The sequence below is a fragment of the Afipia birgiae 34632 genome (assembly GCF_000308295.2).
Taxonomy (GTDB): domain Bacteria; phylum Pseudomonadota; class Alphaproteobacteria; order Rhizobiales; family Xanthobacteraceae; genus Afipia; species Afipia birgiae.
The window spans coordinates 227,585-285,255 of record NZ_HG326655.1; the positions used below are offsets into that span (position 1 = coordinate 227,585).

Below are 57,671 nucleotides of genomic sequence, written 5' to 3' on the forward strand. Positions count from 1 at the left end.
GTCGCACAAAAGCGATGCTGAATGACGCCCTTGTTGAATTTGTACAGGGTCGTCGCATCTTCACCCGACAGCAGCTTGAAGTTCTCCGCCGGAACGAAGGTCAGGAGCGTTCCCAGTTTGCCGCAACGCGAGCAGTTGCACGCGATGACATCGCCAATCTCGCCGGACATCTCATAACGGACCTTGCCGCATTGGCAGCCACCGACATACGTCTGCATCATAGTTTTCCCATCACGTCGCCGCGAAACCCATAGATCGTGCGCTTGCCTGCCACCGCAACAAGGTTGACCTCGCGCGTCTGTCCCGGCTCGAAGCGCACCGCGGTGCCGGCAGCAATGTCGAGCCGCATGCCGCGTGCTTTCTTCCGTTCAAACTTCAGCGCCGGATTGGTTTCAAAGAAATGATAGTGTGAACCGACCTGAATGGGCCGATCGCCGGTATTCGCCACCGTCAGGGTCACGGTCTTGCGACCCTTGTTGAGTTCAATATCGCCGTCCTTGATGAAGAGTTCACCGGGGATCATGGTTTGTCCTCACTGCCGGGATCATCCTCGGCCTCGTTCAATTTCAATTCGTAGTCTTCGATCAGCTTCCAAAGGCGATCACTATCGATCTTTCCACTAAGATCCCAAAGCGGCGCTGCGAGCGGATGAGTTTGATATTCGATCAACGCTGCATGTCCCTGGTTCTGCCATTCGCTCGACGGCCCCATCAATGCAATAGCAGACCTGACGACGCTCGCAGCCTCCGGCGCACCTATAATCACCAACGCTTCCGGAACGAGTTGAGCGTCACCGGGAAACCAGTTCGAGAAGAATTGGGACAAGCCACCGTTGTACCATTCATTGTAAAAGTGCTCTGCAGTCGCCAATACATCGTCGGGGCTTTCAAGACCGAACATCACCGGATCGTCGATGGCTTTTTTCATGCCCACACCCGTTCATCTGATCGGCTCATGCACTGTCACCAGCTTCGTCCCGTCGGGAAATGTCGCCTCGACCTGAATGTCGTGGATCATCTCGGCGATGCCATCCATGCACTGCTCACGCGTGATGACTTCCGCGCTGGCCTTCATCAGCTCGGCCACGGTGCGGCCGTCGCGCGCGCCTTCAACGATGAAATCCGAGATGATCGCGATAGCTTCCGGGTGATTGAGCTTGACGCCGCGCTCGAGACGACGCCGCGCGACGATCGCCGCCATCGAAACGAGGAGCTTATCTTTTTCACGGGGGGACAAATTCATGCGTTCAGTACCCGATCAGCAAGTTGAGCTTAGTTGAGCCAGAGTCTCGGAAAGCCCGAGAGACTCACACATCCGAGAACTTTCATCATATCGGCGCGGAGCTTTGCTGCATCTTGTGCGCAGAAGCGCGCCATTGCAAATCCGTTCCATGCCGAGACACCGACCTCCGCACCAAATGCACCGGACATCTCGCGTATGCGCTCAACGATGGATTCGTCACCCGGCACAATCAGCGCCGTGCCGATGGCGACGCCACCGTTCGCCACTGCGCGGCTGGCGAGCTTCGCGGCAATGTCGCCATTGAGCCGAATGGTTTCGGCAAAGGCGAGCTTGCCGCCGATCCGGAGGCGCCAGCGGTCGACAAAGCTTCCGCGGGTCATCCGTTCGCCCATCGCCGCGCGCCCGAACACAACGATTTCGCACAGCAAAAGCGCGGCATCCTGCGCAAGATCGATATCAATCTTCCGCGCCACGCGGGCCTGATCGAACAGGATGGTTTCCTGCGGCAGCCAGGCAAGCCGCGCTTCGGCGCCAGCGCGCAGCGCAATATTGACCCAGGCATCGGGCCCATGGGAGCGATAAACCTTCTCAGCAGCGGCCGTGGTCACGGTCAGATGCGCGCCTGCGTCCGCCGCGATATCGATGTCGAAGCGGTCGCCGCCTGCGATGCCGCCGGCGGTATTGACGAAGACGGCGGAAAGTCCCTGCTGCTCCGGCGAAGGAAACCGCACGCGCAAGGAGCCGGCTTCATGCAGTCCACGCCGCCGCGTCGCGCCGTCCTTCACATGCACATCAAATTTGACTGCACCAACCGCCCGGTTGGCCGCGAAAATCTCCGCCGGCGACGATATGGTTCTGCTCTGCATCAGCCTGCCAGTTCAGTTCAGACCATTCGATCCCGTCACAGCGCCATCTGGCGGCTGATCTCCGCGGGATCGAGATTGCTGCGGTCGCAAGTGTATTTAACCGCCCCGCGATCCATGACCGCAAAATTGTCGCCGAGCTCGCAGGCGAAGTCGAGATACTGTTCGACCAGAACGATGGCCATGGTGCCCAAGCTGCGCAGATAGGAAATGGCGCGGCCGATATCCTTGATGATGGACGGCTGGATTCCCTCGGTCGGCTCGTCCAGCAGCAGGAGCTTCGGCCGCATCACCAGGGCACGGCCAATGGCGAGCTGCTGTTGCTGCCCGCCGGACAGGTCGCCGCCACGGCGCCCGAGCATTGTCTGCAGAACAGGAAACAGCGAAAAGACATCGTCGGGAATGGTCCGGTCGTCGCGCTTCAGCGGTGCAAAGCCGGTCTTGAGGTTTTCCTCGACCGTCAGCAATGGAAAGATCTCGCGGCCCTGAGGAACGAGCGAGATGCCCTTGCGCGCACGCTCATAAGGCTTCAGGCCTCCGATGTCGGCTCCGTCGAACGTAATCGAACCGTCTTTGATCGGATACTGCCCGACCATGGCGCGCAACAAACTGGTTTTTCCGACTCCGTTACGCCCCAGCACGCAGGTGACCTTGCCGGGTTCGGCCCCCAGCGAGACGCCGCGCAGCGCCTGCGCCGCGCCGTAATAGAGTGTGATGTTTTTTACATCCAGCATTTGTCTTACTTTCTGCGCATGATCTCGCCCGAAAACCGGCGATCACCTTTCGGGATCATGCGCTAACGTCCCAAATACACTTCGATGACACGCTCATTGGACGACACCTGATCGAGCGTGCCCTCCGCGAGAACCGAACCTTCATGCAGGCATGTGACGCGGACGCCCAGTTCGCGCACGAACGTCATGTCGTGTTCAACGACGACCACCGTCTTCTCCTTGTTGATCTCCTTCAGAAGTTCAGCGGTCTGATGCGTCTCGACATCGGTCATGCCAGCCACCGGTTCGTCGACCAGCAGCAGCTTCGGGTCCTGCGCCAGCAGCATGCCGATTTCGAGCCATTGCTTCTGTCCGTGCGACAGCGCGCCAGCGAGACGATAGCGTGAATCCTTCAGACGGATCGTCTCCAGCACCTGCTCAATGCGCTCGCTCTCGTCCGGTGTCTCGCGCCAGAACAGCGTACCGCGCACGCGATGATCCACATTCAGCGCCAGCAGCAGGTTGTCTTCGACGGTCTGGCTCTCGAACACCGTCGGCTTCTGGAATTTGCGACCGATGCCGAGTTCGGCGATCTGGGTTTCATCGAGCCGTGTCAGATCGACAATGCCGTCGAACAGCACATCGCCCTCGTCCGGCTTGGTCTTGCCGGTGATGATGTCCATCATTGTGGTCTTGCCTGCGCCGTTAGGGCCGATGATGGCGCGCATCTCGCCCGGCGCGATGGTCAGCGACAGGTTGTTGATGGCGTGGAAGCCGTCGAATGACACATGCACACCGTCGAGATAGAGCATGGCCGAAGTGGCGCGGGTATCCATGACATTCATGTGCCTTACTCCGCGGGACCTGGTTTGAGGCCGGGCTTGGTGACGCCGTCTTCCGCCGCCGCACTCGCCTCATCCGCCGCAAGCTGCTCCTGCCGGCCAGCCCACCAATCCTTGACGGTGCCGACGATGCCCTTGGGCAGCAGCAGCGTCACCAGAATGAACAGTGCGCCCAACATAAACAGCCAGTACGGCGCGAGGACGCCGGACGTGAACACGGTCTTGGCGTAGTTGACGACGATGGCGCCGAGTGCCGCGCCGATCAGCGTACCGCGTCCACCGACCGCGACCCAGATCACCGCCTCGATGGAATTGGCCGGCGCGAATTCACCGGGATTGATAATGCCGACCTGCGGGACATACAGCGCACCGGCCACGCCCGCCATACAGGCCGACAGCGTAAACACAAACAGCTTGTAGTTCTCGACGCGGTAGCCAAGGAACCGCGTGCGGGACTCCGCATCGCGGATCGCGATCAGCACCTTGCCGAGCTTCGAGGTCACGATGGCGCGGCAGATCAGGAACGCCACAGCCAGCGCGAGGCATGACAGGACAAACAGCGCTGCGCGCGTCCCCTGCGCCTGCACATTGAAGCCGAGAATATCCTTGAAGTCGGTCAGGCCGTTGTTGCCGCCAAAGCCGAAGTCGTTGCGGAAAAAAGCCAGCAGCAGCGCATAGGTCATCGCCTGCGTGATGATGGAGAGGTACACGCCGGTGACGCGGGAGCGGAATGCGAGCCAGCCAAAGCAGAAGGCCAAGAGTCCCGGCACCAGCAGCACCATCAGCGCCGCGAACCAGAACATGTCGAAGCCGTACCAGTACCACGGCAGCGCCTTGTAGTTCAGGAACACCATGAAGTCCGGTAGCACCGGATTGCCATAGACTCCGCGCGAGCCGATCTGCCGCATCAGATACATGCCCATGGCGTAACCGCCGAGCGCGAAGAACGCGCCGTGGCCGAGCGAGAGAATACCGCAATAGCCCCAGATCAGATCGATCGAAAGCGCGAGAATGGCGTAGCAGAGATACTTGCCGAACAGCGCCATCAGGTAGGTCGGCACCTGCAACGGCGACGCGGCTGGCAGCAGCAGGTTGGACAACGGCACGAGAACGCCGACCGCCGCAACGATCAGCAGGAAGATCGTCGCGCTCTTGTTGAGCGAGCGGGTGAGAACATACGGCGTCATGCTTCCACCGACCGGCCCTTGAGCGCGAACAGACCGCGCGGCCGCTTCTGGATAAACAGGATGATCAGCACCAGAATGGCGATCTTACCAAGCACCGCACCCGCGACAGGCTCGAGGAACTTGTTCGCCATGCCGAGTGTCAGCGCGCCGACCAGCGTGCCCCAGAGATTTCCGACGCCGCCGAACACCACCACCATGAACGAGTCGATGATGTAGCTTTGGCCGAGATTGGGGCTGACGTTATCGATCTGCGACAGCGCCACGCCCGCAATGCCCGCGATGCCGGAGCCGAGACCGAAGGTCAGCGCATCGACCCGCGAGGTCGCGATGCCCATCGACGCCGCCATGCGGCGGTTCTGGGTGACGGCGCGCATCTCAAGCCCGAGGCTGGTGAAGCGCAGCATGCCGAGCAGAATGAAGAACACCGCGATGGTGAACACGACGATCCAGAGCCGATTGTAGGTGATCGTCATCTGGCCGATCTCGAACGCGCCGCTCATCCAGGACGGATTGCCGACTTCGCGATTGGTCGGCCCGAACATGGTCCGCACCGCCTGCTGAAGAACCAGCGACAGTCCCCATGTCGCGAGCAGGGTCTCCAACGGTCGGCCGTAAAGAAACCGGATGATGGTGCGCTCGATGATGACGCCGATAATCCCCGCCACGAGGAAAGCCAGCGGCACCGCGATCAGCAGCGAGTAGTCGAACAGGCCCGGATAACTTGTGCGGATCACTTCCTGCACCACGAAGGTGACGTAAGCGCCGATCATCACCATCTCGCCATGCGCCATGTTGATGACGCCCATCACACCGAAGGTAATGGCAAGGCCGATCGCGGCCAGCAGCAGCACCGAGCCGAGAGACAGGCCGTACCATGCGTTCTGCGCAGTCGCCCAGATCGCAAGCTTGCTCTGAATCGAACTGATCGCGGCGGCAGAGGTGCGCCCAAGCGCCGACGACGGATCGAACGACAAGCCGGTTAGCAGGGCCAGCGCTTCCTGATCGCCGCGCTCGCGGATCACCGAGATCGCGTCAAGTTTGTCGGCTTCGGAGGCCTTCGCGTCGAACAGCACAATCGCAGCTTTGGCTTCGGCAAATGCGCGCCTTGCTCCGCTGTTGGTCTCCTTCTGCAAGGCGCCTTCGATCACCGGCAGGAACGCCGTATCGTGGCTTTTGAAAACCGATTGCGCGGCCTGAATGCGCCTGGCGGGGTCCGGCGACAACAGCGTCAGTCCGCCGAGTGCGGCCTCAACCGTGCGACGCAGGCGATTGTTGAGGCGCACGGCGACCGCACCGGACGGCGCAGTCGCAGCCTCGCCAGTCGCGGCGTCGGTGATCCTGCCACTCTTGTCCTTGACAAAGACCTTCTTGCTTTGCGGATCGGCCAACAGACGGCCCTCCTGAAGGGCGTCGATGATCGGAAACGCCAGCGGATTGCCGCTTGTCGCGAGCGCTCCGACAGCGGCCTCGGTATCGGAAAATGAATCGTTGGCGAATTGCGTGACGGCGTCTTCAAAGGGACCAGCCAGCACTGGCACGCCCGAGACGATAGTGAATATTAGCGCAATAGCCGCCGCACGGCAGCGACAAAGGAATAAGGAAAACACGTGACAACCCCGGCAGAGGTAAGAGGAAGGCGGCGACTGCCGCCGCCTTCCGATCGTTTCAGGTCAGAGCGTGGTGCATCCTGGATGCGTCACGCCGCGTGACAAGGTCAGGATCCCTGACCGCCGCACTTGTTGGTCTTGGTGTTAAAGTTGCCGCACTTCTTGCCGACCCAGTCACCAATCAGGTCCTTGGAGCCATCAAGCTCCTTCGACCAGGCATCGCCTGCAACGAGGCCAGGCGTCTTCCACACCACGTCGAACTGGCCATCGCCTTTGATTTCGCCGATGAACACAGGCTTGGTGATGTGATGGTTCGGAAGCATTTCCGATACGCCGCCTGTGAGGTTCTTGGCCTTGGTGCCGGGAAGAGCATCGATCACCTTGTCGGCGTCAACCGCACCGGCCTTCTCGACAGCCTTCACCCACATGTCGAAGCCGATCACGTGCGCTTCCATAGGATCGTTGGTCACGCGCTTCGGATTCTTGGTGTAGGCCTGCCAGGCCTTGATGAAAGCATCGTTCTCGGGCGTCTTGATCGACTGGAAGTAGTTCCAGGCGGCGAGATGGCCGAGCAGCGGCTTGGTGTCGATGCCGGCGAGTTCTTCTTCGCCGACCGAGAACGCAACGACCGGAATGTCGGTCGCCTTGATGCCCTGGTTGCCAAGCTCCTTGTAGAACGGAACGTTGGCGTCGCCGTTGATGGTCGAGACCACCGCCGTCTTCTTGCCAGCCGAACCGAACTTCTTGATGTCGGCCACGATCGTTTGCCAGTCACTATGACCAAACGGCGTGTAGTTGATCATGATATCTTCGGCCTTGACGCCCTTCGACTTCAGATAGGCTTCAAGTATTTTGTTGGTGGTGCGCGGATAGACGTAGTCGGTGCCGGCCAGAACCCAGCGCTGCACCTTCTCTTCCTTGGCGAGATAGTCGACCGCAGGAATCGCCTGCTGGTTCGGCGCCGCACCCGTGTAGAACACGTTGCGCTCGCTCTCTTCACCCTCGTACTGCACCGGGTAGAACAGGATCGAGTTCAGTTCCTTGAACACCGGGAGCACGGACTTGCGCGACACCGAGGTCCAGCAGCCGAACACCACGGAGACCTTGTCCTTGGTGATCAGTTCGCGGGCCTTTTCCGCGAACAGCGGCCAGTTCGACGCCGGATCGACAACGACGGCCTCGAGCTTCTTGCCGAGAACGCCGCCCTTCTTGTTTTGCTCATCGATAAGGAAAAGCACCGTATCCTTCAGCGTGGTTTCGCTGATGGCCATTGTTCCGGAAAGCGAATGAAGGACGCCGACCTTGATGGTCTCCTGCGCCTTTGCCCCGCCGACCGTGGCGAGACCCAAAAAAAGACCTGCAGTTGCGGCCAGCCATTTACGGCGGCTGAACGGTGCAACTGCAACGCTGCTGAAATGCGTAGTCATGCGATGTCATCTCCCTGACGCAGACGTGAAACGCTCTGCGACGGCCCACCGGCCGCCGGCGTTAAGGGAATCGCAAGAACTATGCCATGGCGCTAAATTACGTAACTATCTGATATCAAATAAGAAAATTACAATGACCCTTAAAGTGTATTTTCGCTGCCTCGCAGTTAAGCAGCCAAGCTGATGCTCTCTTTGGCATTTGCACAAAAAGTGAGCACAAAATATTGGCTGGCTAAAATTGATGCATGTCTGCGAGATCAGAATCCACCGGCCCGCCGTGGCCTCGCGACCTGTCCGTGGTTCATCCAAACGGATTTCACCTTGAAAGCGCCGTGTTCCTGTTCCATACGGTGCGCACGACCTTGAGAATCATCGGGTCTCTGCGAGCCGCGTGTACTGATCCCGTCAAACGGTTTCTGGCTTGCCCCTTCAGCTAACCAAAACCGACGCCCCAGACACGCGGGTGTCTCCGACACCCGCCCGCACCCGACCTTTGTCGGGCGCGCGCCATGACTCATAGAAAGATACCCTTTTGACCTCCTTCCAGGATTTCGGCCTTGCCGATCCAATCTCGCGTGCTCTTAAAGAAGAAAATTACGTCACGCCCACCCCCATCCAGGCTCAAACCATTCCCATCGCGATCACCGGCCGTGACGTGATCGGCATTGCGCAAACCGGAACCGGCAAGACCGCGTCGTTCGCGCTTCCGATCCTGCATCGCCTGATGGAAAACCGCATCAAGCCGCAGCCGAAAACCTGCCGCGTGCTGGTGCTGAGCCCAACCCGCGAACTGTCCGGCCAAATCCTCGAAAGCTTCAATGCCTACGGCCGGCACATCCGCCTGACCTCGGCGCTGGCGATCGGCGGCGTCCCGATGGGCCGTCAGGTCCGTTCCGTCATGCAGGGCATTGATGTCATGGTGGCGACACCCGGACGTCTGCTCGACATGGTCCAGGGCAATGCCCTGAAACTCGGACAGGTCGAATTTCTGGTGCTCGACGAAGCCGACCGCATGCTCGACATGGGTTTCATCAACGACATCCGCAAAATCGTCGCCAAGCTTCCGGCGAAGCGTCAGACCCTGTTCTTCTCGGCCACCATGCCGAAGGACATCGCCGACCTCGCCGAACAGATGCTGCATAACCCCGCCCGCGTTGCGGTGACGCCGGTGGCCTCCACGGTGGAGCGCATCACCCAGAAAGTGCTGCAGGTCGACCACTCGGCGAAGCCCGCCATTCTGGCGCAGATTCTCAAGTCCGAACCCGTCAATCGCGCCCTCGTCTTCACCCGCACCAAGCATGGCGCCGACAAGGTCGTGAAGGGTCTGGTCAAGGCAGGCATCCCCGCCGAAGCCATTCACGGCAACAAGTCCCAGAACCACCGCGAGCGCGTGCTGGCGGCGTTCCGCACCGGCGACATCCGCACGCTGGTGGCCACCGACATCGCCGCCCGTGGCATCGACGTCGACGGCATCAGCCATGTCATCAACTTCGACCTGACCAATGTTCCGGAAACCTACGTCCACCGCATCGGCCGCACCGCGCGCGCCGGGGCGGACGGCACCGCGATTTCGCTGGTGGCCGGCGGCGAGGAGCTTGGCTATCTGCGCGACATCGAAAAGCTGATCCGCGTTACCCTGCCGAAGGAGGATCGCCGCACGCCGGGACATCAGCAACGCCCTGCCGCGGCCGCTCCCGCCCAGCATCGTCAGGCTCGTTCCGGAGGCCATGGGCATAACCCGCGTTCGAACGACGGGGCGCCCGGATCGCAGGGTCCGCGCCGCCGCCGCCGTCCCGGCGGGGGCATGCCGCAGTCCGACCGGCACGAAGCTGGCCGTCATGAGCAATCTCGGCCATCGCAAAATGCCAAGGGTGAGGGTATTCAGGGGGTCGCTTTCCTGCACCGTGAAAGCCGCCCGGCGCAGAACCAACCCAAGCGCAACCAGCGCCCACAGCGCTCGTAGTCGGATTATTGGATACGTAATTAGAGGACTTGGAGACCCCTATGGCCAAAGAAGAGTTGATCCAGTTCGAAGGGCTGGTGACCGAAATTCTTCCCGATGCGCGTTATCGCGTCCAGCTTGATGCCGGACACGAAATCGTCGCCTACACCGCCGGGAAGATGAAGAAAAACCGCATCAAGACATTGGCGGGTGACCGGGTGACCATCGAAATGTCACCCTACGATCTCGAAAAGGGCCGCCTGATTTTCCGGCACAAGGACGAGCGCGCCGGCAGCGGTCCTCCCCGCGGGACCCCGCCGCGCGGCCAATTCCGCCGCAGGTAACAGCCTCCCCACATCACGGGATCGCGCACGTCATGCGCGATCCTGCTCACATTCGGCACGTCGCGCGGGTATCAAAAATCCGCGCACGTCAGGATTGTTTTAGGGGCCATTTTCACTTAATATCCGCTGATCGATCTTCGGCCGGACGACATAGCTATCCACCGGTACAGCCGGTTTAGACGCTGACGACCTCATCCAAATTTCGATCTCACCAGCCCATTTAGACGTGGGCTTTGACTATATCTATCTTGAGAAGGACTACCTGCGTGAGCATGGGAACAGTGAAGTGGTTCAACGCGACTAAGGGTTACGGTTTCATTCAGCCTGACGACGGCGGCAACGACGTATTCGTTCACATCAGCGCCGTCGAGCGCGCTGGTCTGGGAACGCTGCGCGAAGGCCAGAAGATCAGCTACGAAATCGTCGCCGATCGCCGTTCGGGCAAGTCGTCGGCCGACAATCTCCGCGCCGCCGGTTAACTGAAATTTTCGCAGCTCACGCTGCAAGGAATTTCAAGGACCGACTTAAAAAATCAAAAGGCCGTGCGGATCGCACGGCCTTTTTTTGTTACACGCTTATATTTTGACGCCAGATGTCGAGCGAAGAGCCGACCAGGCAATCCGGCGATCAACTGGTGTAGTCGACCTTGGCGGATTGGCGAGGTCGCGTGAAAGTTTGCTCAGACAGCGGGATGACGGCCGTACCCATGACATAACCGGTGATTGGTGTGAAGTTGTAGGTGACCTCGCTCCAGATCAACTGCGTGTTCGCGACAAGAAGATTGGGCGGAATCCGCGACGTGACAACCATATCCGTGGGAGTATCCGTATCATCGGCGACGTTGGCAACGCCGCTGGTCACGCTGGCTACTTTACTCCAGGCAACCTTTGCCTTCTGCGTTGCATCGATGTTGACCGCAGTAATTTTCTGCTTCAGCGTCGTCGACGTAACGGTGTAAGGCGTCATGACAACAGCGCCCAGCGCGAAGTAATTTTCGAGGTCCGCATCCTTCACCTGCGTCGCTTGCGAGACAAGATCGGATATCGTGCGCGCGGCAATTGTCACCTTGCGGTCGACTGCTACAGCGCTCGACGTATCGATCATCCCGAACAGAAGCACCAGCATCAGCGGCACGATGAACGCGAATTCCACCGCTGCCACACCCCGTTTATCTCGCACAAAGCGAGCAACGAACTGCCGGCTGCGATACACGATCCGTGATGTCCTGATCATTTTATGAGCCATTTGGTTCGACACGGAACGCGGCCGACGCCGCCAACAACCGTTGCTGGTTCGATCCACCAGATCCAAAAAGATTTGCGATGTTGTAGCCAAGTCCGGTGACGAACAGCGGCCATTGATAGAACGTGCGAACCAAAACGGTATCACCAGGGTTCGGCATCGCATATGCGGACTTGCCGGTGAAAACTCCCCCTGCGATGGGCACAGCAAGATCAGCCGGTGGAATTGCGGCACCCGGAGCGTAAGCCTTCACAACAATCGTAAGGTTTGGGCTTCCAGACGACGCGCCGCAGGTGAACAGCACTTTGACACGGTTGCAGACGTCCGTCTCGAACTGAGACTGCGTCATGCCAGCGTTCAGGGCCTGGTTTGTGTACATCAATCGCGCGGAATCATGGGTACCCGTTTCCAGAACCTGGGATGCGAAAAAAACCAGCGCCGTTTCCATGATCGCAAACAGTAGGACGAAGAAAAGCGGAGCGATGAATGCGAACTCGACGGCCGCCGATCCTCGCCGGTCACGGCGAAACTGGCGCAGTGCCTTGTTGAGCGCGGTCAAGGACGTCGCGGACGGACGCATGGGGGTATCCTCGGGAGACAGCGGAAGTAACTACCGCCGAGAATAGACGACAGAGATTGTCGAATGCTTGCGCCGGATACGAACAACATACGAGCCGGCATTAACCGGATGTTAACCGAATCGAGCTTGGAGACCGCATCTCCGCAATCGCGATCAGTTACAGCTCGGCGAGCAGCTTATCGTATCGCGATTGGTTCCACGGTAGATGGTCACGACCTTGTCAGCCTCATCATCTTTGGCCGACTTCGCACCGGGACGAGCGTCCACAAGGCTGCGGAGGGCAAGCGACAATGTTCCGCTCTGGCGGGCTTGCGCCAACGCTTCCGTCTGCCGGGGTTTCAACTCGAGCGTAGCCGTCTTGCCCACGACAACTTTCTGGCCGCCCTTTTCCTCGACGGTTTGATCGATCGCCAGAACGCGTACATCGCTCAGGATGGCCGCCGAATTGAAAATGTCTGCTCCCGCGCCATCGGGGTTTTTCATGCGGCGCGAAAGAATGACATCGACCCTGTCATTCGGAAGGATAAAGCCGCCCGCACCGGTTTCCGGTGAGATTTCGGTCGAAACCGCGCGCATTCCGCTCGGCAGGATCGCTGCCATGAAGCCGGACCCGTTGCTCTTGACCAGTTTTGTCTCGCGGATCGGTTCTCCGGTCAGCATCGGCGAACGCGCGATCGAGCCTGCAAGCTGGGACGCCGCATCAGCGCGATCGCTGCGGCGGATAAAGCTGGAACTTGCCGTAGTCGCTGGCCAGGTTTGCCACTGCAAGTCATCCGCCGTGATTTGCTGGCCAAGGCCGATATCGCTGCGCGCAACCAGGACGTCCGTGGTCTCCATCTGGACAACCTGCGCAGCAGGGGGCAGCGCAGAATTCGAACCACTGGCCAGGTAGGCGGCAGCGCCACCCGCTACGACGGCGATCGCCAATACGACAACTCGCGCCCTATTCATAAATTTACTCTCATACGCAACACACTCGGCGCCGAACACAACCGGCGCGACATGGCAAATCTGACGTTAATTGATGAATGAACTGCAAACGGGCCCGGATCTTCAGCCGGCGATCGGACAGTACGGTCCGGGTTCCACACAATTTGCGGTATCTCGTTAGGCAGGAACTTACCCGTCGACGAGACACGGACAATGCCCCTGATTTTATTCAATCAAATTAACTACCTCAAATTACATTCATCCCTAGGTTCCTTCCGGTCGCGGTGGTTCCGCCCCGCGACAGAGTTCCACAGTCACATGTGCAAACGGAGACAGAGATGACAAAGCTTGTTGCCCGCTTTCTCAAGAACGAGTCCGGCGCGACTGCAATCGAATACGGCTTGATCGCCGCCGGCATTGCGCTGGCGATCATCACAGCCGTGAACACCCTCGGCACTACGCTCAACACCAAGTTCACGGACGTCAATTCCTCGATCAAGTAAGCGGCTGTTCAATTAGACAATCTGCAATCTTCAAAGGCTTCGGGAGACCGAAGCCTTTTTGCATCTGGACCGATCAGCGGCCCCGCCACCAGGGCCGACAGCCTTTCGGGCGGCTTGATCCATCCTGCAGTCAACGAAGGGGGTCATTTCCGATCGACAGAATATCGCGACCGAGCACACCAATGTTTGGTCACTCCGACATTCTGCGGTGTCATTAAACCGGCATTTACCGTCCTCAAGAAGAGGCCGATACCCTAGGCTTTCGGCAATCGAATTAACTGCGCTGCAATTCCTCCTGCGTAGGTTCACCTCATGGTCACGGTGGCTTCCGCCCCCGCAACGGCCACAGTTCTACAGCCACGTGTACAAATGGAGTTACAGATGACCAAGCTCGTTGCTCGCTTCGTCAAGGACGAATCCGGCGCCACCGCCATCGAATACGGCCTGATTGCTGCCGGCATTGCACTCGCGATCATCACCGCCGTGAACACCCTCGGCACCACGCTGAACACCAAGTTCATGGCCGTCAACAGCTCGATCAAGTAAGCTCTCGGGCTTTCTTTGAACAAAGGGCTTCGGGAAACCGAAGCCCTTTTCTATGCCTGGACCGATCTCAGTAAAGCTCCGTAAGCGTATGAAGCCGTCGCCCGCCGAGAAACATACGAATTCCCGATCCATCCTCACGCCGTTGTCCGGCGATGAACCCGCCCGGCTGGTCTGCGCGGCGCTGGTGCTGGCCTCGCTCGCAGCGCTGTTCCGGATAGCCAGCATCTGGTAGCGCTCCGTTTCAAGATTGTTCATTTCTGCCGGTTAGCCTGCGGCGTCGCTATTCGGACCGAGTTCCCGCGGCTCAATTCCGACAGACCCCGGCAAACCCATGATCCTCGACCTTGCGCGCATCTTCCTGTTCCCGGCACTGATGGCCTTCGCTGCGGCGAGCGACCTCTTCACGATGACGATCCCCAACCGCGTCTCGCTGCTGCTCGTGGGCGGATTCTTTGCTCTTGCAGGTTTCAGCGGCATGCCGCTGTCCGAGATTGCGATGCATGTCGGAGCCGGCTTGACGGTGCTCGTCGTCGCCTTTGCCTGCTTCGCCTTTGGCTGGATGGGCGGTGGCGATGCCAAGGTCGCAGCCGCGGCTGGCCTGTGGTTCGGCTTCCCGCCGCTCGCGGGCTACCTAATCTACGCATCATTGTTCGGCGGCGTCCTGACGCTCCTGATACTCCAGTTTCGGCAATGGCCGCTGCCCTATCCCCTTCTTTCGCAGAAATGGCTGTTGCAGCTTCACCACAAGGACACCGGCATCCCCTACGGCATCGCCCTCGCGCTCGGCGCGCTGGTGATCTACCCCGAAACCGAATGGATAAAGGCCGTCGACCTGACGCGCTTCATCGGGCACTAGCTCACCCGATCGCGCTTCGGCAACAACGTGGATTTGCGACCGCCAAATCACCGCAACCTCTTATTAACGCGATTTAGATACGCCTCATTAACCATGCTTTGACGTTTAGCTGGTCAAATCCGACCACAGCGACGGGACCGTCGCGGCGTGATGTGGAAAGTGAAGCGTAAGATGAATACCGCGCGGATTGTCGTCCTGACCCTTGCTGTCTGCGCCGGCGGCACTGCTGCACATTCTGCAAGCGGTTCCAGTCCGAAGCAGGTTGAAACCCCCGTCACGATGGACACCACCGACGTTCTCGTCGCCCGCAGCGATATTGCGCTGGGCGAGACCGCGACGCTCGAATTGCAGCCCGAACAGGCGGAAGCGCTGGCCCGTGCACGGCAGGCCGGAAAGTTGTCGCTTGCATTGCGGAGCCTCGTCGGCGCCACCAACGACAACATCGATGAAGCCGGCAAGCGCGACAGGGGCAACGTAGTTCGCTACGGCGCCTCAACAACAATGACGACGCGAAAGTGATCGAGGGGACTTGGAAGATGAGGCGAGAGGGACATCAGGCACCTGTGCGGACCTTCCTGGTGCGCGCCCTGTCGTTTGCAGCTGTTTCCGCGCTGACGCTGAACCCGGTTTTGTCGCCGGTAATCGCGAGCGACTACCGCACGCCTGCGGTCGCAGCATCCGGCGGGGGCCAGTTGAACGCTCGCTTCCTGCCACTGGGCATCGGAAAATCCGTCGTGATCGACCTGCCGCGGGACGTCAAGGACGTCCTCGTCGCGGACCCCAAGATCGCCAACGCAGTCGTTCGTTCGGCCCAGCGGGCCTACATCATCGGCGCCGCCGTCGGTCAGACCAACATCATCTTCTTTGATTCGGCAGGTCAGCAGATTGCCGCCTACGATATCGCCGTGACGCGCGATCTCAACGGCGTCCGCGCCGCGCTGAAACAATCGTTTCCGCGGTCCGACATCCGGATCGAAGGCGTCGGCGACGGTGTCGTCCTGTCGGGTTCGGCTGCCAGCCCCGTCGAGGCACAGCAGGCGGCCGATCTTGCCGCTCGCCTCGCCGGCAGCGCGGAAAAGGTCGTCAACAGCATCACCGTACGCGACCGCGATCAGGTCATGCTCAAGGTCACCGTCGCGGAAGTGCAACGAAACATCATCAAGCAGCTCGGCGTCGATCTTTCCGCGTCGATGAATTACGGCACGGCCGTCGTGAATTTTAACAATACAAACCCGTTCACGGCAAACGGCCGTGCTCTTGTGGACGGCAACAGCGCGATCGGCAGCTTTGGCAAGACAATAACCTCCACCGGCAGTGTCGTTCCGTCGGTACAGGCGACCTTGCGTGCGATGGAAAACGCCGGAGTCATCCGAACTCTTGCGGAGCCTAGTCTGACCGCGATCTCGGGTGAATCCGCCAACTTCCTCGCCGGCGGCGAATTCCCCGTGCCTGGCGGAAATTCGTGCGATCCCAATACGCGCGTTTGTACGACGCAGATTATTTTCAAGAAGTTCGGCATCGCGCTCGGCTTCAACCCGGTCGTTCTGAGCGAGGGCCGCATCAGCCTGCGCGTCAGCACCGAAGTGTCCGAACTGTCGCAGGAAAACTCGGTGTCCATCAGCGGCACAACGATCCCGGCGATCAAGGTGAATCGCGCCGACACGACACTCGAGATTCCGTCAGGCGGCTCGATGGTGATGGCAGGTCTTATCAAGGAGCAGACCAAGCAGGCGATCAGCGGTCTGCCCGGAATGTCACAGTTGCCCGTGCTGGGAACGCTGTTTCGCAGCCGTGATTTCGTCAACAACAATACCGAGCTGATGGTGCTGGTGACCCCCTATGTGGTTCGCGCTGTCGCGCAGAAGGACCTCTCGCGACCGGACGACGGATTTGCTGACTCGTCTGATCCGCAGGCCGATCTGCTCGGCACTATCAATCGCATCTACGGCGTTCCCGGCCGCGTTGAACCGGCCCGCAAGTACCGCGGCTCTTACGGCTTCATCACCGACTGAGATCGGACAAGGACAGTATCGATGACAAAGCGAGTACCCGATCTCAAGCACAGCATGCGGATCGCAGCCGCCCTCCTCGGGGCGTCCGCCGCTTTGGGAGCCTGCACGCATACGAGCCAGGACACCGTGACCGGCAGCGTTCCGAACGACTATCGCCAACGCCATCCAATCGTGATCCAGGAGGCCAATCGCGCGACCGAAGTCTTCGTCGGTCACGGGCGTGGCGGACTTACCTCGATACAGCGCTCGGACATCGCGGGCGTTGCGGAAACCTGGTTGCGCGAAGGCACGGGCGGGATCGTCATCGACATGCCGGTGAACTCGCCGAATGCCCGTGTTGCCGCCGATTCATTGCGCGAGATCAAGGCCATCCTGGCTGCGGCCGGCGTGCCGCCGCGCGGCATCACCGTCAGAAACTATCGCCCGGCCGATCCCCGGTTGTTTGCGACCATCCGCGTCAACTATCCGCGGATCACGGCGGATGCCGGTCCGTGCGGCACGTGGCCGGAAGACCTCGGCCCCTCGATCAAGAACAAGGGCTATCTCGACAATCGCCCCTACCACAATTTCGGCTGCGCACAGCAGCGCAATCTCGCGGCCATGGTCGCCAATCCATCGGATCTGGTTCAGCCGCGCTCAGAGACCCCAGCCTATACCGGCCGGCGGACAGTCGTGCTGGACAAGTATCGCAGGGGCGAAAGCACTGCCACGAACTATCCTGATCCAGACAAAAACCAAATCAGCAATGTGGGCAAATGATTAGTTACGCGCGCCAAGACCAGGAAGACGGGACCGGCTCTTCCGCCGCAGAGGAACACATCGCGCCGGCGCCGCGCGTGTCCGTTCAGGCATTCTGCGAAACCGTCGAGACCGCAGCGGCTGTGCAGTCCGCCGGCGAAGACCGGCGGCTGGATAAGGCTCATCTCAAGATTCAAATGGGCGGCATGGCTGCGGCCATCGAGGCTTACCGTACCGCGCCGACCCCGAACGTAATCCTGCTGGAAACCGAAGGCCGCAACGACATTCTTTCGGGCCTCGACCAGCTGGCAACGGTTTGCGACGCCGGCACCCGGGTCATCGTGATCGGCCGCGTCAACGATGTCGTGCTGTACCGCGAACTCGTGCGGCGCGGCATCAGCGACTATGTCATCGCGCCAGTCGCGCCGCTCGACATCGTTCGTTCGATCTGTGGCCTCTTTTCGGTGCCCGAAGCCAAGGCTGTCGGGCGCATCATTGCCGTCGTCGGCGCTAAGGGTGGCGTCGGTGCTTCCACGGTGGCGCACAACGTCGCCTGGGCGATCGCGCGCGACCTCGCGCTGGATTCGGTCGTCGCCGATCTCGATCTTGCCTTCGGAACGGCCGGTCTCGATTACAACCAGGACCCTCCGCAGGGTATCGCCGACGCGGTCTTTTCTCCGGATCGCATCGATACCGCGTTCGTCGATCGCCTGCTGTCCAAGTGCACCGATCATCTGAGTCTGCTCGCCGCGCCGGCAACGCTAGACCGCGTGTATGATTTCGGGGCTGAGGCATTCGATTCGATTTTCGATACGCTGCGCACGACAATGCCCTGCATTGTGCTCGATGTTCCGCACCAGTGGTCCGGATGGACCAAGCGTGCATTGGTCGGGGCTGACGATATCCTGATCGTCGCAACCCCCGATCTCGCCAATCTGCGCAACACCAAGAACATGTTCGACACGCTGAAAGCCGCGCGCCCCAACGACCGGCCGCCGCTGTACTGCATCAATCAGGCGGGCGTTCCGAAACGGCCCGAAATCAACACCAGCGAGTTCGCAAAGGCCATCGAGAGCCAGCCGATCGTGACCATTCCGTTCGAGCCGCAGATTTTCGGGGCGGCAGCGAACAACGGTCAGATGATCGCGGAGATCGCGGCCAATCACCGGACTGCCGAAATGTTCTTGCAGATTGCACAGCGCCTGACCGGCCGCGCCGAAGCCAAGAAGCCGCGCATTTCGATCCTGGCGCCTTTGCTCGGAAAACTGCGGGCCAAATAGACTATCGCGTGGAGTTATCACCGTGTTTGGTAAGCGTAGCGGATCAGAAGCCGACGTCCGGGCGGTTCAGCCCCCGGACCGTGGGCAGGAGGCAGCGCCCGCGGCCGCGAGGCTGGCGATGGCGAGCATTGCGTCGCCTCCGCTGGCGCCTGCCCGGCCGCCCATGCCTACCCCGGTTGTCGAAACGCGGCGCTCGGACAGCTATTATCAGGTCAAGGCAACAATTTTCGGGGCGCTGATCGAGGCCATCGACCTCGCCCAGCTTGCGAAACTCGACGTCGAGTCCGCGCGCGAGGAAATTCGCGACATCGTCAACGAGATCATCGCGATCAAGAATATCGTGATGTCGATCGCCGAGCAGGAAGAGCTGCTTGACGACATTTGTAACGACGTTCTGGGCTATGGGCCGCTTGAACCGCTGCTTGCGCGCGACGACATCGCCGATATCATGGTCAATGGCGCCGGCACCGTGTTTATCGAAGTCGGCGGCAAGATCCAGAAGACCGGTATTCGCTTTCGCGACAACCAGCAGCTTCTCAACATCTGCCAGCGCATCGTCAGCCAGGTGGGCCGCCGCGTCGACGAATCCTCGCCGATATGCGACGCGCGCCTCGCCGACGGCTCGCGCGTGAACGCAATCGTGCCTCCGCTGGCGATCGATGGTCCGGCACTGACCATCCGCAAATTCAAGAAGGACAAGCTGACGCTCGATCAGTTGGTCAAGTTCGGCGCGATTACGCCTGAGGGCGCACAGATCCTGCAGATCATCGGGCGTTGTCGCGCGAATGTACTGATTTCCGGCGGTACCGGCTCTGGCAAGACCACGCTGCTGAACTGCCTTACCAACTACATCGACGAAGACGAGCGGATCATCACCTGTGAGGACGCCGCAGAACTCCAACTGCAGCAGCCGCACGTCGTGCGCCTTGAAACGCGACCGCCCAATATCGAGGGCGAAGGCCAGGTCACCATGCGCGATCTGGTCAAAAACTGCCTGCGCATGCGGCCAGAACGCATCATCGTCGGCGAAGTCCGCGGACCCGAGGCATTCGACCTGTTGCAGGCGATGAACACCGGCCACGATGGCTCGATGGGAACGCTGCACGCCAACAACCCGCGCGAAGCGCTGTCCCGCGCGGAATCCATGATCACAATGGGCGGCTACTCGCTACCGTCGCGCACCATTCGCGAGATGATCTGCGCATCGATTGATGTCGTCGTCCAGGCGGCCCGCCTGCGCGACGGTTCGCGTCGCATCACCCACATCACCGAAGTGATGGGGATGGAAGGCGACACCATCATCACCCAGGATATCTTCATCTACGACCTGATGGGCGAAGACCTGAACGGCAATATCATCGGCCGGCACCGCTCGACGGGGATCGGCCGTCCGCGATTCTGGGACCGTGCCCGCTATTACGGCGAGGAAAAGCGGCTTGCCGCCGCGCTCGACGCGGCCGAAGTCGCTGAGATATAGGGAACGCGCCATGGACATGCAGGCGCTGGCGCTAGCTTTCCTCACCACAGTGACCGTGGGCGGGCTCGCTTGGGTGTTCGTCTATCCGCTGCTGTCCGGTGAGAATCAGGCCGAGAAGCGCCGCGCATCCTTCGCACGAACAGATCCTTCGCTCCGCGTCGACGACCGGGTCCGCTCTCGCCGCGTGCAGGTCGAAGAATCGATGAAGGAATTGGAGCAGCGGCTTGCTCAGTCCAAGAAGGTGTCGCTGGAAACCCGCATTGCCCAGGCGGGTGTGGACTGGACGAAGCAGCAATTCACAGTCGGCTCCGCTGTCCTCGGCACGGTCGTGATGGTCTTGACCTACTTCACCGGCGTCGGGCTTCTACCAGCGCTCGGTTTTGCCCTTGGCGCTGGCTTCGGATTGCCGCGCTGGCTGCTTGGCTTTTTCAAGAAGCGCCGCGAGGCGAAATTTCTCGATGCTCTGCCGGATGCCGTCGACGTGATCGTCCGCGGCATCAAGGCCGGACTCCCGCTGTTCGATTCTCTCAAGGTTGTCGCAGCAGATTCACCCGAGCCGCTGCGGGGCGAATTCAACGCGATCATCGAAACCCAGACAATCGGCATGCCGCTCGGCGAGGCGTGCCAGCGTCTCTACGACAGAATGCCACTACCGGAAGCCAACTTCTTCGGCATCGTGATTGCGATTCAGACCAAATCCGGCGGCAACCTGTCGGAAGCTCTTGGCAACCTGTCCAGGGTGCTTCGCGACCGCAGGAAGATGGCGGCGAAGATTCAAGCGATGTCGATGGAAGCCAAGGCCTCTGCAGGCATCATCGGTGCCCTGCCGCCGATCGTGATGATTATGGTCTACATGATGACGCCCGACTACATCTCGCTGCTGTGGACCCATCCAACCGGACGGCTGATGCTGGCCGGTTGCGTGTTGTGGATGGGGACCGGCATCCTCGTTATGAAAAAAATGATCAATTTCGATTTTTGATGAGGGGCCATGCTGCTAGATCTTCTCATCGAAAAAATCCACGATATCCGGTTCATGACGATGCTGATGTCGGCAATCGCCGCAGCGGCAGCTGCTTACGCGGTGGTGTCGCCGATGCTTGCGGGCGAAGGTCTGGCCAAACGTATGAAGGCGGTCGCCAGCGAGCGCGAACGCCTGCGCCAGCGTGAACGCGACCGGCTGAACCGCCACGAGAAAGTCTCGCTGCGCCAGTCGCCGAAACAGCTTGTGCAGAGGGTCGTCGAGGACTTCAATCTCGGTAAATGGGTGGCCCAGGAAGAAGCCCGCGAGAAGCTCGTCATGGCCGGTTATCGCGGCCAGGCGCCTTACATCACGTTCCTGTTCTTCCGTCTCGTCATGCCGATCTTGTTTTTGATCGGTGCCATTCTCTATGTATTCGTGATTTCGAACATGCAGCAGCCGACCCCGATGAAAATCGGCATATGCATCGGCGCGACCTGGTTGGGCATGCAAGCGCCGATGCTGTTCCTGAAGAACGCGATCACCAAACGCCAGCTGTCGATTCGGCGGGCGTTTCCGGACGCGCTCGATCTTCTGCTGATCTGCATCGAGTCAGGCATGTCAATCGAGGCGGCATTCCGCCGGGTCAGCCAGGAGATCGGCAGCCAGTCGATCCCCCTTGCCGAAGAGTTCTCGGTGACGACCGCGGAACTGTCGTACCTCCAGGACCGTAAGATGGCTTACGAGAATCTCGCCAAGCGGACCGGTACCGAAGGCGTGAAGTCGGTCTGTCTGGCCCTGCAGCAGTCGGAACGCTACGGCACGCCACTCGGACAGACGCTACGTGTGATGGCTCAGGAAAATCGGGACATGCGCATGAACGAAGCTGAGAAGAAGGCGGCCGCGCTGCCGCCGAAACTGACCGTGCCGATGATCCTGTTCTTTCTGCCGGTGCTGTTTGTGGTTATTCTCGGGCCTACTGGCATCAAGGTCTCAGAATACATGAAGTGATGCGAAGCGTCGGCTGGATTTCCGTTCCAGCTTTCGCTGCATCAGACTTCGATCATACCCACAAGAAATATGAAATCAGCGCAGCTGGCCTATGACCGGCCGGGCTCCATCGCAGCCGTCTTTTGCTGCCGGCCATCGCGGCTGAGCATCTGCCGCAGATAGGCGACGTTTGCTTCCGCTTCATCGGCTGGCAGGTCGGCCTTCACGATGGTCTCGGCCTCCGGGAAGCGCCCCTGCAGGCCGACGACCAGTCCAAGATTCTGGCGAACGCGGCTATCCGCCGACCCGCGATTATAAGCCCTGCGAAGAACGGACTCCGCCTTCGGCAGATCCTTGGAAAGCATATAGGACATGCCGAGGTTCGACAGCACCGACGGCTCTTCCGGCGCAATCTTCAGGGCGCTCGCATAGTAGCGGCGGGCCTCGTCATGGTTGCCCATCTGATCGAGCGTGGTGCCCTGCACCGACAGGATGCGCCAGTCGGGATTTGCCGGCGTATGGGCCCGCTTCAAAACATCGAACGCCTGTTGAAAGCTTCCGTTGTCTGCCAGCGCTCGGCCATAGGCGGCCAGCAGCGCCTTGTTGCCGGGATTGGCGATGGTCGCCTGTTCCAGCACCGCAGCAGCCTGCTGACGCTGGCCGTTCAGGCGCAGTGACTGGCCATACTGAAGCGCGGCGGCCGCATCGCGCGGATTGGCGCGATAACGTTCGCCATAGGTCTCGACCTCATTGCGTGCCACGCCGCCCGGCCCGGCTTCCGCACGTGCATCCAGCGATCCGGTGACATCGGGTGAGCGCGCTGTCTGGCACCCGGCCAGCCCCACAGCGAGGATCGCTGCGACTGCGGCTGAGCCAAGATATCGGGTGACATGAGATGGATGACGCATGACGCATGGACTCGCGATCGAGGGTGGCGAAGCCGGATGCCGCCAGCAATAGACTGTTAACCCTAATGTCTGGTTAACCGTGGCCGATCCCCGAGCAGGACAAAGTCCCGCTCCCCTCAAAAGAGCATGTAAAAACACCGTCTTGAGCCTGCCGCGCGCGAGCGCTGCGCTGCTATAGTGCTGTCTATATCGCCCTACCGCTATCCGGGAAGCCCATGCACTCTGCTTTCAAAAGTTCCACCGACGCCCAGCCCATTCCCATTACATTTGCTTCCAAATCGACCTGGGACGCCGTCAGCGCCACGCTTCCCGCCACCGCCCAGCGATTCGCCGCCGCCAACGCCTTCACGGCAAAGCCCGGCCAGTATCTGGCGCTGCCTGCAGAAGACGGTTCGCTCGCCCATGTCCTGTTCGGGATCGAAGATGCCTCCAGCGAATGGCGCGATCTGTTCCGACCGGGACAATTGCCCGGCCTGCTGCCGGCGGGTACCTACGGCTTCGCCAACGCCCCGCATGACACGCGGCTCGCGGCGTTGGCGTTTGCGCTCGGGAGCTATCGGTTCAACCGATACCGCAAGAACGATGCTCCCGGCGCGCGGCTCGTCCCGCCGAGCGACGTTGATATGGCCGAGATCACACGCATGGCAGAGGCGGCTGCGCTGGCGCGCGACCTGATCAACACGCCCGCCAACGACATGGGCCCGGATGAACTCGCGCAGGCGGCGGAGGCGCTCGCCGAGAAGTTCGGCGCGATCTATACATGCATTGTCGGCTCGGACCTGCTGAAGCAGAACTTTCCGCTCATTCATGCTGTCGGCATGGCCTCGACCCGGGCGCCGCGTCTGATCGACATCACATGGGGCGATGCATCCCACCCCAGGGTTACCCTCGTCGGCAAGGGTGTCTGCTTCGACACCGGCGGCCTCGACCTGAAGCCGTCCAGCGGCATGCTGATCATGAAGAAGGACATGGGCGGCGCGGCCAACGTGCTCGCGCTCGCGCAGATGATCATGGATGCCAAACTCAAGGTTCGGCTGCGCGTCTTGATTCCCGCAGTCGAGAATTCAGTCGCGGGGAATGCCTTTCGTCCGCTGGATATCTTTCCTTCGCGCAAGGGCGTCAACGTCGAGATCGGCAACACCGACGCAGAAGGACGCCTCGTGCTAGCCGATGCGCTGGCGCTGGCGGACGAGGAGAAGCCAGATCTGCTGATCGACCTCGGCACGCTCACCGGCGCGGCACGCGTCGCGCTGGGGCCGGACCTGCCGCCGTTCTACACCAACGACGAAACGCTCGCGACAGATGTCGCGCGCCATGCCCGCGCCGAGAACGATCCGCTGTGGCGCATGCCGTTGTGGATGCCTTACGATTCATGGCTCGACTCCAAAGCCGCAAACCTCAACAACGCACCCGGCGGCGCGTTTGCAGGATCGATCACCTGCGCACTGTTCCTGAAACGCTTCGTCGAAAACGCCAAGAGCTGGCTTCATGTGGATATTTACGGCTGGACGCCATCAGCAAAGCCAGCACGTCCCGAAGGCGGCGAGTGCCAGGCCGCACGCGCCATCTACAAGCTTTTGAGCGAGCGCTATGGCTGATCCAAAACCTGATCCAAGGCTGACACCTGCGCGGCCGGACCTCGCCGCAAAGCATCTTGAAGGCAAGGTCACCGCTGCGCGGTTCGCCGAAGGGATCGAATTCGAGGTGTTCGATCCCATCGTGCCGGTCCGGCGCGAACCGTCGCACGAAGCGGCGCTCGACACCGAAGCGCTGAAGGGCGAGCGCGTCACCATTTACGATCGTGACGCGGAAGGATGGGCGTGGGGCCAGCTCAAAGCCGACGGCTATGTCGGATGGCTTCCCGACACCGCGCTGGTTCAGCCGCGCTCGACGCCGACGCATAAAGTCACGGCGCTGCGCACACTTGCGTTTCCGGGGCCCTCGATCAAACTCCCGCCGGTCGAGAGCCTGCCGCTGGGTGCACGCGTCGAAATCGTCAAGACCGATGGCACCTTCGCCATCACCAGCCAGCGCCACTATCTGCCGGTGCACCACGTCGCATTGCTTGACACGACCGAGGCGGACTTTGTCGCCGTCGCCGAACGCTTCGCCGGTACGCCCTATCTCTGGGGTGGACGCACAAGCCTTGGCATCGACTGTTCAGGTCTCGTGCAGGCATCGCTCGCCGCCGCAGGCATCGCCGCGCCCCGCGACAGCGACATGCAGGAAGCGGCACTGGGAACGGCTCTGACGCCTTCGCAGTGGCATGACCTCAAACGCGGCGACCTGATTTTCTGGAAGGGCCATGTCGCCGTCGTTCGCAACAGCGCCACCATCGTCCACGCCAACGCGTATCACATGGCGACCGCCATCGAGCCGACGCAAGCTGCCATCGCGCGGATCAAGTCCGCCGGCAGCAACGTCACCAGTATCAAGCGGCTGAGCTAGAAGAGTTTACAGATCCGGCACGATGTTCGGCGCGGCTTCGATGTTGAACGCCGCCGCGAACAGCGCACGCGTGTAATCCGTCTGCGGATTCTTGAACAGATCCGCCGCAGCACCCTGCTCGACCACCTTTCCGTGCCGCATCACGATCAGGTTGCTCGCGAGCGAGGCGACCACCCGCAAATCGTGCGAGATGAACATGTAGGTCAGGTCACGCTTGCGCTGCAGATCGCGCAGCAAATCGACCATCTGGGCCTGGAACAGCATGTCGAGCGCGCTGGTCGGCTCATCCAGCACCACGAAATTCGGCTCCAGCACCACCGCGCGCGCGATGCTGATGCGCTGGCGCTGGCCGCCGGAGAATTCGTGCGGATAGCGGAAGCGCGTCGCCGGATCGAGCCCGACATCCTTGAGGGCCTTGATAACCCGCGCTTCGCGCTCGTCTTCATTCAGCGACGGCTGATGCACGCCAAGCCCTTCGGCGACAATATCCCCGACAGACATGCGCGGGCTAAGCGCCCCGAACGGATCCTGAAACACGATCTGCATGTCGCGGCGGACCGGGCGCATCTCCTTGAACTTCAGGCCCTGAATATCCTTGCCGAGAAACACGATAGGACCATTCGACGAAATCAAACGCAGCAAGGCGAGACCAAGGGTGGTCTTTCCCGAACCAGATTCCCCGACGACGCCGAGCGTCTCGCCCTGACGCACCGACACGCTGACACCATCAACCGCCTTGATGTGGCCGACAGTCTTGCGCAGCAAACCGCGCTTGATCGGGAACCAGACTTTCAGATCGTCAGACGACATCACGACCGGAGACTCTGGGCGGGGCGGTGCTGGGTCAGGCTTCGGCTCCGCAGCCAGCAGCGCCTTGGTGTAGGGATGCTGAGCCGCCGTGAAAACCTGTTCGACCGGTCCCTGCTCGACGATCTTGCCGTTGTTCATCACGCAGACCGTGTCGGCGATGCGCCGCACGATCCCGAGATCGTGGGTGATGAACAGCATGCTCATGCCGAGCCGCTCGCGAATGTCCGCAAGCAATTTTAGAATCTGCGCCTGCACGGTGACGTCGAGTGCCGTGGTCGGCTCGTCCGCGATCAGCAAATCCGGCTCGTTCGCCAGCGCCATGGCGATCATCACCCGCTGCCGCTGGCCGCCGGAGAGCTGGTGCGGATAGCTGGCGAGACGTGTTTCGGGCTCGGGAATACCCACCTGCGTCAGCAATTCCAGCGTTCGCGACCGCGCGACCGCGCCTTTCACGCCGCTGTGCAGATAGATCACCTCGCCGATCTGCGCCTCGATGGTGTGCAGCGGATTGAGCGACGTCATCGGCTCCTGGAAGATGATCGAGATGTCGTTGCCGCGAATGCCGCGTATCTCGTTCTCGCTGAGGCCTAGCAGCTCCTGCCCCTTGAACCGAATGCTTCCGGTCGGGTGATGTGCTGTCGGATAAGGCAGCAGCTTCAGAACCGACAGCGCGCTGACGGATTTTCCCGAACCGGATTCGCCGACCAGCGCGACGCATTGCCCACGATCGATCGAAAACGAGATTTGATCGACCGCTGTGCTCTCGTTCCCGCCCTGGCGGAAAGCCACCGACAGATCGCGGACATCGAGCAGTGGCTGGTTGATTGTGTCCAACATGATCTCACCTGAACGTCTTGCGCGGGTCAAATGCGTCGCGCACGCCCTCGCCGATAAAGATCAGAAGCGACAGCATGATCGCGACCGAGAAGAACCCAGTAAAACCAAGCCACGGCGCCTGCACGTTGGCCTTGCCCTGCGACAGCAGTTCGCCGAGCGAGGGCGAACCCGGCGGCAGGCCGAAGCCAAGGAAATCCAGCGCCGTCAGGGTCATCACCGAGGACGACACGATGAACGGCAGGAAGGTCATGGTCGCCACCATGGCGTTCGGCAAAAGGTGCCGGAACATGATGGTGCCGTTCGACACGCCGAGCGCCCGCGCAGCCTGGATGTACTCGAAGTTTCGTCCGCGCAGAAACTCCGCACGCACGAGGCCGACCAGCGACACCCATGAGAACAGCAACAGGATGCCGAGCAGCACGAAGAATCCGGGCACCAGCACCGAAGACAGGATCAACAGGAGATACAACGACGGGATCGCGGTCCACACTTCGATGAAGCGCTGAAACAACAGATCGACCCAGCCGCCGAAATAGCCCTGGATGCCGCCGGCAGCGATGCCGATTACCGATGAGATGATTGTCAGCGCGAGGCCAAACAGAACCGAGATACGGAAGCCGTAAATCAGGCGCGCGACCACGTCGCGGCCCTGATCGTCGGTGCCGAGCCAGTTGTATTCGAGATCGCGGCAGCCTCGCATTCCCTTCTTCTCGACCACCGCCTTGCATTGCGCTTCGGTCAGCATCCATGTCGGCTTCGAGGGCGCGGGCGTCGGCAAGTCGAGATTGTGCGTGCCATAAGAATAGCGGATTAGCGGCCAGAGAATCGTGCCGCTCTTTTCCTTGATCAGCTTCTGCAGATACGGATCGCGATAATCCGCGGCGGTTTCAAAGTCTCCGCCGAAGGCCGTTTCGGGATAGGTGACGAAGGCCGGAAAGAACAGCTTGCCGTCGAACTTGATCAGGAACGGGCGATCGTTGGCGATCAGCTCCGCGAACAGCGAGATCAGGAACAGCAGGGAGAAAATCCAGAACGACCAGTAGCCACGACGGTTGGATTTGAAATTGCGCCAGCGGCGCTGGTTGAGCGGCGAGATGCCAAGCGGATGCCGCGAGGGCGGCACGGCTTCGCCCATCGGCGACAGCGTCGTGGTCTCGACCGGCGGTGCAGAAGCGATCGTCATACCTCGCGCGCCTCGAAATCGATCCGCGGGTCGATCCACATATAGGCGAGATCCGAGATCAGATTGACCACGAGGCCGACCAGCGAAAAGATGAACAGCGTGCCGAATACCACCGGATAGTCGCGGTTGAGCACGCTTTCAAAACCGAGCAGCCCGAGACCGTCGAGCGAAAAGATGGTTTCGATCAGCAGCGAGCCCGAGAAGAACGCGTGAATGAATGCGCTCGGGAAACCGGCGATCACGATCAGCATGGCGTTGCGGAAAATATGCCCGTACAGAACCTGGCGCTCGCTGCACCCCTTGGCGCGCGCGGTCATCACATACTGCTTGCGGATTTCATCGAGAAACGAATTCTTGGTCAGCAGCGTCATCGTCGCGAAGGCGCCGAGCGCCATCGAGATCAGCGGCAACGTGATGTGCCAGAAGTAGTCGGTGATCTTCTGATACCACGGCATTTGCGCCCAGCCATCCGAAGTCAGACCGCGCAGCGGGAAGATGTCGAAGAACGATCCGCCCGCGAACAGGATGATCAGCAGGATCGCGAACAGAAAACCCGGGATCGCGAAACCGATGATGATGATGCCCGATGTCCAGGTATCGAATTTCGAGCCGTCCTGGATCGCCTTGCGAATCCCGAGCGGGATCGAAATCAAATAGGTCAGCAGCGTCATCCAGATGCCGAGCGACATCGAGACCGGCAGCTTCTCCCGAATGAGCTGGATCACGCTGACATCGCGAAAATAGCTCTTGCCGAAATCAAACCGCGCGAAATTCCACAGCATCAATGCAAAACGTTCGGGTGCGGGTTTATCGAATCCGAACTGCTTTTCGAGGCTCTTGACGAAATCCGGATCGAGTCCCTGTGCGCCGCGATATTTCGAACTGACGGCATCGGCCGACGCACCCGCCTGTGGGCGCGAGGCAAAGTCGCCGCCGGACGATCCCGATATGCGCGAGCTTGCGCCGGTATCGGAGCCGGACAGTTGCGCGATCACCCGCTCCACGGGCCCGCCGGGCGCGAACTGCACCACGACGAATGACACGAACAGGATGCCCAGCAGCGTGGGAATCATCAGCAGGATGCGGCGGGCGATATACGCGCTCATGGATTATTTCGCCTGCTCGGGCTTGGTCTGTTGGGGCTTGGCTTGGTCAGGCTTGGTCTGCTCAGGCTTCCTGGCTTTCGCCTCATCGGACCACCACAATTCCGGCGCGCCGACACCGTTGGCGTAACGTGGAATGTTCGGAGGATGGGCGAAGACATCCCAATAGGCAATGCGATGGCTGGCCGAATACCATTGCGGCACCCAATAGCGCCCCGCGCGAAACACACGATCGAACGCCCGGCAAGCAATGCGCAACTCGTCGCGATTGTCAGCGGAGATGATGCGCTCGATCAGCGCGTCGATGGCGGGATTCTTGATGCCGGACAGATTCTGCGATCCCTTGATGTCCGCGACCTGCGACGAGAAGAACGTCCTCATCGCATCGCCTGGCGTGGACGACATGCTGAAGCGCTGGATCGCGACATCGAAATCGAAATCGTCCACACGGGCGCGAAACTGTACCGGATCGACCAGCCGCACGCTGGCGTCGATGCCGAGCACTCCCAGATTCTTGATGTAGGGCGCGTGGTGGGCCTGAAACGCAGGCTCCTCAAGCAGGAATTCGACCCGGAACGCATCGCCGTTGGGTAATCGGCGCTTGCCATCTTTGATGACACATCCGGCATCCTGCAACAGTTGCGATGCCTTGCGCAGCAGCGAGCGATCCTGTCCCGATCCGTCGGTGACCGGCGGCAGAAATGGTGCGCCGAACACCTCGTCAGGCACCTGCCCGCGAAACGGCTCCAGCAGCTTGAGCTCTTCCGGCGATGGCGGCCCTTCCGCCATCAGGTCCGAATTCTGGAACGGCGAGACTGTGCGCGCATAGGCGCTGTACATGATGGTCTTGTTGGTCCACTCGAAATCGAACGCCTGGATCATGGCCTCGCGCACCCGCGAATCCTTGAACTGCGTACGCCGCGTATTCAGAAACCAGCCCTGCGCGCCAGACGGCGTATCATCAGGCAGCTTCTCCTGCTTGACGCGGCCATCCTTGATGGCGGGGAAATCGTACCGCGTGTTCCAGATCCGCGCGGTGAATTCCTCACGATAGAGATAATTCCGGCCGGTGAAGCCTTCGAACGCCACGTCGCGATCACGATAAAATTCGTACCGCACGGCATCGAAATTGAAAGCGCCGCGTGACACCGGCAGATCTTTTGCCCACCAGTCCTTGACGCGGTCGTACTCGATATAGCGCCCCACCTCGAAGCGGCCGACCTTGTAAGGTCCTGAGCCGAGCGGAACATCGAGGGTGGATTCCTCGAACTGCTTCTTGTCGTAATAGGTCTTCGAGAAGATCGGCAGTCCCGCCACGTACAGCGGCACATCGCGGCCGCGCTTGGCTGCGAATGTCGCCGTCACCGTCGCGTCGTCGCTGGCTTCCGCCTTCGTCATGTCGCGCAACTGCTGCTGGATGATGGGGTGCCCCTTCTCCTTGAGGATCGTCAGGGAGAACGCCACATCCTTCGCCGTGATTTTCGTGCCGTCATGGAAGCGCGCTTCCGGCCGCAGTGTAAACCGGTACGTCAGCTTGTCCGGCGAAATTCGCACCGAGCGGGCGACGAGACCGTACATCGCATCGGGCTCATCGCCTGCACGCACCATCAGCGCGGCGAACGTCTGGTCCATGCCGACCGCGCCGTCACCCTTGAGGACGAAGCTGTTCAGCGAATTGAAGGTGTGGAACGATTGGTTGTAGGCGCGCGATGACGGCACGGTGGAGAACACGCCGCCTTTGGGCGCTTCGGCATTGACATAATCGAAACGGGAGAAATCCGCCGGATATTTCAGGTCGCCGAACGCCGACATACCGTGGGATTCAGGGGCAGCCTCGACATCCGACTGAGCCACTGCCGTGAGCGGCCTCCATGCAGCAGCCATGGCGCCGCCGCCGAGAACGAGAACCCGCCGCCGCGAAAGGCCGGTCAAGAACGCCTGCCGATCTTGTCGGCCTTGTCCTTGTCGAACCACCACAGCGTCGGCAGACCGGAACGGCCGTATTTCGGCAGCGGCGCGTGGCTGAAACGATCCCAGCGCGCGTATCGGGAGAAGCCGTAGGTGAATTGCGGCACAACGTAGTAGTGCCAGAGCAGTACGCGATCGAGCGCCTTGGTCGCAGCGACAAGCGTCTCGCGATCCTTCGCGAAAATGATCTTGTCGATCAGCTTGTCGATCACCGGATTCTTGATTCCGATGGTGTTGCGCGACCCGGGCACATCAGCAGACTCGGTTCCCCAGAAATCGCGCTGCTCATTGCCCGGTGACAGCGACTGCCCCCAGACTTCCGTGACGATGTCGTAGTCGAAGCTGCGCAGCCGATTTTGGTATTGCGCGGTATCAACGGTTCGAACCGTAACCTCAATACCGAGCCGCTCCAGCGACGGCTTGTAGAACAGGACGATGCGTTCCGACGGCGGGCTATCGATGAGAAACTCAACCGAAACCTGCTTGCCGTTCTTGTCCACGAGCTTCTGGTCGCGGACCTCATAACCCGCCTCCTTCAGCAGGCGTGTCGACTGGCGCCGGTTTTCACGCACCTTGTCGGGATCACCGCCGACCGGATTCTCGTAGGGCTTGGCGATCACCTCGGGCGGAATCTCGCCGTAGACCTCCTTGAGGATTTCAAACTCCCTCTGAACCGGAACACCCGAACTGGCGAGTTCGGTGCCTTCGAAGTAGCTGTTGATGCGCTTGTACTGGCCGTAGAACAGCTGCTTGTTCATTTCCTCGAAGTCGAAGGCATAGTTGAAGGCGCGGCGGACGCGCTTGTCCGCAAACAGTTCACGGCGGATGTTGAAGGCGAAGCCCTGCATCCGGCCGGAATCGTTGATCGGGAATTCCTCAAGGACGACGCGCTTCTCGGTCACGGCCGGAAAATCATAGGCCGTCGCCCAGCTCTTTGCCGACGACTCGATGATCCAGTCGGCCTGGTCAGCCTTGAAGGCCTCGAGCGATACCGTCGTGTCGCGGAAAAATTCAAACCGCATCTCATCGAAATTATTCTGGCCGATCCGCGTCGGCGTCTTCTCGCCCCAGTAATTCTTGACCCGCTCCAGAGTTACGGATCGGCCAGCGACAAAATCCTTGATGGCATATGGACCTGAGCCAAGCGGCTTCTCGAGCGTCGTCGCGCCGATGTCGCGCTTGCGGCCTTCGCTATCCTTGCCTTCCCACCAATGCTTCGGAAGCACTGTCAATTCACCGACAATGGTCGGAAGCTCGCGATTGCCGGGCGCATCGAACGTGAACTTGATGTCGTGCGAGCCGACCTTCTCCGCCTTCACCACGTGTTTGTAGTAGGACGAATACATCGGGCTGTATTTCTTCAGCGACTCCATCGAGAACAGCACGTCTTCCGGGGTGACCGGCTTGCCGTCATTCCACTTCGCATCCTTGCGAAGACGATAGATCACCCACGAATGATCGTCGGGATGCGAAACCGACTCGGCCAGCAGACCATATTGGGTTGTCGCCTCGTCCTGCGACCGCGCCATCAAGGTCTCGTAGATCAGCCCGACCGCAGGCGCGATCGTCCCTTTGACGCCGGCAACAGCGAGATTGAAATTATCGAAGGTGCCGATCGATATCTGCCGGGCGACGCCGCCTTTCGGCGCATCCGGATTGACATAGTCGAAACGCTTGAAGTCGGCGGGATACTTGATGTCGCCGAACAGCGATAAAGCATGTTTCCATTCCGGCGCGGCCTGAGCCTGTGCGAGGCCGACGGTTGTCAGCCCCGCCGCGTTCAGCATGGGGACCGCTGCAACAAACGCACCGCTCTGAAGAAGGCCACGTCGGGAAATGCTCAAATTGAAAGTTCCTGTTGCTGGTCGAAAAAGGGTGTCGAGGCAACGTCTTGGCCGATTATGTCGGTTTTTGGATGCGATGCCAGCCCGTTGCGGAGCGTTCTTTGCGGCGAAATGTCCGGCTCGAAAACAGCAGCAATTGCAACGCAAAACGGCCAGGCGAACCTGGCCGTTTTCGGATTAAATTTCGGTCACGCGCCGAAAGCTCATTTGCTGGCGGTCGGCAGCGGCACCGGAGTATCAGCCAGCGTACGCAGGTAGGCGATCAGATCCGCCCGTTCGCTGTCCTTGCTGATGCCGGCAAAGCCCATCGCGGTGCCGGGGACGTAGCCCTTCGGGCTGGCGATGAACTTGTTGAGGGCGTCGTAGGTCCACTTGCCGCCCTTGCCCTTCATGGCGGCGGAGAAATTGAACCCGCCACGGCCGTGGCCGATCTCGTCGTCAATAAGACCATAAAGATTTGGGCCGACCTTGTTCGGGCCGTTCTTTTCAAAGGTGTGGCAGGCCGCGCACTTCTTTGCAGCGGCAGTACCCTTCTCAACGGAGGCCGTCTGAAGCAGCTTTTCAATCGGCTCGCTCGGCGCCGCGGCGGCAGCCGGGCCGGCGCCCTCCGCTTCCTTCACCGCGATCTCAAAGCCGGGCTTTTCCAGCTTCTTTGGCGCGAAAATCGCATTGGCGGCCATGTTGGTCGCCAGCAGAACGAGGCAGGTGCCAAGCACTGCGCCCATGATCTTGTTGAGTTCGAAGGAGTCCATTTGCGATCAGGCCCTAGCCGGAAAGTCGATACGTTTGGCCGCATGAAACGGCCACGAATTGCTACCGGGAACAGGCGTGCAGCGCAATACAGGTAGCGGGATCGAGATAACGGTTTGCCTGCCTTCTGGCAACCCGTATAAACGCGCGACCCCTTGAAAACACCCGTCATTTCCTCACCAATTTGGCCATCCGAGCCGCTTGCCTCCAATGACAGAAACCCGCGCCCTGGTGCTGATTCCCGCCCGTATGGCCGCAACCCGGCTGCCGGGAAAGCCGCTGCTCGACGTCGGCGGCCTGCCGATGATCGTCCATGTGCTGCGACGGGCGGAAGCGGCGCGAATCGGCCGGGTGATCGTCGCGACCGACGCACCTGAGATTGCCCGCGCCGTCACCCAACACGGCGGCGAAGCCGTCATGACCCGCACGGATCATCCCTCCGGGTCAGACCGGATCTTCGAGGCGCTTCAGACTATCGACGGCGCGGGAGGGATCGACATCATCATCAACGTTCAGGGCGACCTGCCGACCATCGCGCCTGAGGACATTCGCGCCGTGCTGGCGCCGCTTGACGATGCCAGCGTCGATATCGCCACGCTGGCTGCGGTGATCCGGAAGGACGAAGAAAATACCAACCCCAACGTGGTCAAAGTGGTCGGGTCCCCCCTGAGTACAACACGGCTGCGAGCGCTGTATTTCACGCGGGCAACCGCACCTTACGGAGACGGCCCGCGCTATCACCACATCGGGCTCTACGCCTATCGCAGGCAGGCGCTGGCGCGGTTTGTCGCCCTGCCGCCCTCTCCGCTCGAAACCCGCGAAAAGCTCGAACAGCTCCGGGCGCTTGAGGCCGGCATGCGGATCGACGTCACGGTGGTTGACACGGTGCCGCTGGGCGTCGATACGCCTCACGACCTCGAAACCGCGCGGCAAATGCTGGCAGGCAAGGCATCATGACCAAGTCGATGAAAATCGCCTTTCAGGGCGAACCCGGCGCCAATTCGCACATCGCGATTCAGGAAGCCTTTCCGGACGCCACGCCGCTGCCTTGCGCGACCTTCGAGGATGCGCTGGCGGCGATCTCGTCAGGCGAAGCCAGCCTCGGCATGATTCCGATCGAGAACTCGCTGGCCGGCCGCGTCGCCGACATTCATCACCTCCTGCCGCAGTCGGGATTGTTCATCGTCGGCGAATGGTTTTTGCCGATCCGGCATCAGTTGATGGGGCCGCGCGGCGCGAAGCTCGGAGACATCAAGACCGTCGAAAGCCATGTCCACGCCATCGGGCAGTGCCGCAACATCATCCGCAAGCTCGGCATCAAGGCGATCGTCGCGGGCGACACGGCGGGCGCAGCGCGCATCGTCGCCGAACACGGCGACAAGAGCCGCGCAGCGATCGCCTCGCGTCTTGCCGCCGATATTTACGGTCTCGACATTCTTGCTGAAGACATCGAGGACGAGGCTCACAACACCACGCGCTTCGTGATCCTGGCGCGCGAGCAGTTGTGGGCTGCACAAGGTTCTGGCCCGCTGGTGACCACTTTTGTTTTCCGCGTGCGCAACCTTCCAGCCGCCCTTTACAAGGCGATGGGCGGCTTCGCCACCAATGGCGTCAACATGACCAAGCTGGAAAGCTACATGGTGGAAGGCAATTTCTTCGCTACGCAGTTCTATGCCGATGTCGACGGTCATCCCGACGACAAGAACCTCGCCTATGCGCTGGAAGAACTGAAATTCTTCTCAAAGGAATTGCGGATCGTCGGCGTCTATCCGGCACATCCCTTCCGCGTCGCCTTCACGGAAAAGGGCGCGGAGTAAGGCTAACTAGGCCGCCGCCTGTTTGCCGATTCCGAACGCTTCCGCCAGCAGGCTGTATGAACGCTTGCGCGCATCGTGATCGTAGGTCGCGGTAATCACCATCACCTCGTCTGGCTTGCTGGCCTCGATCAGCGGCGCAATGCTCTGCATCACGGTTTGCGGAGAGCCAACGAACAGCCGCGAGCGGTTGCGTGCGATACTCACACGGTCGGCGTCAGTATACGGATAGGCCTGCGCCTCCTCGACGCTTGGCAGCGGGCGATATTGCCCGCGGTCGCGCAGCAGGCGATTGAGATCGGCCGACGATGCCAGCCGATCCGCCTCTTCATCGGTCTCGGCCATGATCACCGCGATCGCCAGAATGGCATGCGGGACGGTTCGCCAATGCGACGGCGTGAAATGCGCGCGATAGTGAATCATCGCGTCGGCCGCATCGTGCGAGGCGAAATGATGAGCGAACGCGAATCCCATGCCGACCTGCGCTGAGAGTTGCGCGCTGTAGTCGCTCGACCCGAGCAGCCAGATCGGCGGCAGCGGCGCATCGTCCGGCATTGCGATGACGTTGTTGTAGGGGTGGCCTTCGGGAAAATTGCGCGTTTCCCACAGTGTCAGTTCGATCAAACGCTCGATGAAGTCATCGCCGCCGCGCGGATCGAACCGCTGACGCAGCGCGTGCATGGTGGTTTGATCGGTGCCGGGCGCGCGGCCGAGTCCAAGATCGATCCGGCCGGGAAACAGCGCTTCCAGCATCTTGAACCGTTCGGCGACCATCAGCGGCGCATGGTTCGGCAACATCACGCCGCCGGAGCCGACGCGAATGCGCTGCGTCGCCGCTGCGATCTGTCCGATCATGATCTCGGGTGCGGGCGACGCGACCGACGAGAGGCTGTGATGCTCGGCCAGCCAGTAGCGCGTGTAACCAAGGCGGTCGGCATGCTTCGCCAGATCGATGCTGTTGCGCAGCGACTGGGAGGGCTTGGTGCCGGTGGTGACGACAGAAAGGTCGAGGATGGAAAGCGGGGTCATGCGGCCCAAGCTAGTGGCTCGCCGGCACCCGTCAAACCACTGCCGTGCATGCCACCCAGCCGTGTTGCCAAAGAAGGGTGGGCAACTACATGACAGATTGATCAAACATGCGAATTTTTGCCCACCCCCGTTTGATGGATTTGGCTACAAAATCTCAAAATATGCTGGTGAATTGGTCAAAATACTCGGATTTGTGGCCATCTTGACCCCGCCTTGCATCAAGCTTCTTCTAAGCAAAGCGCTATAGTGGGCAATTTCCCATACCAAAAGTCCAGTGAATGGGCTGTCGGAAAAGGCTGGTTTCGCTTATTTTGGCTCGTAAAGGCGAAACGGTGACGAAGTCCGGCCCAAAGGGCGAAACGGAGGCACACCGCGCCGCGGAGGCCGCAGCCCATTCCGGCCCGCGCACCGCCTTACGACATGTGGAGTTGAGAAGCGTGACGAGCGAAACATCCGCCCCGAACGAAACACCGGGGCACAAGCGTCCGGCGATTTCCTTCGAGTTCTTTCCGCCGAAGACCGAGGAGATGGAGCGCAACCTCTGGGAGGTCATCAACCGGCTTGCGCCGCTGACGCCGAACTTCGTGTCGGTGACGTATGGCGCGGGCGGCTCGACCCGTGAGCGCACACACTCCACCATCGCGCGCATCCTCGGTGAGACCAAGCTCACGCCCGCGGCCCATCTCACCTGCGTCGCCGCCACCAAGGCGGACATCGACGACGTGGTCGCGCGATATCATGACGTCGGCGTCCGACACATCGTTGCGTTACGTGGCGACCCTACCACCGGCATCGGCACGGCTTACGCGGCGCATCCCGACGGCTACCAGACATCGGCCGATCTCGTCGCCAGCATCAAGAAGCGCTATCCCGACATCGACGTCACGGTGTCCGCTTATCCGGAAAAGCATCCCGAGAGCCCTGACTTCGATGCCGATATCGACGCGCTGAAAGCCAAGGTGGACGCGGGCGCAAGCCGGGCCATCACCCAGGTGTTCTTCGACAACGATCTCTATTTTCGCTACCTCGACCGCGTTCGCGCGCGCGGCATCGATATTCCGGTGGTGCCCGGCATCATGCCGATGCACAACTTCAAGCAGGCGCGCAGTTTCGTCACCCGTGCGGGGACGACCGTGCCGTCCTGGCTGGCCGACAAATTTGAAGGCCTCGATGACGATGCCGAAACGCGCAAACTGGTCGCTGCGACCGTCGCCGCCGGTCAGGTGCAGAAACTGGCCAAGCATGGCGTCGAGAATTTTCATTTTTATACGATGAACCGTGCGGATCTTGTGTTCGCCATCAGCCACCTTCTGGGAATTCGTCCCAGCGGTGCGCAGAAAGCTGCGTGATCCCATGACCGTGAAGACATCTCCGACCGCCGACCAATTCCGCGCGCTTGCCCGCGAACGCATCCTCGTGCTCGACGGTGCGATGGGCACCATGATCCAGGGGCTTCAGTTCGACGAAGCAGCCTTCCGCGGCGAACGCTTCAAGGACTTTCACCGCGACGTCAAAGGCAACAACGATCTCCTGATCCTCACGCAGCCGCAGGCGATCGAGGACATCCACTTCGCCTATCTCGACGCGGGAGCGGACATCGTCGCGACCAACACGTTCTCCTCGACCTCCATCGCGCAGGCCGACTACGACATGGTCGATCTCGCCTATGAGCTGAATCGCGACGGCGCGAAGCTGGCGCGCAATGCTGCAAACCGCGCCACCGCGAAAGACGGCAAGCCGCGCTTCGTCGCCGGCGCGCTTGGCCCGACCAACCGCACCGCGTCGATCTCGCCGGATGTCGCCAATCCCGGCTACCGCGCGGTGACCTTCGACGACCTGCGCATCGCCTACAGCGAACAGATCAACGGACTGCTGGACGGCGGTGCTGATCTCTTGCTGGTCGAAACCATTTTCGACACGCTGAACGCCAAGGCCGCGCTCTACGCCATCGCCGAAATCTCCGAGGCGCGCGGCATCCATGTGCCGGTGATGATCTCCGGCACCATCACCGACAAGTCGGGACGCTTGCTCTCCGGCCAGTTGCCGGAAGCGTTCTGGTATTCGGTGCAACACGCCAATCCGATCACCATCGGCTTTAACTGCGCGTTAGGGGCGGAAGACCTGCGCGCCCATATCGCCGACATCGGCCGCGTCGCCGATGCGCTGGTCTGCGCCTATCCGAACGCGGGCTTGCCGAATGAATTCGGCCAGTATGATGAGAGCCCGGAATACATGGCGCGGCTGGTCGGCGAATTCGCGCAGGCCGGACTTGTCAACGTGGTCGGCGGCTGCTGCGGCACCACGCCGGATCACATCCGGGCCATCGCAAACGCCTGCGCACCGCACAAGCCGCGCATCGTGCCGGAGATTCCGCCGCTGCTGCGATTGTCGGGACTAGAGCCGTTTAACCTCACCGCCGACATTCCGTTCGTCAACGTCGGCGAACGCACCAACGTCACCGGCTCCGCGCGCTTCCGCAAGCTGATCAAGAACGGCGATTACACCGCCGCCCTTCAGGTGGCCCGCGATCAGGTCGAGAACGGCGCACAGGTCATCGACATCAACATGGACGAAGGCCTGCTGGACTCCAAGCAGGCGACGATCGATTTCCTCAATCTGGTCGCCTCGGAACCTGACATCGCGCGCGTGCCTGTGATGATCGACTCGTCGAAGTTCGACGTAATCGAGGCCGGCCTGAAATGCGTTCAGGGCAAGCCGATCGTCAACTCGATTTCCATGAAGGAAGGCGTCGAGAAATTCCTTGCCGAAGCAACTATCGCCCGCCGTCATGGCGCGGCTGTGGTTGTGATGGCGTTCGACGAAGTGGGACAGGCCGATACGTTCGAGCGCAAGATCGAGATCTGCAAACGCGCCTATGACCTGCTTGTGGAGAAATTGGATTTTCCGCCGCAGGACATCATCTTTGATCCGAACATTTTCGCCATCGCCACCGGCCTCGAAGAGCACAACAACTACGGCGTCGATTTCATCGAGGCCACGCGCTGGATCCGGCAAAACCTGCCGCACGCGCATATTTCCGGCGGCGTCTCCAATCTGTCGTTCTCGTTCCGCGGCAACGAGCCGGTGCGCGAGGCGATGCATTCGGTGTTCCTGTATCACGCCATCAAGGCCGGCATGGACATGGGCATCGTCAACGCCGGGCAGATGGTGATCTACGACGACATCGATCCCGAGCTGCGTCAGGTCTGCGAAGACACCATCCTCAATCGTGACCCCGGTGCATCGGAGCGGCTGCTTGAACTCGCGGAAAAATTCCGCGGTCAGGAAAAGCAGGTCAAGGAACAGGATCTTGCCTGGCGCGAATGGCCGGTGGAGAAACGCCTGAGCCACGCGCTGGTCAACGGCATCACCGAATACATCGATACCGACACCGAGGCTGCGCGCCTCACGGTCGAGCGGCCGCTGCACGTGATCGAAGGTCCGCTGATGGACGGCATGAACGTCGTCGGCGACCTGTTCGGCGCGGGCAAAATGTTCCTGCCGCAGGTGGTGAAGTCCGCCCGCGTGATGAAGCAGGCGGTGGCCTATCTGATGCCGTTCATGGAAGAGGAAAAGGCGCGCAACCAGGCCGCGGGCATCGCCGGCGACGGGCGCAGCTCCGCCGGCAAGATCGTGCTCGCCACCGTGAAGGGCGATGTGCACGACATCGGCAAGAACATCGTCGGCATCGTGCTTCAGTGTAACAACTTCGAGGTGGTCGATCTCGGCGTCATGGTGCCCGCTTCCAAGATCATTGAAACCGCGAAGGCCGAGAACGCCGATATCATCGGCCTTTCGGGCCTGATCACGCCGTCGCTGGACGAAATGGTGTTCATGGGCGCCGAACTTGAGCGCCTTGGCCTCGACATTCCGCTGCTGATCGGCGGCGCGACCACCAGCCGCGTGCACACGGCCGTAAAGATCGATCCCGCCTACAAGCGCGGGCCGGTGATCCACGTCAACGACGCCAGCCGCGCGGTCGGCGTCGCCTCGTCGCTGATGTCGGCCGAGAAGCGCGCGGAATATGCCCGCGAGGTGCGCGCCGACTACGCCAAGATTTCGGCCGCGCATTTCAAGGCGCAGCAGGACAAGAAGCGGCTCAAGCTCGAGGCCGCGCGCGCCAACGCGCACAGCATCGACTGGTCCAAGACCCAGCCGAAGAAGCCGGCCTTCATCGGCATCAAGAGCTTCAGCGATTATTCGCTGGCTGAACTCGCCGAATACATCGACTGGACGCCATTCTTTCAGACCTGGGAACTGACCGGGCGCTTCCCGGCCATTCTCAACGACCCAAAGGTCGGCGAGGCTGCGCGCGCGCTCCATGACGACGCGCGCAAGATGCTCGACCGGATCGTCAAGGAGAACTGGTTCAAGGCCAGCGCCACCATCGGTTTCTGGCCAGCGAACGCCGAAGGCGATGACATCGTTCTCTACAGCGACGAGGCGCGCACCAGGCCGCTGACCACGCTGCACACCCTGCGCCAGCAGCTTGAAAAGCGCGAAGGCCGCAAGAATGTCGCGTTGTCGGATTTCATCGCGCCGATCTCAAGCGGGGTATCGGACTACATCGGCATGTTCGTGGTCACGGCAGGCATCGGCGAGGACGTGATCGCGGATCGCTTCAAGAATGCCAACGACGACTACTCGTCAATTCTCGTGAAGGCGCTGGCGGATCGTCTGGCGGAAGCCTTTGCCGAGCGGATGCATCAGCGTGTGCGCAAGGAGTTCTGGGGCTACGCGCCGGACGAAGCGCTCGGCACCGACGAGTTAATCCTCGAACAGTATGCCGGCATCCGCCCCGCACCGGGCTATCCGGCGCAGCCGGACCACACCGAGAAGGCAACGCTGTTCAAGCTGCTCGATGCGGAGCGCACCGCGGGTGTGACGCTGACCGAGAGTTTTGCGATGTGGCCCGGCTCGTCGGTCTCGGGACTCTATTTCAGCCATCCGGAAAGCTATTACTTCGGCGTCGGCAAGATCGAGCGCGATCAGGTCGAAGACTATGCCGAACGCAAGGGGATGAAGCCTGAGGAAACCGAACGCTGGCTCGCGCCGATCCTCAACTACATCCCCTCCCGCGAGATGCCGGCTGAGAGCGAAGACGATATCGCAACCTTGCCGCTGGCAAAACATCCGCCGGGCTGCGGCTGCGCGATGCATCTGCGGATGAACGGCAAGCCGGTGGCCGACGCGGTCGCGCGCTGATCTCCTCACTTCGATTCGACTTAAACGAAATGCCGCCATGCTCGTCTTCCGTGCATGCGGCATTTTCACGCGGGTTTGAACGGTTTCGATTCTGGAACCCGGAACGACGCGCGCGATGAGGTGTTGGTGCGTCGCCTATTCATCCCTCAAACAGGAGTAGGACAATGAAAAACGTGACATTTTTTGCCGCTGCCGTAGCCGTGAGCGCGCTGATCGCAACACCCGTCCTCGCACAGGATACCGCGCAGCCGCGTGCCGGAAAGCATATGAAAACCAGCCACATGAAGCAGCATCATGCGTCGAAGAAACATATGAAGCATCATGCGCGCGCCGGGCGTACGTATTATAACGACAGGGTCGCCTATCAGGATCGCGGGTGGAATGACCGCAACAGCGGCTTCTGGCCGGGCGCCTATACGCTCGGCGCGGTGGGAACCCCAAGCGCCATAGCAGCGACAACTGATGGAACCGTTCGCGCAATTGCGACCGCGCCGTTCGGTGGTCCGTATCGCGACAGCTATGCCTATGGCCCCGGCTACGGATACACCTACTCCTATGACGGCATCGCGATGCCAAACTCGGGGAACTATGCAGCACGAAACGGCTTCACATGTCAGCCGGGCACTTTCATCAAGGGTACCCGGACAATCTGCCAGTAAGTCCTGATTTCGGTAAAGATACAGCGGCCGGAGCAATCTCCGGCCGCTGTCTTATGTTGTCGCCGATCTACGCCGCTGACGCGGCGCCTCACGTCAGGAACGTGACGCGTCCGGTGGCAAGGTCGTGCATCGCCGCTGCGATCCGCAGCTGGCCCGCGTTCACCAGACCTTTCAGAACAGGGCTGCGCGACGTCAGATTCGCAGCAGCCATGCGGGCATTGGTTTCCGCCACGGCCTGAACGAATGTTGCGTTCTTCGACGTCCGCTCGCCGGTCGTCTTGCTCGCGGCCACCGCCGGCATGATGTTGGCGAGTGTCGCCGTCAGGTTTCCCAGCTTGACGTTGTCAACCGCGCCCTTGATGGCCCCGCAGTCGTTGTGCCCGAGCACCACGATCGCACGCGCGCCCGCAACCTTCGTTGCGAATTCGAGGCTGCCGATGATATCGGTGTTGACGAAATTTCCGGCGATGCGCGCGCAGAAGACATCGCCGATGGTTTGATCGAACACCAGCTCCGGCGGCACACGCGAATCGATGCAGCCAACGACCGCGGCAAACGGCGCTTGCGCAACTGACGTTTCCTTCACCTGCTCCATCAGATTGCAGTTGACGATCTTGCCGCTCACGAAACGGACATTTCCCTGCTTCAACTGGGCGATCGCTTCCTCAGGACTGATGGCCTTTTGCCGGTCGCGCGTCATGACGGCGCATTCGACCGGCGCGCCGCGCGCACCCGTCGCCGCAAGGCCGGTAAAAAGAGCAGCGGAGACGCAACCGCAAAACGAACGGCGGTTCAGCATGGGAAATCCTTTCTGCTATTGGTGGTGTCGGCAAATACAAATCGGGATCAATTCTCATGGTGGGCAATATTGCGGCAATATCTTAAGGATACCCAACCGCCATCAGGAAATGTTGTCGCAGTCGGGATGGTTGGCCGCGTCAGTTCGGCGGGGCCAGCGGCTGCACGATATCCTGAAACGGCGGCAAGGCCTCACAGATCTCGGCGTGACGCGCCAGAGCCGGCGTACGGCCCTCATCGAACAGTCCGGCATGGGCTTCGCGCGTGAAGCGAATGACGCAGGCCACTGCGATGTCGGCGTGGGTAATCTGATCGCCGAACCAGAACCGCGTCGTGTGCCGTGCGCGGTCTTCTTCCAGCGCATCGAGCACGCCCGCGACCTGCGAGCGGCAACGCTCCACCCAACGCTTTGATTCCTCGCCGCGCAGCACCCGCTCGTAAAGCAGGCTTACCGCCTTGTCGCCGAGGCCAGTGGCGAGCGCACAGATATGCAGCACCTCGCGTCGGATGTGGCCGCAATCCGGGATAAGTGCGCGCGACGGCCCGGCCAGTTCGTCGAGATAATCCAGAATAGCGGTGCTCTCGATCAGCACCTCGCCGTCGTCGAGCACCAGCGTCGGCACCCGCATCAGCGGATTGTAGAGCGCGATCTTCTCCGCGTCGCCGAAGGTCGACCACGGTGAGTGCTCGAACGGAATGCCGTAGAACCGCAGCGCGAGCGCAACGCGCCGCACGAAGGGCGAGTCATACTGGCCGATCAGGTTCATCAGGTCACCTCCACCGCGAGATTGCGCCCGCGATTACACCCGGCAACACGCCCGATTGGCAAGGCCCCTAGTCTGCGTCGGGATCGCTCGCGAGTACGCCCTTCACCGCCTGCGACCAGCCCTTGAGCTTCCGCACGCGCGTCGCTTCGGACATGTTCGGCCTGAACCGCCGTTCCAGCCGCCACGAATCCGCGAACCGCGCCGGCTCGGGATAAACGCCAGCGCCAAGTCCCGCGAGATAGGCCGCACCCACCGCCGTCGTTTCCTGAATCATCGGACGGTCCACCGGCGCGTCGAGCAGATCCGAGAGCCGCTGCATGGTCCAGTCCGACGCGGTCATGCCGCCATCGACGCGCAGCACGGTGTTGGTTTCCTTCGCCTCCGGCCAGTCGGCGCGCATCGCCGCCCACAGATCGTAGGTCTGGTAACACACGCTTTCCAAAACGGCGTGCGCCAGCTCGGCAGGACCGGTGTTGCGGGTCAACCCGAACAGCGCACCGCGTACGCGCGGATTCCAGTAAGGCGCGCCGAGGCCGACGAATGCCGGAACGAGATACACCGACTGCATGGTGTCGTTGGCATCCGCAAGCGATCCGGTTTCGCTGGCGTGCTTGATCAGCCCAAGGCCGTCGCGCAGCCACTGCACGGCAGAGCCCGCCACAAAGATCGAACCTTCGAGCGCATAGGTGCGCTGGCCGTTCAACTGATAGGCGATGGTTGTCAGCAGCTTGTTCTTCGAAGCCACCGCCGTGGTCCCGGTGTTGAGCAGGGCGAAGCAACCGGTGCCGTAGGTGGACTTCATCATGCCCGGCGAGAAGCAGGCCTGGCCGATAGTGGCGGCCTGCTGGTCGCCGGCGATGCCGCGCACGGCAATCGCTCCGCCGAGCAGATGCGGCTCGGTCTCGCCGAAATCGGCCGATGAATCGCGCACATCCGGCAGCATCGAGCGCGGCACCCGCAGCAGCTTCAAGAGATCGTCGTCCCACTCGCCGGTATGGATGTTGAACAGCAGCGTCCGTGAGGCGTTGGTGGCGTCGGTGGCGTGAACCTTGCCGCCGGTCAGCCGCCACAAGAGATACGAGTCCACGGTGCCGAACATCAGTTCGCCGCGCTCGGCCCGTTCGCGCGCGCCGGGAACCTGATCGAGAATCCAGGCTACCTTGGTGCCGGAGAAATACGGATCGATGATCAATCCAGTCCGCGCGCTGATCAGCGGCTCGTGGCCTTCGGCTTTCAGTTTGGCGCAGATCTCCGCGGTGCGCCGGTCCTGCCAGACGATGGCGCGATGCACCGCATTGCCGGTGGCGCGGTCCCAGACCACGGTGGTCTCGCGCTGGTTGGTAATGCCGATGGCGGCGATGTCAGACGCCGCCACGTTGGCGTTGCTCATGGCCTCGCGGCAGGTCGCCAGGGTCGAGGTCCAGATGTCTTCCGGTTCGTGCTCCACCCAGCCGGAGGCCGGAAAATGCTGCTGGAATTCCTGCTGGGCCTGGGCTGCGATGGAAATATCGGAGCGAAAGACGATGGCGCGCGACGATGTCGTGCCTTGATCGATGGCAAGAATGTGGGTCGCCATGCCGTTTCCTCGAATTGCTTTCGTTTCGGTTTCGAAACGCAACAAAGCGATTACGGATGCGCGCGTCAACCCGTATGGCAACGCCCGGCATTCGGAAGCTGAGGATGAGCTAAAGCGTCAGACCGCCGCCGTGGTGACGCCGCCATCGATCACGATGGTCTGGCCGGTCATAAAGGTCGAGGCATCAGAGGCGAGATAAACCACCGCACCCGCGATCTCGTGCGGCTCGCCGATCCGGCGCAGCGGTGTAGTCGCGGTGCGGCGTTTGAGGTTGTCCTGATCTTCCCACAGCGCGCGGGCGAAATCAGTTTTGACCAGCCCCGGCGCGATGCAGTTGACCCGCACGTTCTTCGGGCCCCACTCGCCGGCGAGACTACGCGCCAGCGAAAAATCCGCCGCTTTCGAAATACCGTAGGCGCCGATCACGGTCGATCCGCGCAGGCCGCCGATGCTGGAGATGATGACCACCGAACCGCCGCCGCGCTCGGCCATTTTCGGCATCGCCAGCTTGCAGAGCCAGACGTTGCTCTTGATGTTGGCGCCCATGATCTTGTCGAAGGCTTCGTCGGTGATGTCGAGCAGTGGGCCGTAATAGGGATTCACCGCGGCATTGCAGACGAGGATGTCGATCTGGCCGTAGTGCTTCACGGTGCCGTTGATCAGCGCTTCGACTTCCTCACGGCGGCTGATGTTGCAGGCGATGACGTGGGCGTCACCACCCTCCTTGCGAATGCCGTCGGCAACCGCCTCGCAGGCATCGGCCTTGCGGCTGGATACGACGACCTTCGCGCCCATCCGCGCCAGCAATTCCGCCGAGGCGCGGCCGATGCCGCGACTCGAACCGGTGACGACGGCCACTTTTCCCGCCAGATCGAATGGCGATTTGGTCATGGCCGTCCCCCATTGTTTTTGTTTGCTCTCGTCATTGCGAGGAGCACTTGCGACGAGCAATCCAGTCTTGCTTGTTGCTTCTGGATTGCTTCGCTTCGCTCGCAATGACGGGTTAGTTGAAACGCCCTCGCAGTGACGGCTTGCGCGTCAGACCAGATTGCCCGCCTCGCTGACGCGGCGCAGGTGATAGTCGGTGTCGCCGAAGGTGCTCTCGATCATGGTCAGCCGCTTGAAGTAGTGGCCGATCTTGAGCTCCATGGTCATGCCGACGCCGCCGTGAAGCTGGATCGCCTGCTGGCCGACGAACTTCAGCGACTTGCCGATTTGCACCTTCGCCGCCGCAACCGCTTTCGCCCGCTCCTTGGCATCCTCGAAGTCGGACGCCATGGTGGCGAAGATCGACATGCTGCGCGCCTGCTCGAGCGCGACGAACATGTCCGCTGCACGATGCTGCAGGGTCTGGAACTGGCCGATCGCCACGCCGAACTGCTTGCGGGTTTTGAGATACTCCACCGTCGACTTCAGCGACTCGTCCATCGCGCCGACCGCCTCGGCGCACATCGCGATGCGCGCCTCGTCGACAACGCGCTCGATCAGCGGCAGGCCGTTCTCGGGATCGCCGATCGCGGCATCCGCGCCGACCTCGACGCCCTCGAAGCGGATATCCGCTGCACGCATACCGTCCTGGGTCGGATAACCCTTGACGGTAACGCCCTTGGCGCTCGCCGGCACCAGAAACACGCCGATGCCGCTGCGATCACGCTGGCTGCCCTTGGTGCGCGCGCTGACGATCAGCGTGTCCGCGGTCTCGCCGTGCAGCACGACGAACTTCTCGCCGTCGATCACCCAGCCGCTGCCCTTTTTCTTCGCGGTGGTGGTGACGTCCGCGAGATCGTAACGCGAGTTCTTCTCCAACTGGGCAAACGCCAGCGTCTTGCTGCCGTCGATGATCGAGGGAATATGCGCGGCCTTCTGATCGGCCGATCCGCCGTGACGGAGGAAGCCGCCGCCGAGCACCACGGTCGCCAGATAAGGCTCGAGCACCAGCGCCTTGCCGAGCGATTCCATCACAAGCGCGGTTTCCACCGCACCCGCGCCGAAGCCGCCGTCTTCCTCGGAAAACGGCAGACCCAGCAGACCCTGCTCGGCCAGCTTGCTCCAGACGCCCTTGCTCCAGCCGCCCTTTTCCTTGGCGTACTTCTTGCGCTGATCGAAATCGTAGGAATCGGCCAGCAGGCCGTCGACGCTATCTTTCAGGAGCCGCTGCTCCTCGGACAAATCAAAATCCATTTTCACTTTCCTCGGCTAATCGATCAAAGAGGAGCGTAGCGACGAAGCAATCCAGCCTTTTGGTCGCGTCTGGATTGCTTCGCTTCGCTCGCAATGACGTAAACGGCACACGGAAGCCCTCGCCCCGCGTGAGCGGGGCGAGGGAGAAGCCTTACAATCCCAGCACGGCCTTGGTGATGATGTTGCGCTGAATCTCGTTCGAGCCGCCGTAGATGGAAACCTTGCGATAGTTGAAGTAGCCCGGCGCAACTGTCGTCGCCCAGCTCGCTTCCTCGTTGCTCTTGTCGTGTTCGTCCGCATAAGGAAGCGCGAACGGTCCGGTGATCTCGAGCAGCAATTCGGTAATGGTCTGTTGAATTTCGGAGCCCTTGATCTTGAGGATCGAGGATGCCGGATCCGGCTTGCCCTTGCCGTTCTTGCGTTCGTTGGCGACGACGCGCATCTGCGTCAGTTCGAGCGCCTTCAGCTCGATTTCTGTCGCAGCAAGCTTTTCGCGGAAGCGGGAGTCCTGAATCAGCGGCTTGCCATCCGATTCGACCTTGGAGGCGAGATCGCGGATGCGGCGGAGACGCTCCTTCGACATGCCGACGCGCGCGATGTTGGTGCGCTCGTTGCCGAGCAGGAACTTGGCGTAATCCCAGCCCTTGTTCTCCTCGCCGACGAGATTCTCCACCGGCACCTCGACGTCATCGAAGAACACTTCGTTGACCTCAAAACCGCCGTCGATGGTCTGGATCGGCCGCACGGTGACACCGCGCGACTTCATGTCGAACAGGATGAACGAGATGCCCGACTGCTTCTTCGCATCGGGGTCGGTGCGGCAAAGACAGAAGATCCAGTCGGCGTGTTGCGCCAGTGTGGTCCAGGTCTTCTGGCCGTTGATCACGTAGACGTCGCCCTTGCGCTTGGCGGTCGTCTTCAGCGAGGCGAGGTCGGAGCCCGCGCCCGGCTCGGAGAAGCCCTGGCACCACCAGTCGTCGAGGTTGGCGATGCGCGGCAGGTAGTGCTTCTTCTGCTCTTCGTTACCGAAGGTGTAGATCACTGGCCCGACCATGTTGACGCCGAACGGCAGCGGCGAAGGCGCCGGCGTTGCCTGCAGCTCTTCGAGGAAGATGTACTGCTGCACCGACGACCAGCCGGTGCCGCCGTATTCCACCGGCCAGTGCGGCACCGCCCATCCCTTCTTGTTCAGGATGCGCTGCCAGTTGACCATGTCTTCCTTGCTGGTGTGGCGGCCTTCCACCAGTTTCTGGCGGATGTCGGCGGGAAGACTTTCCTTGAAGAAGGTCCGCACTTCATCGCGAAACGCCAGTTCTTCCTTGCTGAAGCTGAGATCCATCGGACCCTCCTGATCGGAATTATCTTTGGCTCACCTCCCCTTTTCAGGAGAGGTGAGAGTTCTCGGATTTTACTGAAGGATTTCGAACAGGCCGGCAGCACCCATGCCGCCGCCGACGCACATCGTCACCACGCCGTATTTGGCCTTGCGGCGACGGCCTTCGACGAGCACGTGGCCGGCGAGACGCGAACCGGTCATGCCGTAGGGATGGCCGACCGCGACCGAACCGCCGTTGACGTTGAGCTTCTCCGGATCGATGCCAAGCTTGTCGCGGCAATAGATCACCTGCACGGCGAAGGCTTCGTTCAACTCCCACATATCGATGTCTTCGATCTTGAGGCCGTGACGCTTGAGCAGGCGCGGAATCGCAAACACCGGACCGATGCCCATTTCATCCGGCTCGCAGCCGGCTGACACGAAGCCGCGGAAAATGCCGAGCGGCTTGAGGCCCTTCTTGGCGGCCATCGTGTCGCTCATGATCACGGCGGCGCTGGCGCCGTCCGACAGCTGGCTGGCGTTGCCGGCGGTGATGACGCCGCCTTCGCGGACCGGCTTCAGAGCCGCGAGACCTTCTGCGGTGGTCTCGGGACGCGGACCTTCGTCCTGCGACAGGGTGATGTCCTTGAACGAAATCTCCTTGGTGACCTTGTCGGCGACCGCCATCTTGGTGGTCATCGGCGCGATCTCGTCCTTGAAGCGGCCGCCCTGCTGGGCAGCGGCAGTGCGGCGCTGGCTCTCCAGCGAGTACTCGTCCTGCTTCTCGCGCGAAATGCCGTAGCGCTTCGACACCACTTCGGCGGTATCGAGCATCGCCATGTAGACGTCGCCCTTGATCTTCACCAGTTCAGGATCGACAGCGTGGAACTTGTTGGCGTGCTCGTTCTGCACCAGGCTGATCGATTCACCGCCGCCGGCGACAGCGATCTCGACACCGTCGTAGATCACCGAACGGGCGGCGAGCGCGATAGCCTGCAGACCTGAGGCGCACTGGCGGTCGATGGTGGTGCCGGCGACCGACACCGGAAGGCCTGCGCGCAGCAGCGCCTTGCGCGCGATGTTGCCGCCGGTCGCGCCCTGCTGCATGGCGGCGCCCATTACCACGTCCTCGATTTCCGCGCCGTCAACGCCGGCGCGCTTGACGGCGTGCTCAATGGCATGACCGAGCAGCGTGGCGCCTTCGGTGTTGTTGAAAGCGCCGCGATAGGCCTTGCCGATCGGGGTGCGTGCGGTGGAAACGATAACGGCCTGGGTCATGAACGACCTCCTGTTGCAAGTTTGGGTTGTTGCGGTTGATTGCGTTGCTGGTTGCGTAATTCGTGACGAGAGAGTTTTCCGACGCTGGTGCGCGGCAATTCCTTGAGGAATTCGACCGCCACCGGCAATTCGTGCTTGCCGAGCTTTCCGGTGAGGAACGCGCGTAGGTCCTCGATGGTGAACGGCTCGGCGCCAGCGCGCAGCGTGATGAACGCCTTGGACGCCTCGCCGCGATAGTCGTCGGGAATGCCGATCACAATGACTTCCTGAACCGACGGATGGGTGTAAATCGCCTGCTCGATCATCTGCGGATAGACGTTGAAGCCGCCGGAGATGATCAGGTCCTTCTTGCGGTCCACCAGATAGAAATAGCCGTCGCTATCCATATAGCCGATGTCGCCGGTCAGGAAGCGGTCGCCGACGAAAGCCTCGGCGGTCTCCGCCTCGCGATTCCAGTATCCCTTGGTGACATTCGGGCCGCGGATACGGATTTCGCCGGTTTCTCCAACGGGCATCACCTGTTTCGGATCGTCGAGCGACACCACGTCCATCTCGATGCCGGGCAGCATCAGGCCGATCGAGCCGGGTTTCTCCGGGCCTTCGGGCGGATGGCCGGTGCCGGGCGAGCAGGTTTCGGTCATGCCCCACCCGCTTTTCAGCGCGAGCTTGGTCTTGCGTTCGAACACCTTCGCGACTTCGACAGGCAACGGGGCGCCGCCCGAGCCTGCATAGGCCAGCGACGACAGATCGCGCTTGTCCAGGTCGGGCAGGCTGGCGATGGCGATCCACATGGTCGGCACGCCGGGGAATGCGGTGGCTCGCTTCACTTCGATGTCGCGCATCACGGCTTCAAGATCGAAACGCTGATGCAGCGAGATCAGATCGCCGTTCTTCAGGGTGCGCAGCAGGACGACGGTGAGCGCATAGATATGAAACAGCGGCAGGACGAGAATAACGCGCTCGATGGTGTTGCGCTCGGCCTTCTGATTGGCGCCCCAGACATCGTAGATCGAGACCGCCGAGGTGAGATTGCTGTGGGTGAGCATCGCCCCTTTCGGCAAACCGGTGGTGCCGCCGGTGTATTGCAGCAGCGCGATGTCATCGGCATCGACCTGCGGCCATGTCGCGGGCGGCTGCGCGCCCTTGACGAATTCCCTGAAGGTGATGATGGCGGGATTCGCCGGGATCGCGGCCTGCGGATTACCGACATCGCCCCAGGTTTCGTCCTCGCACACGATCAGTTTGTCGAGCAGACCCTTCTCGAAGAATTTCAGCGCCGTCGGCAACAGCGTCGCCAGATTGCTGGTGACGAGAATGCGCGCGCCGGAGTCTTTCAGCTTGTGGGTGAGCGCGATTTCGCCGTCGAGCGGGCTGAGATGCACGACCCGCGCACCGGCCTTCAGAGCACCGAAGAAATTCACCGGATGGTCCGGTGAATTTCCGAGAAACAAGGCGACCGACGCTCCCTTGCCGAACCCGGCGCGGAGAAACGCCGACGCCGCGACATCGGCCAGGCTCTTCAACCCATCGAAGGAGATGGGCCGGTCGCGGAATTCGATCGCATGACGCGAACCGAAATCCGCAGCCGCCTTCGACAACAGGTCCGGAAGCGTGCCGCGCGGGATCGGTGAATCCCAGCGCACACCTTTCGGATAATACTGCTCGCCCGGCCGCGTCATGGGTTACCCCTTGGCGAGGGACGCGAATGTCTTGCCTTCGTCGGCCAGACGCTTGAGCAGAGGTGTCGGCTCGAGCGACGGATCGTTGGTCTGCTTGGCGTAGAACGACAATCGCTCCGCGATCTTCTTGAGGCCGACCTGATCGGCGTAGAACATCGGGCCGCCGCGGTAGATCGGCCAGCCATAGCCATAGAGCCAGACCACGTCGATGTCGCTCGGGCGCGCCGCGATCTTCTCTTCAAGGATGCGCGCCCCCTCGTTGATCATCGGATACATCAGGCGCTCGAGGATTTCGTCATCGCTGATAGCGCGGCGCTTGAGGCCGAGCTTGGCGGTGGTTTCCTCGATCAGCTTTTCGATTTCCGGATCCGGCAGCGGCGAGCGCGAGCCGGCTTCGTACTTGTAATAGCCCTTACCGGTCTTCTGGCCGAAGCGGCCGGCTTCGCAAATCGCGTCGGCGATTTCTGACTTGATGCCGCGGTCCTTGCGCGAACGCCAGCCGATATCGAGACCGGCGAGATCGCCCATCGCGAACGGGCCCATCGGCATGCCGAACTTGGTGAGCACGGCGTCGACCTGCTGCGGCAACGCGCCTTCGAACAGGAACTTCTCGGCCTGCTTGCCGCGGGCGGCCAGCATGCGGTTGCCGACGAAGCCGTCGCAAACGCCGACCACCACCGGCACCTTGGCGATACGCTTGGCGACCGCCACCGCGGTCATCAGCGCGTCCGGTGCGGTCTTTTCGCCGCGGACGATTTCGCACAGCTTCATCACGTTGGCAGGCGAGAAGAAGTGCATGCCGAGCACGTCCTGCGGACGCTTTGTCATGGCGGCGATGGCATTGATGTCGAGATACGAGGTGTTGGTCGCGAGCACAGCGCCGGGCTTGGCGTGCTGGTCGAGCTGGCTGAACACGTCCTTCTTGATCGCCATGGTCTCGAACACGGCCTCGATAATGAGGTCAGCATCCTTGACGTTTTCGAGGCCGACCACGCCCTTGATCAGGCCCATGCGCTTGGCGGGCGCGTCCGCCGGAATGCCGCCGCGCGCCGCGGTGGCTTCGTAATTTTTCTGCATGATGCCGAGGCCGCGCTTGAGCTGCTCGTCGCCGGTCTCGATCAGCGTGACCGGAATGCCGGCATTGGCGAACGACATCGCGATGCCGCCGCCCATGGTTCCGGCACCGATGATCGCAACCTGCTTCACGTCACGCGGCTTGGTTCCATCCGGAACGCCAGCGACCTTGGCCGCTTCACGCTCGGAGAAGAAGGCATAACGCTGCGCTTTCGACTGATCGCCGTTCATGAGCTTCAGGAACAGCTCGCGCTCGGACTTGAGCGCCTGATCGAACGGCTGGTCGAGCGAATGGCTGACAGCCTCTGCGGCGGCGAGCGGCGCTTCCAGACCCCGGTTGCGCTTATTTGCCGCAGCGGCGGCATTGGTGAAGATCGACTTGTCCGCCTTGGCGGCAGCGAGCTTGGAATCGTCGTCGCGCAGCTTGCGCAGCGGACGCTTCTCGGCGAGCGCCTTGCGCGCGAAGGCTTCGCCGCCGACAGCGGGCTCGCCATCGATGATCTCTTCGATCAATCCGTTCTTGAGCGCGTCAGCCGCGCTGATCGGATTGCCACCAACGATCATCGTCACTGCCATTTCAGGACCGACCGCGCGCGGCAAGCGCTGCGTGCCGCCTGCGCCCGGCAACAGACCGAGCTTCACTTCGGGAAGACCGAGCTTGGCGTCCTTGGTGGCAACGCGGAAATGGCAGCCGAGCGCGAGTTCAAGGCCACCGCCGAGCGCGGTGCCGTGAATGGCGGCGACCACCGGTTTAGAGGAATTCTCGATAACCTCGATCACTTCATGAAGGCTGGGCGACTGTGGCGGCTTGCCGAATTCGGTGATGTCCGCGCCTGCGATGAAGGTGCGTCCGGCGCACGCGATGACGATGGCTTTGACCGAGTCATCGGCCTGCGCGCTCTTCACGCCGTCTGCAATACCCTTGCGAACTGCTGCGCTGAGCGCATTCACCGGGGGGCTGTTGACCGTGACGATTGCAACCGCGTCATGACGTTCCACCTTGACCACTTCGCTCACACAACTCTCCTTGGTAGCGCTTGTTTTTGCATATTTCGCACTGCGGAATTAAATTCCACATCTTGACACGGAGGGATATTTTGAAGCACGTCCTTTGTCAACGAAGACCACATATGCGGTTTCTCACGAATGAAGCGGCCACCAAAGAAACCTGCGACTGATCGCAGTTTTGTTATCGCGCTTTCGCGGGGGCTCGATGTATTGCGGGCGTTTCGTCCCAGCGACGGACTGCTCGGCAATCAGGAAATCGCCGCGCGCACGAATTTGCCGAAGCCAACGATCTCGCGGCTGACCTACACGTTGACAAAGCTCGGTTATCTGACGCCGGTTCCGCGATTTGAGAAATATCAACTCGCGCCTGCCGCGATGGCGCTTGGATATTCAGCGCTCGCAAACATGGGCGTGCGTCATCTGTCGGATCCCTATCGCGATCAACTGATGCGCGAAACCGGCGGTGCCGTCGCCATCGGCGCGCGCGACCGGCTCAGCATGATCTATTTCGGACAGAGCCGCAGCGAACTGACCGTCGGCGTGCTGCTCGATGTCGGATCGCGCGTGCCGATCGCGACATCGGCCATGGGCCGCGCCTATCTGTGGGCACTGCCGGACGAAGAGCGCGCGGCGCTTCTGCGCGAGATCAAGGAACACACCGGCCCCAACTGGCCGAAGGTGCGCGACGGCATCGAGCGCGCCGGTGAATGCGTCGCGAAGCACGGCTTCGCAATGTCCGCAGGCGAATGGCACAGCGACATTCACGCCGTCGGCGTTGCGCTGAAACTGAATGATGGAACCGGCCCGTATGCCTTCAACTGCGGCGCTCCGGCCTTCAAGTTCAGTGAGGTTCTTTTAAAGAACGATATCGGCCCTCGCTTGGTGGCGATGGTGAGAAATATCGAAGTCGCGATGACCGGCTCTATCGGGCGCGGCACGCTAGGTAGGGAGACAGTCGCCAAAAAAGTCAAAACAAGTGGGGGAAAAGTCACTCGTATCGTGGAGGAGATCAGGTAGCCCTGCGGTTTGCATCCAGAGACATCCTCTCTATGCGGCGCCGAGGACGCGCTTGAACAAAATCAACTAACAGTTCTATAAAAGAACTTTTATGGACTTCGCCGCTTTGCGATGGTTAAGAGCACTAAGACCATGCTGCCGATGACGCCGTGCGCGGATCACAAAAACAAGAAACTGCCGGCATCAAGAAAATGAAACCACCGGGAGGAAGAATTGCAGGTATCGCCGAGGGGAACAGATAACCGCCGTTGTTGCGGTTTCATGCAGGGTTCGGGCGCGTCCCGGTCCTGCCCGGACATCAGCGTATGATGCAGGCACAAGCGCAGGGGCATGCCCCCTTGCTCACCGTTCGCGACGTCAGCGTCGTGTTCGGCGGCATCATCGCCTTGAACGGCGTCTCGTTCGACATGAAGAAGGGCCAGATTTTGGGCCTGATCGGACCGAACGGCGCCGGCAAGACGACGCTCTTCAATTGTCTCAGCCGGCTTTATCAGCCGAGCCAGGGCGAGATCCTGCTGGAGGGCGAAAGCATCCTTCATCATCAGCCCTCGAAGATCGCCGCAGCAGGCATCGGCCGCACGTTCCAGAACGTTGCGCTGTTCCCGCGGCTGACGGTGCGCGACAACATCCGGATCGGCGGTCATTGCCGCACCAGCAGCGACTTCGTCAGCGATGCGCTGAAACTGCCATGGGTCCGCGAACAGGAGCGCCAGCTCAACGCCAAGGTTCATGAAATTCTCGATTACCTCGACCTGCACGACGTCGCCGACCGTGAAGTCTCGGGGCTTCCCTTCGGCACGCAGAAGCGCGTCGAGCTTGGCCGTGCACTTGCCGCCGAGCCGAAGATCCTGCTGCTCGACGAACCCGCAGGCGGCCTCAATCACGAGGAAGTCTATGTTCTCGGCGACCTGATCTGCCGCATCCGCGACGAGCGGCACATCACGGTTCTTCTCGTCGAACATCACATGGGACTGGTGATGAAGATCGCCGACCACGTCGTCGCGCTGAATTTCGGCAAGAAGCTCGCTGAAGGCACCCCGTCCCAGGTGCAGTCCGACCCCGACGTCATCAAGGCCTATCTGGGGAGCAAGGACCAATGAGCATGCTGACAATCAAGGATCTGCGCGCCTATTACGGCCAGATCCAGGCCCTTCACGGCCTTGAATTCTCGCTCAACGAAGGCAGCGTCACCACGCTGCTCGGCGCCAACGGCGCCGGCAAGACCACGACGCTGCGCGCGATCTGCAACATGATCCGCTCGACGGGCAATATCGAGTTCGAGGGCAAGCCGCTGGCCGGCATGTCGACCGAAAACGTCGTCCGTCTCGGCATCGCCCACGTTCCGCAGGGCCGCGGCACCTTCACCAACATGACGGTGGAGGAAAACCTGCAGCTGGGCGCGATCTCGCGAAGCGACACCAAGAACATCGAGAGCGACATCGAGCGCATGTACGCGCACTTCCCGGTGCTCAAGCAGCGTCACACCCAGCAGGCCGGCACGTTGTCGGGCGGTGAACAGCAGATGCTCGCGGTCGCCCGCGCTCTGATGCTGCGTCCCCGCCTGATGTTGCTCGACGAGCCGTCGTTCGGCCTCGCGCCGCTGATTGTGCGCGACCTGTTCGGCATTCTCGGCAAGATCAACCGCGAGGACAAGGTGACGATCCTGGTGGTCGAACAGAACGCCCAGCTCGCGCTTGAACTCGCGGAAAAGGCCTATGTGATCGAAACCGGACGCATCGTGATGTCGGGAAGCGCGAAAGAAATCGCGAACAACGAAGACATCCGCAAATCCTATCTCGGATACTGAGGATACAGCCATGGAACTGTTTACCAACCAAGTCCTGGCTGGCATTGCCACAGGCGCGATCTACGCCTGCATGGCGCTGGCTGTGGTCATGATCTATCAGGCTATCGACCACCTCAACTTCGCCCAGGGCGAAATGGCGATGTTCTCGACCTTCATCGCCTGGCAGCTAATGCAGTGGGGACTGGGCTTCTGGCCGGCCTTCCTGCTGACGCTGGTTATCTCGTTCGCCGGCGGCATCGTCATCGAGCGCGCGCTGTTCAAGCCGCTGACCAACGCGCCGATTCTGGTGCATGTCGCGGGCTTCATCGCGCTGTTCGCCATTCTCAACAGT

General features: G+C 61.2%; 55 protein-coding genes (2 of these 55 running past the window's edge). 25 read left to right on the forward strand and 30 right to left on the reverse strand.

Going from position 1 to position 57,671, the window contains the following annotated elements; all coding sequences use genetic code 11:
- The 10 genes from BN32_RS24130 to urtA all read right to left on the reverse strand — a co-directional run.
- A protein-coding gene (locus BN32_RS24130; protein WP_019199889.1) for a GFA family protein crosses the window boundary here: on the reverse strand, positions 1-221 show its 5' portion. 133 nt of this gene lie to the left of the window's left edge; only the first 221 of its 354 coding nucleotides appear in the window; the start codon lies at positions 219-221; the stop codon falls past the left edge of the window.
- Complete coding sequence (locus BN32_RS24135) at positions 218-523, reverse strand: urease subunit beta (protein ID WP_019199888.1); 306 nt, start codon at positions 521-523, stop codon at positions 218-220. The genes BN32_RS24130 and BN32_RS24135 overlap by 4 nt, the downstream gene beginning before the upstream one ends.
- Entirely contained in the window at positions 520-927 is a 408-nt protein-coding gene (locus tag BN32_RS24140; RefSeq protein WP_019199887.1) for a DMP19 family protein, read from the reverse strand. Before BN32_RS24140 ends, BN32_RS24135 begins: the two co-directional genes overlap by 4 nt.
- Positions 928-939: 12 nt before the next feature.
- Complete coding sequence (locus BN32_RS24145) at positions 940-1,242, reverse strand: urease subunit gamma (protein WP_040427564.1); 303 nt, start codon at positions 1,240-1,242, stop codon at positions 940-942.
- Between the two features lie 29 nt (positions 1,243-1,271).
- Positions 1,272-2,108, reverse strand: a complete 837-nt coding sequence (locus BN32_RS24150; RefSeq protein ID WP_019199885.1) for an urease accessory protein UreD — start codon at positions 2,106-2,108, stop codon at positions 1,272-1,274.
- 35 nt (positions 2,109-2,143) lie between these two features.
- Positions 2,144-2,839 carry an urea ABC transporter ATP-binding subunit UrtE gene (urtE, locus tag BN32_RS24155; RefSeq protein ID WP_019199884.1) on the reverse strand — a complete coding sequence of 232 codons (696 nt, stop codon included), beginning with the start codon at positions 2,837-2,839 and terminating at the stop codon, positions 2,144-2,146.
- Positions 2,840-2,901: 62 nt separating this feature from the next.
- The gene (urtD, locus tag BN32_RS24160) at positions 2,902-3,663 is read right to left on the reverse strand and encodes an urea ABC transporter ATP-binding protein UrtD (protein WP_040427566.1); all 762 of its coding nucleotides are present in this window, start codon (positions 3,661-3,663) and stop codon (positions 2,902-2,904) included.
- A gap of 5 nt (positions 3,664-3,668) precedes the next feature.
- Positions 3,669-4,847 (reverse strand): urea ABC transporter permease subunit UrtC, encoded by a 1,179-nt coding sequence (gene urtC / locus BN32_RS24165; RefSeq protein WP_019199882.1) that lies wholly within the window; start codon positions 4,845-4,847, stop codon positions 3,669-3,671.
- Positions 4,844-6,385, reverse strand: a complete 1,542-nt coding sequence (urtB, locus tag BN32_RS24170; RefSeq protein ID WP_244438277.1) for an urea ABC transporter permease subunit UrtB — start codon at positions 6,383-6,385, stop codon at positions 4,844-4,846. Before urtB ends, urtC begins: the two co-directional genes overlap by 4 nt.
- Positions 6,386-6,561: 176 nt before the next feature.
- Positions 6,562-7,881, reverse strand: a complete 1,320-nt coding sequence (urtA, locus tag BN32_RS24175; RefSeq protein ID WP_019199880.1) for an urea ABC transporter substrate-binding protein — start codon at positions 7,879-7,881, stop codon at positions 6,562-6,564.
- 532 nt (positions 7,882-8,413) lie between these two features.
- Between urtA and BN32_RS24180 the strand changes: the two genes are divergently transcribed.
- From BN32_RS24180 to BN32_RS24190, 3 genes are all read left to right on the forward strand, one after another.
- Positions 8,414-9,844, forward strand: a complete 1,431-nt coding sequence (locus BN32_RS24180) for a DEAD/DEAH box helicase (protein WP_019199879.1) — start codon at positions 8,414-8,416, stop codon at positions 9,842-9,844.
- A gap of 41 nt (positions 9,845-9,885) precedes the next feature.
- Entirely contained in the window at positions 9,886-10,167 is a 282-nt protein-coding gene (gene infA / locus BN32_RS24185; RefSeq protein WP_019199878.1) for a translation initiation factor IF-1, read from the forward strand.
- Positions 10,168-10,433: 266 nt separating this feature from the next.
- The gene (locus BN32_RS24190) at positions 10,434-10,646 is read left to right on the forward strand and encodes a cold-shock protein (RefSeq protein WP_002714433.1); all 213 of its coding nucleotides are present in this window, start codon (positions 10,434-10,436) and stop codon (positions 10,644-10,646) included.
- 148 nt (positions 10,647-10,794) lie between these two features.
- Here the strand turns inward: BN32_RS24190 and BN32_RS24195 are convergent, their stop codons facing one another.
- The 3 genes from BN32_RS24195 to cpaB all read right to left on the reverse strand — a co-directional run bounded on the left by BN32_RS24195 (position 10,795) and on the right by cpaB (position 12,940).
- Positions 10,795-11,328 carry a TadE/TadG family type IV pilus assembly protein gene (locus BN32_RS24195; protein ID WP_019199877.1) on the reverse strand — a complete coding sequence of 178 codons (534 nt, stop codon included), beginning with the start codon at positions 11,326-11,328 and terminating at the stop codon, positions 10,795-10,797.
- Between the two features lie 73 nt (positions 11,329-11,401).
- Positions 11,402-11,989 carry a TadE/TadG family type IV pilus assembly protein gene (locus BN32_RS24200; RefSeq protein WP_019199876.1) on the reverse strand — a complete coding sequence of 196 codons (588 nt, stop codon included), beginning with the start codon at positions 11,987-11,989 and terminating at the stop codon, positions 11,402-11,404.
- A 153-nt stretch (positions 11,990-12,142) separates the two neighbouring features.
- Positions 12,143-12,940 (reverse strand): Flp pilus assembly protein CpaB, encoded by a 798-nt coding sequence (cpaB, locus tag BN32_RS24205; RefSeq protein WP_040427572.1) that lies wholly within the window; start codon positions 12,938-12,940, stop codon positions 12,143-12,145.
- Positions 12,941-13,257: 317 nt separating this feature from the next.
- Between cpaB and BN32_RS24210 the strand changes: the two genes are divergently transcribed.
- The 11 genes from BN32_RS24210 (at position 13,258) to BN32_RS24250 (ending at position 22,303) form a co-directional block, all read left to right on the forward strand.
- On the forward strand, positions 13,258-13,422 hold the full coding sequence (locus BN32_RS24210; RefSeq protein ID WP_019199874.1) for a Flp family type IVb pilin: 165 nt from the start codon (positions 13,258-13,260) through the stop codon (positions 13,420-13,422).
- A gap of 381 nt (positions 13,423-13,803) precedes the next feature.
- Complete coding sequence (locus BN32_RS26555; RefSeq protein ID WP_019199873.1) at positions 13,804-13,968, forward strand: Flp family type IVb pilin; 165 nt, start codon at positions 13,804-13,806, stop codon at positions 13,966-13,968.
- A 52-nt stretch (positions 13,969-14,020) separates the two neighbouring features.
- On the forward strand, positions 14,021-14,200 hold the full coding sequence (locus tag BN32_RS27310; protein ID WP_210164659.1) for a hypothetical protein: 180 nt from the start codon (positions 14,021-14,023) through the stop codon (positions 14,198-14,200).
- Between the two features lie 99 nt (positions 14,201-14,299).
- Positions 14,300-14,824: an A24 family peptidase gene (locus tag BN32_RS24215; RefSeq protein ID WP_019199871.1), complete on the forward strand. Its 525-nt coding sequence runs from the start codon at positions 14,300-14,302 to the stop codon at positions 14,822-14,824.
- A gap of 150 nt (positions 14,825-14,974) precedes the next feature.
- Positions 14,975-15,343, forward strand: coding sequence for an RcpC/CpaB family pilus assembly protein (locus BN32_RS24220; RefSeq protein WP_019199870.1), 369 nt, complete (start codon positions 14,975-14,977; stop codon positions 15,341-15,343).
- Between the two features lie 17 nt (positions 15,344-15,360).
- Positions 15,361-16,836 carry a type II and III secretion system protein family protein gene (locus BN32_RS24225; protein WP_173405807.1) on the forward strand — a complete coding sequence of 492 codons (1,476 nt, stop codon included), beginning with the start codon at positions 15,361-15,363 and terminating at the stop codon, positions 16,834-16,836.
- Between the two features lie 21 nt (positions 16,837-16,857).
- Positions 16,858-17,595: a CpaD family pilus assembly protein gene (locus tag BN32_RS24230; protein ID WP_019199868.1), complete on the forward strand. Its 738-nt coding sequence runs from the start codon at positions 16,858-16,860 to the stop codon at positions 17,593-17,595.
- Positions 17,592-18,854: a CpaE/TadZ family protein gene (locus BN32_RS24235; RefSeq protein ID WP_019199867.1), complete on the forward strand. Its 1,263-nt coding sequence runs from the start codon at positions 17,592-17,594 to the stop codon at positions 18,852-18,854. The genes BN32_RS24230 and BN32_RS24235 overlap by 4 nt, the downstream gene beginning before the upstream one ends.
- Positions 18,855-18,876: 22 nt before the next feature.
- Complete coding sequence (locus BN32_RS24240; protein WP_040427574.1) at positions 18,877-20,331, forward strand: TadA family conjugal transfer-associated ATPase; 1,455 nt, start codon at positions 18,877-18,879, stop codon at positions 20,329-20,331.
- Positions 20,332-20,341: 10 nt separating this feature from the next.
- Entirely contained in the window at positions 20,342-21,313 is a 972-nt protein-coding gene (locus BN32_RS24245) for a type II secretion system F family protein (protein WP_019199865.1), read from the forward strand.
- Between the two features lie 12 nt (positions 21,314-21,325).
- Positions 21,326-22,303, forward strand: coding sequence for a type II secretion system F family protein (locus tag BN32_RS24250; protein ID WP_040427683.1), 978 nt, complete (start codon positions 21,326-21,328; stop codon positions 22,301-22,303).
- Between the two features lie 89 nt (positions 22,304-22,392).
- Here BN32_RS24250 and BN32_RS24255 read toward each other — a convergent pair whose 3' ends face one another.
- Positions 22,393-23,190 (reverse strand): tetratricopeptide repeat protein, encoded by a 798-nt coding sequence (locus BN32_RS24255; RefSeq protein WP_019199863.1) that lies wholly within the window; start codon positions 23,188-23,190, stop codon positions 22,393-22,395.
- A 215-nt stretch (positions 23,191-23,405) separates the two neighbouring features.
- Between BN32_RS24255 and BN32_RS24260 the strand changes: the two genes are divergently transcribed.
- On the forward strand, positions 23,406-24,788 hold the full coding sequence (locus BN32_RS24260; RefSeq protein ID WP_019199862.1) for a leucyl aminopeptidase family protein: 1,383 nt from the start codon (positions 23,406-23,408) through the stop codon (positions 24,786-24,788).
- Complete coding sequence (locus BN32_RS24265) at positions 24,781-25,638, forward strand: C40 family peptidase (protein WP_019199861.1); 858 nt, start codon at positions 24,781-24,783, stop codon at positions 25,636-25,638. The genes BN32_RS24260 and BN32_RS24265 overlap by 8 nt, the downstream gene beginning before the upstream one ends.
- A 6-nt stretch (positions 25,639-25,644) precedes the next feature.
- Here BN32_RS24265 and BN32_RS24270 read toward each other — a convergent pair whose 3' ends face one another.
- The 6 genes from BN32_RS24270 to BN32_RS24295 form a co-directional block, all read right to left on the reverse strand.
- Positions 25,645-27,282 carry an ABC transporter ATP-binding protein gene (locus tag BN32_RS24270; protein WP_173405808.1) on the reverse strand — a complete coding sequence of 546 codons (1,638 nt, stop codon included), beginning with the start codon at positions 27,280-27,282 and terminating at the stop codon, positions 25,645-25,647.
- 7 nt (positions 27,283-27,289) lie between these two features.
- A complete protein-coding gene (locus tag BN32_RS24275) occupies positions 27,290-28,468 on the reverse strand; it encodes an ABC transporter permease (protein WP_019199859.1) in 1,179 nt (392 codons plus the stop codon).
- A complete protein-coding gene (locus BN32_RS24280) occupies positions 28,465-29,574 on the reverse strand; it encodes a microcin C ABC transporter permease YejB (protein ID WP_019199858.1) in 1,110 nt (369 codons plus the stop codon). The genes BN32_RS24275 and BN32_RS24280 overlap by 4 nt, the downstream gene beginning before the upstream one ends.
- A gap of 3 nt (positions 29,575-29,577) precedes the next feature.
- Positions 29,578-31,503 (reverse strand): extracellular solute-binding protein, encoded by a 1,926-nt coding sequence (locus BN32_RS24285; RefSeq protein WP_019199857.1) that lies wholly within the window; start codon positions 31,501-31,503, stop codon positions 29,578-29,580.
- Complete coding sequence (locus tag BN32_RS24290; RefSeq protein ID WP_040427577.1) at positions 31,500-33,383, reverse strand: extracellular solute-binding protein; 1,884 nt, start codon at positions 33,381-33,383, stop codon at positions 31,500-31,502. The genes BN32_RS24285 and BN32_RS24290 overlap by 4 nt, the downstream gene beginning before the upstream one ends.
- A 203-nt stretch (positions 33,384-33,586) precedes the next feature.
- Positions 33,587-34,135 carry a c-type cytochrome gene (locus BN32_RS24295; protein ID WP_019199855.1) on the reverse strand — a complete coding sequence of 183 codons (549 nt, stop codon included), beginning with the start codon at positions 34,133-34,135 and terminating at the stop codon, positions 33,587-33,589.
- A gap of 208 nt (positions 34,136-34,343) precedes the next feature.
- Between BN32_RS24295 and BN32_RS24300 the strand changes: the two genes are divergently transcribed.
- Positions 34,344-35,090 (forward strand): 3-deoxy-manno-octulosonate cytidylyltransferase, encoded by a 747-nt coding sequence (locus BN32_RS24300; protein ID WP_019199854.1) that lies wholly within the window; start codon positions 34,344-34,346, stop codon positions 35,088-35,090.
- On the forward strand, positions 35,087-35,950 hold the full coding sequence (locus BN32_RS24305) for a prephenate dehydratase (RefSeq protein WP_019199853.1): 864 nt from the start codon (positions 35,087-35,089) through the stop codon (positions 35,948-35,950). Before BN32_RS24300 ends, BN32_RS24305 begins: the two co-directional genes overlap by 4 nt.
- Positions 35,951-35,956: 6 nt before the next feature.
- Here BN32_RS24305 and BN32_RS24310 read toward each other — a convergent pair whose 3' ends face one another.
- Entirely contained in the window at positions 35,957-36,976 is a 1,020-nt protein-coding gene (locus BN32_RS24310) for an LLM class flavin-dependent oxidoreductase (RefSeq protein WP_019199852.1), read from the reverse strand.
- Positions 36,977-37,413: 437 nt separating this feature from the next.
- Here BN32_RS24310 and metF point away from each other — a divergent pair, with 437 nt between their 5' ends.
- From metF to BN32_RS24325, 3 genes are all read left to right on the forward strand, one after another.
- Entirely contained in the window at positions 37,414-38,325 is a 912-nt protein-coding gene (gene metF, locus BN32_RS24315; protein WP_040427685.1) for a methylenetetrahydrofolate reductase [NAD(P)H], read from the forward strand.
- A 4-nt stretch (positions 38,326-38,329) separates the two neighbouring features.
- A complete protein-coding gene (metH, locus tag BN32_RS24320) occupies positions 38,330-42,181 on the forward strand; it encodes a methionine synthase (RefSeq protein ID WP_019199850.1) in 3,852 nt (1,283 codons plus the stop codon).
- Between the two features lie 164 nt (positions 42,182-42,345).
- Positions 42,346-42,840, forward strand: a complete 495-nt coding sequence (locus BN32_RS24325) for a hypothetical protein (RefSeq protein ID WP_019199849.1) — start codon at positions 42,346-42,348, stop codon at positions 42,838-42,840.
- An 88-nt stretch (positions 42,841-42,928) separates the two neighbouring features.
- Here BN32_RS24325 and BN32_RS24330 read toward each other — a convergent pair whose 3' ends face one another.
- The 9 genes from BN32_RS24330 to BN32_RS24370 form a co-directional block, all read right to left on the reverse strand.
- Positions 42,929-43,639 (reverse strand): carbonic anhydrase family protein, encoded by a 711-nt coding sequence (locus BN32_RS24330; RefSeq protein WP_019199848.1) that lies wholly within the window; start codon positions 43,637-43,639, stop codon positions 42,929-42,931.
- 139 nt (positions 43,640-43,778) lie between these two features.
- Positions 43,779-44,405 carry a glutathione S-transferase family protein gene (locus BN32_RS24335; protein WP_019199847.1) on the reverse strand — a complete coding sequence of 209 codons (627 nt, stop codon included), beginning with the start codon at positions 44,403-44,405 and terminating at the stop codon, positions 43,779-43,781.
- A gap of 67 nt (positions 44,406-44,472) precedes the next feature.
- Entirely contained in the window at positions 44,473-45,981 is a 1,509-nt protein-coding gene (gene glpK, locus BN32_RS24340; RefSeq protein WP_040427687.1) for a glycerol kinase GlpK, read from the reverse strand.
- Positions 45,982-46,098: 117 nt separating this feature from the next.
- Positions 46,099-46,872 (reverse strand): SDR family NAD(P)-dependent oxidoreductase, encoded by a 774-nt coding sequence (locus tag BN32_RS24345; RefSeq protein WP_019199846.1) that lies wholly within the window; start codon positions 46,870-46,872, stop codon positions 46,099-46,101.
- 147 nt (positions 46,873-47,019) lie between these two features.
- Positions 47,020-48,162, reverse strand: coding sequence for a pimeloyl-CoA dehydrogenase small subunit (pimD, locus tag BN32_RS24350; RefSeq protein WP_019199845.1), 1,143 nt, complete (start codon positions 48,160-48,162; stop codon positions 47,020-47,022).
- Between the two features lie 151 nt (positions 48,163-48,313).
- Entirely contained in the window at positions 48,314-49,501 is a 1,188-nt protein-coding gene (gene pimC, locus BN32_RS24355; protein ID WP_019199844.1) for a pimeloyl-CoA dehydrogenase large subunit, read from the reverse strand.
- Positions 49,502-49,570: 69 nt separating this feature from the next.
- Positions 49,571-50,755, reverse strand: coding sequence for an acetyl-CoA C-acyltransferase (locus tag BN32_RS24360; protein ID WP_019199843.1), 1,185 nt, complete (start codon positions 50,753-50,755; stop codon positions 49,571-49,573).
- Positions 50,752-52,434, reverse strand: a complete 1,683-nt coding sequence (gene pimA / locus BN32_RS24365; protein ID WP_019199842.1) for a dicarboxylate--CoA ligase PimA — start codon at positions 52,432-52,434, stop codon at positions 50,752-50,754. The genes BN32_RS24360 and pimA overlap by 4 nt, the downstream gene beginning before the upstream one ends.
- A gap of 3 nt (positions 52,435-52,437) precedes the next feature.
- A complete protein-coding gene (locus BN32_RS24370) occupies positions 52,438-54,525 on the reverse strand; it encodes a 3-hydroxyacyl-CoA dehydrogenase NAD-binding domain-containing protein (RefSeq protein ID WP_019199841.1) in 2,088 nt (695 codons plus the stop codon).
- Positions 54,526-54,654: 129 nt separating this feature from the next.
- Between BN32_RS24370 and BN32_RS24375 the strand changes: the two genes are divergently transcribed.
- The 4 genes from BN32_RS24375 to BN32_RS24390 all read left to right on the forward strand — a co-directional run.
- The gene (locus BN32_RS24375) at positions 54,655-55,533 is read left to right on the forward strand and encodes an IclR family transcriptional regulator (protein ID WP_019199840.1); all 879 of its coding nucleotides are present in this window, start codon (positions 54,655-54,657) and stop codon (positions 55,531-55,533) included.
- A gap of 305 nt (positions 55,534-55,838) precedes the next feature.
- The gene (locus BN32_RS24380; protein WP_019199839.1) at positions 55,839-56,633 is read left to right on the forward strand and encodes an ABC transporter ATP-binding protein; all 795 of its coding nucleotides are present in this window, start codon (positions 55,839-55,841) and stop codon (positions 56,631-56,633) included.
- Positions 56,630-57,340, forward strand: a complete 711-nt coding sequence (locus tag BN32_RS24385; protein ID WP_019199838.1) for an ABC transporter ATP-binding protein — start codon at positions 56,630-56,632, stop codon at positions 57,338-57,340. Before BN32_RS24380 ends, BN32_RS24385 begins: the two co-directional genes overlap by 4 nt.
- 10 nt (positions 57,341-57,350) lie before the next feature.
- On the forward strand, positions 57,351-57,671 hold the 5' portion of the coding sequence (locus tag BN32_RS24390) for a branched-chain amino acid ABC transporter permease (RefSeq protein WP_019199837.1). Its footprint extends 558 nt past the window's final position; only the first 321 of its 879 coding nucleotides appear in the window; the start codon lies at positions 57,351-57,353; its stop codon lies beyond the right edge, outside the window.

Coding starts and splice junctions, on each gene's coding strand:
- BN32_RS26555 (WP_019199873.1), top strand. CDS start 13,804: ATGACCAAGCTCGTTGCTCGCTTCGTCAAGGACGAATCCGGCGCCACC.
- pimD (WP_019199845.1), bottom strand. CDS start 48,162: ATGGATTTTGATTTGTCCGAGGAGCAGCGGCTCCTGAAAGATAGCGTC.
- BN32_RS24345 (WP_019199846.1), bottom strand. CDS start 46,872: ATGACCAAATCGCCATTCGATCTGGCGGGAAAAGTGGCCGTCGTCACC.
- BN32_RS24265 (WP_019199861.1), top strand. CDS start 24,781: ATGGCTGATCCAAAACCTGATCCAAGGCTGACACCTGCGCGGCCGGAC.
- urtE (WP_019199884.1), bottom strand. CDS start 2,839: ATGCTGGATGTAAAAAACATCACACTCTATTACGGCGCGGCGCAGGCG.
- BN32_RS24210 (WP_019199874.1), top strand. CDS start 13,258: ATGACAAAGCTTGTTGCCCGCTTTCTCAAGAACGAGTCCGGCGCGACT.
- BN32_RS24255 (WP_019199863.1), bottom strand. CDS start 23,190: ATGCGTCATCCATCTCATGTCACCCGATATCTTGGCTCAGCCGCAGTC.
- infA (WP_019199878.1), top strand. CDS start 9,886: ATGGCCAAAGAAGAGTTGATCCAGTTCGAAGGGCTGGTGACCGAAATT.
- BN32_RS24140 (WP_019199887.1), bottom strand. CDS start 927: ATGAAAAAAGCCATCGACGATCCGGTGATGTTCGGTCTTGAAAGCCCC.
- urtC (WP_019199882.1), bottom strand. CDS start 4,847: ATGACGCCGTATGTTCTCACCCGCTCGCTCAACAAGAGCGCGACGATC.
- BN32_RS24275 (WP_019199859.1), bottom strand. CDS start 28,468: ATGACGATCGCTTCTGCACCGCCGGTCGAGACCACGACGCTGTCGCCG.
- BN32_RS24215 (WP_019199871.1), top strand. CDS start 14,300: ATGATCCTCGACCTTGCGCGCATCTTCCTGTTCCCGGCACTGATGGCC.
- BN32_RS27310 (WP_210164659.1), top strand. CDS start 14,021: ATGCCTGGACCGATCTCAGTAAAGCTCCGTAAGCGTATGAAGCCGTCG.
- urtD (WP_040427566.1), bottom strand. CDS start 3,663: ATGAATGTCATGGATACCCGCGCCACTTCGGCCATGCTCTATCTCGAC.
- BN32_RS24235 (WP_019199867.1), top strand. CDS start 17,592: ATGATTAGTTACGCGCGCCAAGACCAGGAAGACGGGACCGGCTCTTCC.
- BN32_RS24335 (WP_019199847.1), bottom strand. CDS start 44,405: ATGAACCTGATCGGCCAGTATGACTCGCCCTTCGTGCGGCGCGTTGCG.
- BN32_RS24230 (WP_019199868.1), top strand. CDS start 16,858: ATGACAAAGCGAGTACCCGATCTCAAGCACAGCATGCGGATCGCAGCC.
- BN32_RS24225 (WP_173405807.1), top strand. CDS start 15,361: ATGAGGCGAGAGGGACATCAGGCACCTGTGCGGACCTTCCTGGTGCGC.
- BN32_RS24260 (WP_019199862.1), top strand. CDS start 23,406: ATGCACTCTGCTTTCAAAAGTTCCACCGACGCCCAGCCCATTCCCATT.
- BN32_RS24150 (WP_019199885.1), bottom strand. CDS start 2,108: ATGCAGAGCAGAACCATATCGTCGCCGGCGGAGATTTTCGCGGCCAAC.
- pimC (WP_019199844.1), bottom strand. CDS start 49,501: ATGGATCTCAGCTTCAGCAAGGAAGAACTGGCGTTTCGCGATGAAGTG.
- glpK (WP_040427687.1), bottom strand. CDS start 45,981: ATGGCGACCCACATTCTTGCCATCGATCAAGGCACGACATCGTCGCGC.
- BN32_RS24325 (WP_019199849.1), top strand. CDS start 42,346: ATGAAAAACGTGACATTTTTTGCCGCTGCCGTAGCCGTGAGCGCGCTG.
- BN32_RS24330 (WP_019199848.1), bottom strand. CDS start 43,639: ATGCTGAACCGCCGTTCGTTTTGCGGTTGCGTCTCCGCTGCTCTTTTT.
- BN32_RS24360 (WP_019199843.1), bottom strand. CDS start 50,755: ATGACCCAGGCCGTTATCGTTTCCACCGCACGCACCCCGATCGGCAAG.
- BN32_RS24145 (WP_040427564.1), bottom strand. CDS start 1,242: ATGAATTTGTCCCCCCGTGAAAAAGATAAGCTCCTCGTTTCGATGGCG.
- urtA (WP_019199880.1), bottom strand. CDS start 7,881: ATGACTACGCATTTCAGCAGCGTTGCAGTTGCACCGTTCAGCCGCCGT.
- cpaB (WP_040427572.1), bottom strand. CDS start 12,940: ATGAATAGGGCGCGAGTTGTCGTATTGGCGATCGCCGTCGTAGCGGGT.
- BN32_RS24295 (WP_019199855.1), bottom strand. CDS start 34,135: ATGGACTCCTTCGAACTCAACAAGATCATGGGCGCAGTGCTTGGCACC.
- BN32_RS24280 (WP_019199858.1), bottom strand. CDS start 29,574: ATGAGCGCGTATATCGCCCGCCGCATCCTGCTGATGATTCCCACGCTG.
- BN32_RS24305 (WP_019199853.1), top strand. CDS start 35,087: ATGACCAAGTCGATGAAAATCGCCTTTCAGGGCGAACCCGGCGCCAAT.
- BN32_RS24375 (WP_019199840.1), top strand. CDS start 54,655: ATGAAGCGGCCACCAAAGAAACCTGCGACTGATCGCAGTTTTGTTATC.
- pimA (WP_019199842.1), bottom strand. CDS start 52,434: ATGACGCGGCCGGGCGAGCAGTATTATCCGAAAGGTGTGCGCTGGGAT.
- BN32_RS24385 (WP_019199838.1), top strand. CDS start 56,630: ATGAGCATGCTGACAATCAAGGATCTGCGCGCCTATTACGGCCAGATC.
- BN32_RS24310 (WP_019199852.1), bottom strand. CDS start 36,976: ATGACCCCGCTTTCCATCCTCGACCTTTCTGTCGTCACCACCGGCACC.
- BN32_RS24220 (WP_019199870.1), top strand. CDS start 14,975: ATGTGGAAAGTGAAGCGTAAGATGAATACCGCGCGGATTGTCGTCCTG.
- BN32_RS24200 (WP_019199876.1), bottom strand. CDS start 11,989: ATGCGTCCGTCCGCGACGTCCTTGACCGCGCTCAACAAGGCACTGCGC.
- BN32_RS24380 (WP_019199839.1), top strand. CDS start 55,839: ATGATGCAGGCACAAGCGCAGGGGCATGCCCCCTTGCTCACCGTTCGC.
- BN32_RS24245 (WP_019199865.1), top strand. CDS start 20,342: ATGGACATGCAGGCGCTGGCGCTAGCTTTCCTCACCACAGTGACCGTG.
- BN32_RS24300 (WP_019199854.1), top strand. CDS start 34,344: ATGACAGAAACCCGCGCCCTGGTGCTGATTCCCGCCCGTATGGCCGCA.
- BN32_RS24135 (WP_019199888.1), bottom strand. CDS start 523: ATGATCCCCGGTGAACTCTTCATCAAGGACGGCGATATTGAACTCAAC.
- metH (WP_019199850.1), top strand. CDS start 38,330: ATGACCGTGAAGACATCTCCGACCGCCGACCAATTCCGCGCGCTTGCC.